This window comes from Oryzibacter oryziterrae, assembly GCF_021864535.1.
Classification (GTDB): domain Bacteria; phylum Pseudomonadota; class Alphaproteobacteria; order Rhizobiales; family Pleomorphomonadaceae; genus Pleomorphomonas; species Pleomorphomonas oryziterrae.
Window position 1 is genome coordinate 1 of record NZ_JAKJIC010000005.1, and the last position, 56995, is coordinate 56995.

Below are 56995 nucleotides of genomic sequence, written 5' to 3' on the forward strand. Positions count from 1 at the left end.
AAGACAAGCATGCCCTCCTACTGGCTGTTCAAGTCCGAGCCGTTCAAGTTTTCCTTTGCCCAGCTGAAGGCCCTCGGCGACAAGGGCACTGAATGGGACGGCGTGCGCAACTATCTTGCCCGCAACAACATGCGCTCGATGCAGCTCGGCGACCTCGGCTTCTTCTATCATTCCAACGAGGGGCTTGAGATCGTCGGCATTGCCGAAGTCTGCGCCCTGGCCCATCAGGACAGCACCACCAACGATCCGCGCTGGGAGTGCGTCGACATCCGGGCGGTGCGGGATGTGCCCCGCCCGGTCACCCTTGCCGCCGTCAAGGCCGAACCGCGCCTTGCCAAGATGAGTCTGGTCACCTCCATGCGCCTCTCCGTCCAGCCCGTCACTCCAGAGGAATGGACCATCGTCTCAGAAATGGCCGGCCTTTGATGGCCATTTCCGATCCGGCGGCCTTCGTGCGCTCCGAAACCCGCCTGCAGGCGCCGCCGCATGTGCCGGAGATCCGCCTGCATCTGGCCGACGAGGCCATGGACTTGTGGAGCCGCACCGAGGAAGAACTCGGGGAGTTGGGCCTGCCGCCGCCCTTCTGGGCCTTTGCCTGGGCTGGCGGCCAGGCCCTGGCGCGCTATGTCCTCGACCATCCCGAGATCGTCGCCGGCAAGCGTGTCCTCGATTTTGCGTCCGGCTCTGGCATCGTCGGCATCGCCGCCATGCAGGCAGGCGCGGCCTTCTGCGAGGCAACCGACATCGACCGCTTCTCGCTGACAGCCATCGTACTCAATGCGCAGGCCAACGGCGTTGCCGTCACCGCTTCGGCTCGCAATGTCCTCGACAGCGGGGCTGAAGGCTTCGACGTGGTCCTCGCCGGCGACGTCTTCTATGAAAAGCCCATGGCCGATCGGGTCGAGCCCTTCCTGCGCGGTGCGGAAGCGGGCGGTGCAACGGTGCTTTTCGGCGATCCCGGTCGCGCCTATCTGCCCAAGTCCGGCATTGAAAAGATTGCTGAATATCGCGTCCCCGTGACTCGCGCCATCGAGGACAACGAAATCAAGCACACCAAGGTCTGGCGCTTCTGCGCAAGCTGACACCAACTGGACAGCTGCGCTGCTGCATTGCATCATACCAAATGATGAGGGTTGGCGACCGGCTTCCGGGCTGGTCCCGCCTTCTTGCGGATGGACGTCCGTGTTTAACCTCATCATAATGCGCGACGGAACACCGCACCCGCCTGGGAGCAATGAGCGTGGGTCGGTTCTGCTTGGGAGGAGTTGCTTATGTCCGGAGACATTTTTCCGGTGGCGGCCAGCACGGCTGCCGCTGCGTGGGTTGATAACGACAAATATCTGGAGCTCTACAAGCGCTCCGTCGAGGATCCGGACGGCTTCTGGGGCGAGATGGGCAAGCGCATCACCTGGATCAAGCCCTATACCAAGGTGAAGAACACCCGCTTTGCGCCCGACGTCTCCATCAAGTGGTATGAGGACGGCACGCTGAACGTCTCGGCCAACTGCGTCGATCGCCATCTCGAAACGCGCGGCGACCAGACGGCCATCATCTTCGAGGGTGACAACCCCGCCGACAGCCGGCACATCTCCTATCGCGAACTGCACGCCGAAGTCAGCCGCTTTGCCAACGTCCTGAAGGCGCATGGCGTCAAGAAGGGCGATCGCGTCACGGTCTACCTGCCGATGATCCCCGAGGCGGCCTATGCCATGCTGGCCTGCACTCGCATCGGCGCCATCCACTCGGTTGTCTTCGCCGGCTTCTCTCCCGACAGTCTAGCCGGCCGCATCGAGGACTGCGACTCCAAGATCGTGCTCACCGCCGACGAAGGTCTGCGCGGCGGCCGCAAGGTGGCGCTCAAGGCCAATGTCGACGCCGCCCTGACCAAGTGCAAGGGCGACGAGAAGGTCATCGTCGTCAAGCGCACTGGCGGCGACATCGCCATGACATCAGGCCGCGACTTCTGGTATCACGAAGAGGCCGCCAAGGTTTCCGCCGATTGCCCGCCGGAAGAGATGAACGCCGAAGATCCGCTGTTCATCCTCTATACGTCCGGTTCCACCGGCAAGCCCAAGGGTGTGCTGCACACCACCGGCGGCTACCTGGTCTATGCGTCCATGACGCACCAGTATGTCTTCGACTATCATGATGGCGACATCTACTGGTGCACGGCCGACGTCGGCTGGGTCACCGGCCACAGCTACATTCTCTACGGTCCGCTCGCCAACGGCGCGACCACCATCATGTTCGAGGGCGTGCCGACCTATCCCGACGCCGGCCGCTTCTGGCAGGTGATCGACAAGCACAAGGTCAACATCTTCTACACCGCCCCCACCGCCATCCGCTCGCTGATGGGCTCGGGCAACGATCATGTTACCAAGACCAGCCGCGCGTCACTGCGCATCCTCGGCTCGGTGGGTGAACCCATCAATCCGGAAGCCTGGCTGTGGTATTACAACGTGGTCGGCGACCAGCGCTGCCCGATCGTCGACACCTGGTGGCAGACCGAGACCGGCGGCATCCTGATCACGCCGCTGCCCGGCGCGACCCCGCTGAAGCCGGGCTCGGCCACCCGTCCCTTCTTCGGCGTCACGCCGGCCGTCGTCGATGCCGAAGGCAAGTTCCTTGAGGGCGCGACCGAGGGCAACCTCGTGATCACCGACAGCTGGCCGGGCCAGATGCGCACGATCTACGGCGATCACTCGCGCTTCGAGCAGACCTATTTCTCCACCTACAAGGGCCTCTACTTCACCGGCGACGGTTGCCGCCGTGATGCCGACGGCTACTACTGGATCACCGGGCGCGTCGACGACGTCATCAACGTCTCCGGCCACCGCATGGGCACGGCGGAAGTCGAAAGCGCACTGGTTGCCCATCCCAAGGTGTCGGAAGCCGCCGTCGTCGGTTATCCGCACGACATCAAGGGTCAGGGCATCTATTGCTATGTGACGCTGATGTCCGGCGAAGAGCCGACCGAGGAACTGCGCAAGGAACTCAAGAACTGGGTGCGTCAGGAGATCGGCCCGATCGCCACGCCGGACCTCATCCAGTTTGCCCCCGGCCTGCCCAAGACCCGCTCGGGCAAGATCATGCGCCGCATCCTGCGCAAGATCGCCGAGAACGAGTTCGGCGCTCTGGGCGACACCTCGACGCTTGCCGATCCTTCCGTTGTCACCGACCTGATCGACAACCGTCAGAACCTGAAATGAGGCTGCCGTCCCCAGGGACGGCAAATCCTCCGGAAACGACAATGTCCCGCGGACGCCTGGCGCCGCGGGACATTTGTTTCAAACGCCATCGGCGTCACTTGACAGTCAGCTTCACCGGTCCGACGTTGTTGGTGTCATAGCCCAGCACCTGCACGAAATAGGTGGTGCCCGCCGTGGCGGCGAAGGTGACCGAACTCAGGTTGTCGCTGCCAAAGTCGTCATTGGTGGCAAAGGGGGACATGCTCTGCATGTTGGAACCGGTATAGACCCCCAGCACCGTATCGGCGATCGCGCTGCCCTTTGTGTTCATGGTGTAGGACTTGGAAGCCGGCGCCTTGAACTTCCACCACAGGGAATGCGTGTCGGTGCCGAAAGGCACCATTTCGCTGACTTCCAGGGTGGCTCCACGCGTGTCGCCGGCCACGGTCGTCCCCACCGTCAGGCTCGGCGCCTTCGCCAGATTGTCGTTGGCGGGAACCGGTGCCAGGGTCAGCTGCACCCGGCCGCGATCGGCAGACGTCTTGCCGGCAACCGCGATCATGTAGACCTTGTTCTTGGTCGCCTTGAAGCTCAGGATGCTGGTCGTCAGCCCGACAGGATCGTCGTCGTTCTTGGCAACAGCGGTTCCAAGCGCGGAGACCGAAGACGGCGCCGCATAGACCGCAAGCACGGTGTCGAAATCCGAGTTCAACGTGGTGATCGACACCTGGCCGGTTTCCGTCGGCACGAACTTGTACCAGACGCTGCCGCCGTCCGTGTTCACCACGTGATGCGTCTCGCCGCTCTGCAGCGTCGCGAAAGCCGTTGACCCCTGATAGGTCTTGTTGAGGGTCACCACCACGGGCTTTGCGAAGACATCATTGGCATCCGCGCTCGGCGTCTTCAGGAACGTCGCCGCGTTCATCACCTGGATGAACGGCGCGGAATACTTGGGACCGGTCCGGGTATCGGTCAGGTTTGTGCCGGTCTTGCGCAGGGCATACAGGATCTGCGCCATCGAGCGATTGGGGAAAGCCTGCGCCAGCACTTCGATCGCGCCGGTGACATGCGGTGCCGCCATCGACGTACCGCACATCTTGTCATACGCATCGACCCCATTGCCCGGAACCGAGGACTTGATGCAGTTGCCGATCTCGCCGCCAGGGGCGAATACATCGGTCATCGCCCCCACATTCGAGTAGGACGCCACGGCAAGCGGCGCCTGCCGTGTTGCCGCACTCACCGTGACCACCGAGGAAATGCAGCCGGGCGAGCCGACATACTTGGTGTATCCCTCGTTGCCGGCGGCGAAGACGGTGGCCACGCCCTTCTTGCGCAGCCGATCGATGACGGCCTTCATCGACGACTTGACCAGATCGCAGCTGTCGCTGAACCTGTCACCGCCGATGCTCAGATTGATGGATCTGATCTTGTTGCTGTTGTTGCCCGTGTCGACCAGCGTCTCCACATATTCGAGCGCCGCTTCCATGTCGGAGTCATAGGTATAGTCGTCGGAGCGGAACACGTTGATGGCAATGACATTTGCCGACTTGGCGACACCATTTGGCGGGCTGGAACCCGAGGCATTGCGGCCCATGGCGATGCCGGCCACATGCGTTCCATGATCTTGCAGGAAAGTCGCATCGCCTGCAGTCGTCCCTGTTTCGCTGCTGGAGCCGTTGGCGCAATAGGGAGAATAGGTGCGGAAACAGGCATTGAGCGACGACAGCTGTCGGGACGTGCCAGCACCAAGGAACGTATGCGCGCGATCAATGCCGGTGTCGATGATGACGACGGTGCCGTCCTTGCCGCTGACCCCGCTGGCGTAAACCTGGTTCATCTGGATGAACGGGATCGACTGCACGAGAAGCGCCTTCGACGGCGCGTTGTAGTCGATCGTCGCGACGGCAGGATCACGCGCCAGCGTTCTGATCTCAGCCTCGGTCAGCACAAGCGCGACACGCGGCGACGTCTGCATCTTCAGCAGGGCATGCCCCGCCAGCTTGGTGCGGACGAAGGAGTCGATGGTCGCCGCGATGGCGCGCTTGGCGTTGGCGCGCGCGTCCGCCCGCGTGAAGTCGTCGGCATACTTGCGCGCACCGAACAGCTTCAGATTGATCACCACCGGAATACCGGCAGGCTTCGCCGCCAAGACAGAGGTTTGCTGCTTGGGGAGAAAGCGGACGATATCATAGAGCGGCGTGCTGGCGGCATGCGCCGTTCCGATGCCAGCAACAGCCAGCATCCATGCTGCAATTACATTGGCCCTCATGGCATCCTCAATTGGTTAAAAAATTCTTGCTTTTATGTAATACGACTCTTGGGACACATACTCAATCAGGTAGGTATTTTTCGGCTATCACCTACTTCGAGACTAGGATCGACTGAGACGAGACCTTGTCCGGAACGGCCAAGAGCTATCTAGCGCGCCGCCAAGACAACACATGAGGAAGCGAATATACTTTCCTTGAAGGGGCCGGTTTAGTCTCAGTCCGCGTCCAGGCTCTGCTTTCACCAACCAGATCAACCAGTTGGAGCCGGAGACCTTGCACGAAGTCCCAGCCAGGAACTTTGTCGGCGAAGGCTTCAACGCTCGATACGGGTCGACAGCACGATCGCCGACTGGGTGCGTTCCACCCCTTCCAAACCGCCGATGCGATCGAGCAGCAGGTCCAGCTCGCCGATGCTCGGCGCCTCGACGATGGCGATCATGTCGAAGGGGCCGCTGACCGAATGCAACGTCCGCACGGCGCGGATGGCCCTGAGCCCCGCCTCCACCTTGGGGGCAAGCTTGGGCAGCGCGGTGATCAGCACATGCGCCTTGACGAGATTGCGCTCATAGGCCTCCCCGAGCCGCACGCCATAGCCGGCGATCACGCCCCGGGCTTCCAGCCGCTCGATGCGGCTCTGCACCGTGGTGCGGGACAGCCCGAGCTTGCGCGCCAGCTCCGCCGTCGTGGCCCGCGCATTCTCGGACAGGAGGGCGAGCAATTCTTGATCAGGGTCTCTTGTCATAATGCCGGATCATATCGGCATTCCGCCGAAATGTAAGCTTCAAACCGACAAACATGCCCCTACAATTCGTCCGAATACCTGCCATTCTGGTTCCACATACGCATTCATACAAAAGGGGAATCGGAATGCACAACATCGCGGTCATCGGCGCCGGCAAGATCGGCTCCACAATTGCGACCCTGCTTGCCCAGACGGGCGACTACCACGTCACGCTGATCGACAAGGCCGAAGGGCAGTTCATCGGCCTGCCGGCGCATCCGGCCATCGAGTTCCGCGTGCTGGAAATCGAGAAGGCCGTAGAGCTCGACGCCGCCCTCGCCGGCAAGTTCGCCGTGCTCTCGGCCGCCCCCTTCCACCTGACCACCCGCATCGCCGAGGCGGCCAGCCGCGCCGGCTGCCACTATCTCGACCTGACCGAGGACGTCGCCTCGACCCGTGTCGTCAAGGCGCTGGCCGCTTCCGCCAAGACCGCCTTCATCCCGCAGTGCGGCCTCGCGCCGGGCTTCATCTCCATCGTCGCCCATGACCTGGCCCGCCGCTTCGACACGCTGGACAGCGTGCGCATGCGCGTCGGCGCCCTGCCGCAATACCCCTCCAATGCGCTGAACTATAACCTCACCTGGTCGACCGACGGCGTCATCAACGAATATTGCGAGCCCTGCGAGGCCATCGTCGATGGCGAACTGGTGGACGTGCCGGCTCTTGAGGAGCGCGAGGAATTCTCCTTCGACGGCGTCACCTACGAAGCCTTCAACACCTCGGGCGGCCTCGGCACGCTCTGCGAGACGCTGAAGGGCAAGGTCCGCACCCTCAACTATCGCACCATCCGCTATCCCGGCCATGCCGCCATCATGAAGGCGCTGCTCAACGACCTCGGCCTGCGCGATCGCCGGCACATCCTGAAGGAAATCCTCGAGAACGCCGTCCCCGGCACGCTGCAGGACGTGGTGGTGATCTTCGTCACCGTCTCCGGCCGCCGCAACGGCCGCCTCATTCAGGAGACCTATGCCAACAAGGTCTATGCCCGCAAGGTCGGCGGCGAGATGATGAGCGCCATCCAGATCACCACCGCTTCGGCCATCTGCGCCGTTCTCGACATGCTCGTCGAAGGCAAGCTGCCGCACGAAGGCTTCATCCGCCAGGAAGACATCGCGCTCGACGACTTCCTCGCCAATCGCTTCGGCCGCGCCTACGCGGTGGAAGAGGGCCTGCGCTCGGTCGCCTGAGGTCATTTAGCCCGTTGCAACTTTTCCCTTCCGGCGCAATCATGACAGTCACATGACATGAACGTCGGGAGGGCCGCGTGACGGATGTCGTTGACGAAAGCTTGCAGGGCGGCGCAACGCTGGTGACGTTGCCGCGGCCGTTCCAGGCAGCACCGGCGCAGACGAGTGCGCCCGCCAAACCCTACGTGGCCTTCGACCGCCACGAACTCTCCGAAATCCTGAAAATCTACGGCCGCATGGTCGCCACCGGCGAGTGGCGCGACTATGCCATCGACCACCTGCCCGACAAGGCCGTATTCTCGATCTTCCGCCGCACCTCGGAAATGCCGCTCTATCGGGTCGAGAAGGACCCCAAGCTGGCGCGCAAGCAGGGCGCCTACTCCGTCGTCACCCAGACCGGCATGATCCTGAAACGCGGCTCGGAGCTGTCCCGCGTCCTGAGGGTGATCGACAAGTCGCTGCTGCACCTGGCGGAGTGACGATCAGGCAGCCGGCGCACCCGTGCTGCCCTCGCCGAGCGCCCGTTGCATCAAGATCTGATCGAGCCAGCGCCCGTGCTTGTAGCCGAGCCCCTTGGCGATGCCCACCAGCTCGAAGCCGAGCGATGCATGCAGCTTCTGCGAGGCGAGATTGTCACTGTCGCCGATGACGGCGATCATCTGCCGGAAGCCGCGCCGGGCGCAATCGTCGACCAGCACCTTCAGCAGCCGCTTGCCGATCCCGCGGCCCTGCGCTGCCGGATCCATGTAGATCGAATTCTCGACCGTGAAGCGATAGGCCTGCCGGGGACGGTAGGTGTTGGCATAGGCATAGCCGACCACGGCGCCGTTCAACTCGGCCACGATATAGGGAAAACCGGCGCCTGTGATCGTCTCGAACCGCCGCAGCATCTCGGCGTGATCGGGCGCCTCAAGTTCCCATGATGCGGTTCCCTTGATGCCGGCCTCAGCATAGATCGCGGCAATGGCGGCGATATCCTTGGGCTGGGCGGGGCGGATCATCATCATGGTGCTTGCGGTCCTCAACGCGTGTCATGCGCGCACCAAAACAGAAATGCGCTTTCCGAGCAAAGCAAAAGGCGCGAGACTTTCGCCTCGCGCCCATGAGATTTGCGACAGGATGCCTGCAATCAGCGACGGTCGCCCATCAGACGCAGCAGCATCATGAACATGTTGATGAAGTCGAGATAGAGGCTGAGGGCGCCCATGATGGCCTTGCGGCCCATGGTCTCAACCGAATCGGCTTCGTAATACATTTCCTTGATGTTCTGCGTGTCATAAGCGGTGAGGCCCGCGAACACGCCGACGCCCACGACCGAGATGGCAAAGGCCATGGCCGAAGACTGCATGAAGATGTTGACCAGCGAGGCAATGATCAGGCCGAACAGGCCCATGATCAGGAACGAGCCCATGGCCGACAGGTTGCGCTTGGTGGTGTAGCCGTAGAGGCTGAGCGCGCCGAAGGACGCCGCCGAGATGAAGAACACCTGCGTCACCGACTGGCCCGTGTAGACCAGAAGGATGGACGACAGCGACAGGCCGACCAGCGCCGAATAGCCCCAGAACAGGGCCTGCGCCGCGCCGACGCTCAGCTTGTTGATGCCGAAGGACAGGAACATCACGGCACCCAGCGGCGCCAGCATCACCACCCACTTCAGCGGGCTCATGAAGATGGCCTGACCATAGGCAGTCAGTTCCATCGTGTTCCAGTTGATGGCGGCATTGGCGGAAGCGTAGGCAACCAGGCCCGTCAGCACGAGGCCGATGGCCATGTAGTTGTAGACCTTCAGCATATAGCTGCGCAGACCCTGGTCGATCTCCGCCGCATAGGTCGTCGAGCCAAAGCCCGTGGGGATATTGCGGTCAGGGTAAGCCATGGAAAAGGTTTCCTTCTGATGCACGTTCTTGAGACCTTGCGGAGATGAAATCCGCCGGTCGAGCCTCGAATATGGGCGTGAACCGCATCCCCTACAAGAGGGGACCGGTGTCCGCCTAGAAAACATGACGAAGATTTAAAGATTCCTGAGCACCGGCGCGGCCTTGGCCCCAAGCGTCGCCCACGTGCCGGCAAGCCCGAGGCCGATCGTCAGAACCAGCGACAGGCCAACGGCACTGATGGCGACCCACGGGTCATGGGTGACGGATATCTTCATGATGCCCGCGAGCACGCCTTCGGCCGCCGCAGTCCCGGCAATCAGCGCGAAGACCGCCGTTACCAGCCCGAGCAAGCCATATTCCAGCGCAAAGGCCAGGATGATGCGCCGCCGCGTCGCGCCAAAGGTCTTCAGCAACACCGCGTCATAGACCCTCTGGCGATGTCCGGAGGCCAAGGCTCCAGCAAGCACCAGCACCGAAGCCACCAGCGCCACCGAGGCGGCGGCCCGAATGGCGATCACCAGACTTCCGACGAGATCGTTGACCGACGTCAGCACATCCTTGACCCGCACCACGGTTGCCGTCGGATAGGCCGCAATCGTCGCCTTCATGAACGCCGCTTCGCTCGCCCGGTCACCGCCGCCGGGCAGCGTCACGGTGGAAAGATCCGAGAAGGGAGCACCCGTGAAGGCATTGGGCGAGAAGACCATGACGAAGTTGATCGACAGCGACTCCCATTCCACCCGCCGCGTGTTGGCAATGCGCGCGGTGATCTCGCGACCGAGCACGCTGACGGTAATGAGGTCGCCGATCTTGAGGCCGAGATCAGTGGCAAGCTTGTCCTCGAAGGAGACCAGCGGTTCCCCCTGATAATCCTTGGCCCACCAGGCACCAGACCCCAGGATGGAGTTCTTGGGCAAGCTGTCGGCAAAGGTGATGCCGCGGTCGCCGTCCAGCGCCCAGCGGGCGCCTTCCGGCGCTTCGATCTTGTCGATCGGCACGCCGCGCAGGGCCGTGATGCGGCCGCGCAGCATCGGCACGCTCTCCAGCTTTGTCCCGGGCACTGCTGCCTCGGTCAGCTGGCGGAAGGCTTGCGCTTCGCTTCCGGCAATGTCGAGCACGAAGAAGTTCGGCGCCCGCTCCGGCAAGGTCGAGGACAGCTGCTGGCGCAGGCCGCCATCGATCAACGCCAGCGTCACCATCAACGTCAGCCCGAGGCCGAGCGACAGCACCACCGACAAGGTGAGCCCGCCGGGACGGTGAATGTTGCGCAGCGCGAGCCGCAGCTCCGCCGACCGCGGTGCCGGCAGGCGCCCGGCCACCCAGACGATCGCCCGCGAGACCGCTGCCAGCGTCAAGAAGACGGCGGCGAGCGCGCCGACGAACACCACAGCCACGAACCGATCGGCCGCGCCGGCCACGGCCGCGCCCGCCAACAGCAGCGCGCCCGCCGCAGTCAGCGCCATGTAGATCAGCCGCGGCCAATGCCGCCCGGGCGCCACGCGCTCGCGGAACAACGCACTCACCGGCACGTCATGCGCCCGGCCGAGCGTCCAGATGGCAAAGGTGAAGGCCGTCAGCACCCCGAAGACCGCTGCAATCAACAGCTGGGCGGGATAGATGCCGATGCGGATGGGCAGATCGAGCGCCCGCGCCAGCGCATCGCCGCCGAGCCAGGGCGGCACCAGCCCGAGCAGAAGACCGATGACAACGCCGACCGCGGCAATCGCCATGATCTGCAGGAGATAGACCGTCACCACGAAGGAGCCCGGCGCGCCCAGCGCCTTCAGCGTGGCAATGCTGTCGCGCTTGCGGTCGAGATAGGATTTGACCGCATTGGTGACCCCAACGCCGCCGACGCCGAGGGCAGTCAGCCCGACCAGCGTCAGGAACTGCGCGAAGCGTTCGACATTGCGCTCGAGCCCCGGCGCCGCGTCGAGACGCGTCGTGATCCGCCAGGCTGACTTCGGAAACGCCGCCTTGGCGCTCTCTGCCACGACGCTGACCCGATCGTCGCTCGTTCCTGCGGGCAGCAGCAGCCGCGTCGCATATTGCACGAGGCTGCCCGGCTGAATGATCTCGGTCGCCTTCAGCGCCTCATCGGTCATCATCACGCGCGGCCCGAAGGCCAGACCAGAGCCGGCCTTGTCGGGCTCCTCTGCGATGACACCGCCGATATGAAGCTGCCCCCGCCCGATGCCGATCGGGTCGCCCAGCTTCAAACCCAACCGGTCCATGAGAATGGGCTCGACAGCAACGCCGAGCCGACCCGCCGCATCCGGAGCCAGGGCGGCGGCCAGCGAGATCCCGTCATCCAGACGAACTGTTCCTACCAGGGGATAAGCCTCGTCCACAGCCTTGATCCGCACCAGCGCGGTCTGGCTGTCATCCGCAAGCCGGACCATGGAGTTGACCATCACCAGCGAGGAGGTCAGGCCCTGTGCGCCGATCCAGTGCAACTCCTCGTCATCAGGCGGTGTGGCGCCAAAGTTGAAGGCCACGTCGCCACCAAGAATGCTTCGCCCTTCGGCCCCGATGCCGGCTGTGATCGCCTGCGTCGTCGAGCCGACGGCGGCAATGGCCGCGACGCCCAGCGCGATGGCCGCGATGAAGATGCGGAACCCCTTGAGACCGCCCCGGATCTCGCGCAAGGCGAACCTCCAGGCCGTCTCCAGTCCCAGCGTTGCGGACGCGCCGCCGCTCATGGCCGTGCCTCGATACCGGCAACCCGCACATCCTCGACGATCTCGCCTGAGCGCATGCCGATGCGCCGGTCGCAAGCGTCGGCAAGCGAGCGATCATGGGTCACCAGAACCAGCGTCGCATTGCGCCGCCGCTGTTCGCCGAACATCAGAGCGATGATCTCCCGCCCGGTCTCCGCATCGAGATTGCCGGTGGGCTCGTCGGCAATCAGGATCGACGGTTCGGGAGCCAGCGCCCGCGCAATCGCCACGCGCTGCTGCTCGCCACCCGACAGTTCGGCCGGGTGATGATCGAGACGATGGCCAAGGCCGACCGCCGTCAGCTCCGCCTTGGCCCGTTCGAAGGCATCGCGCCGACCGGCCAGTTCCAGCGGCACCGCGACATTTTCGAGCGCCGTCATGGTCGGCATCAGGTGGAAGGACTGGAAGACGATACCGATCGACCGTCCGCGAAAGCGGGCAAGCCCGTCCTCGCCCAGTTCATCCATGCGCGTCCCCGATACACGGATCTCGCCCCGGTCAGCCCGCTCCAGTCCGGCCAGAACCATCAGCAGCGTTGACTTGCCCGACCCGGAAGGGCCAACAATGCCAACGCTTTCGCCGGCCGCGATGGTCAGCGACAGGTCCTTGAGGATGTGCACGCGGCCCGCGCCCGACCCCAGGCTCAAATCGACGTTACTGATCGCAATTGCCGGTTCTATCAAGATGACTTGTCCGATAAGTAGTATTTGGTAGGCAAGCTGCCCGGGCGTGTTCGACGGAGCCTGTCATATGGGGATGGTCCTTGTCTTGCCAAGTCGGAGTCACTTTGCCGTGAGACTTTTCTTCGCCGGCCTCGCCTGGCTTTTGCTGAACTCATTCGCCTCTGCCGAACCTCTGCGCATCGTCGCCCTCGGCGACAGCCTCACGGCGGGTCTCGGTCTGCCGGCCGCCGAAGCCTTTCCTTCACGGCTCGAGGCCGCCTTGAAGGCCAAGGGCCATGACGTGACCGTGGTCAACGCCGGCGTCTCCGGCGACACAGCCGCCCAAGGGCTCGCACGGCTCGACTGGGCGCTGGCCGACGGGGCCGACGCCGTCATTGTCGAACTCGGCGCCAACGACATGTTGCGCGGCGTCGATCCGGCGGCCACCCGGGCCACCCTCAACGAGATTGTCAGCAAGATCGAGGCGCGCGGCGCCAAGGTGCTGATCGCCGGCATGTATGCCGCCCCCAACCTCGGCCCCGGCTATACCAATGCCTTCAACGGCATGTTCCCCGATCTCGCCCGCGAACATCAGACGCTGCTCTATCCCTTCTTCATGGATGGGTTGATCGGCGTGCCCGGCATGGTTCAGGCCGATGGCGAGCACCCTACCGCCGCCGGCAGCGAGGAAATTGCCAGGCGCATGCTGCCGCTGGTCGAGGAACTGATCGGTCAAATCAACAAAACTGGTTAGTTCGGCCCGGATCACCCGCCTATGCTCGGCCTCCCCTGTCAGGCGCGAGGAGACACCCTATGTCCTTCATCGAACATGTTCAGCTGATGGCCCGCTATAACGGCTGGATGAACGCCAAGGTCCACGACACCGCCGGCAAGCTCACCCCGGCTCAGCTCATGGAAGATCGCGGCGCCTTCTTCAAGTCGGTCCTCGGCACGCTCAACCACCTGATCGTCTCGGACATTTCCTGGGCCCGGCGCCTGTCGGGCCACCCCAAGGGGCAGTGCTTTGGCTTTGCCGCTGATTTGCCAACCCCAACCGCCCTCAATGACCTTCTCTACACCGACCTTCACGGCTGGCGCGTCGCGCGTGACCAGCTGGACACCGGCTTCGTCGAATTTGCTTCAGCACTTGCGCCAGCCGATCTCGACGTAATCATTCGCTTCCAGCGGCTGACCGGCGAGACTGTCGCCAAGTCGACGCAATCGATCCTCACCCACCTCTTCAATCACCAGACCCATCATCGGGGGCAGGTCACGACACTGCTCTCCCAGTTCGGTCTCGACGTCGGCGTGACCGATGTCTTCGTGTTGACACCCAACCCTGATTGACCTCCCAGGAAACAAGGACCCTTTCATGGACAAGCGACGTCTTGGACGCAGCGATCTCTTCATCACGCCCATCACCATGGGCACCATGACCTTTGGTGAGCAGAACACCGAAGCCGAAGGCCATGCCCAGCTCGATCGCGCATTCGACTATGGCATCAACATTCTCGACACCGCCGAACTCTACGCCATTCCCCCCAAGGCCGAGACGCAGGGCAGCACCGAACGCATCGTCGGCAGCTGGCTGAAGGCGCGCGGCAACCGCGACAAGGTCATCGTCGCCACCAAGGTGGTCGGCCGATCCGAATGGCCCTGGTTCCGTGACGATCGCTCGCCGACGCGCGTCAACCGCGCCCAGGTCATGGAAGCCGTGGACAAGTCGCTGAAGCGGCTGCAGACCGACTATATCGACCTCTACCAGATCCACTGGCCCGATCGCGAAGTGTCCGGCTGGGGCACCAATCCCACCCGCTTCAAGCCCTTCTCGCCGGCTGTCGATGAGACGCCGATCGAGGAAATCTCGGCCATCATGGGCGACCTCGTGAAGGCCGGCAAGATCCGCCAGCTCGGCCTGTCCAACGAGAGTCCCTATGGTGCCATGCGCTTCGTCTTCGCCGCCGAGAAGGGCATCGGCCCGCGCCCGGTCTCGATCCAGAACGCCTACAATCTGGTCAACAGGACATGGGAAGGCGGCCTTGCCGAAATTGACACCCGCGAACAGATCGGCCTGCTCGCCTATTCGCCCCTGGCGCAGGGCTATCTGACCGGCAAGTACCGCGACGGCGCGCTGCCCAAGGGCAGCCGCAAGCAGCTGTTCAACCGCCTCGACCGCTACGAGAAGGCGCACGCCGACGTGGCCATCAACGCCTATGTCGATCTCGCCAAGTCCTTCGGCATCGACCCGGCCACCTTTGCCGTCGCCTTCACCATCAACCAGCCCTGCTGCCTCTCCTCGATCATCGGCGCCACCACGCTGCCGCAGCTCGAGGCGTGCCTCAAGGCCGCCGAGGTGACGTGGACCAAGGAGATGCAGGCAGCGGTCGACGACCTGCACCAGAAGTTCGGCAATCCCTGTCCGTAACGACACAAGCAAAAAGGGCCGGTGCGAAACCGGCCCTTTTCAATGTCTGCCGATCATAGTCGATCAGGCGGCCTTCTTGGCCTTGATCAGGTGCCGGTTGACCAGCACTTCAGCGATCTGCACGGCATTGAGCGCAGCGCCCTTGCGCAGATTGTCCGAAACCACCCACATGGCCAGACCGTTCTCGACCGTGATGTCCTCGCGGATGCGGCTGATATAGGTCGCGTCCTCGCCGGTCGCCTCGTAAGGGGTGATGTAGCCACCGGGCTCACGCTTGTCGACCACGAGACAGCCGGGGGCCTCGCGCAGGATGTCGCGCGCTTCATCGGCGGTGATCGGGTTCTCGAACTCGATGTTGACGGCTTCCGAGTGCGACACGAACACCGGCACGCGCACGGCGGTGGCGGTCAGCTTGATCTTCGGATCGAGGATCTTCTTGGTCTCCGCCGTCATCTTCCACTCTTCCTTGGTGTAGCCGTCTTCCATGAAGACGTCGATGTGCGGAATGAGGTTGAAGGCGATGCGCTTGGGGAACTTGTGGCTCTCCACCGGATCGGAGACGTAGATGGCCTTGGTCTGGGTGAACAGCTCGTCCATGCCGTCCTTGCCGGCGCCGGAGACGGACTGATAGGTGGCGACCACAACGCGCTTGATCACGGCCTTGTCGTGCAGCGGCTTCAGCGCCACCACCAGCTGGGCGGTCGAGCAGTTGGGATTGGCGATGATGTTCTTCTTGGTGAAGCCCACGACGGCGTCGGCATTGACTTCCGGCACGATCAGCGGGACGTCGGCGTCATAGCGCCAGGCCGAAGAATTATCGATCACCACGCAGCCCTGAGCGCCGATCTTCGGCGACCATTCCTTCGAAATGTTGCCGCCGGCCGACATCAGGCAGATGTCGATGTCGGAGAAGTCGACATTCTCGAGCGCCTGCACCTTCAGCGTCTTGTCGCCGAAAGACACTTCCGTGCCCTGGCTGCGGCGCGAGGCAACGGCGACGACTTCGTCGGCCGGGAAGCCACGCTCGGACAGAATGGAAAGCATTTCACGGCCCACGTTGCCAGTGGCACCGACGACAGCAACCTTGTAACCCATGGAGTTTGACCTTTTCTGGACCCGTCCTCCGCCTCGTCTGGCTGCCGGTCCCGGTGGTCTATCTGGACATCCGAGGAGGCCGCCTGCCGCCCCCTCTTACCCCGAGGAGGACTGTCCAGGGCGAGGAAGCGTCGATCACGTCGTGGTCGTTTTCGTCGTCGCCGTCGTCGTCATGGCAATGCGTGCCGGGTTCGCACCCGACAAAATCGCGTCAACCAAGACAGCAGGGAAGACCATAGGACCCACATCCTCTCGAATGCTGGCTGTATGATTTCAATTGCCGGCCCTGTCAAGCGCATTCCCGCGTGTTTCCGCCCGTTCCCGCCCTCCTGCGACCAGCGCGTCCAGCGGGCGCAGGACGGCAAGGCCCGCATTCCCGACCTTGCCGGGATCTGCCGGAGCCCGGGACCGGCGTCTATCGCCGCCCATCCCCCCACATGCAACCGCAGGGCAACGCACGGTCACCGTGTGCGGACAATAAACCGCCACAAGGACTTATGACACCAAGATTGACTTTTATCATGTATGAATCTGACATATATCAGGTGCAGGACCTGGCTTCTGTCATGCCGAGGCATTGACATTTGTCATGCCGAGTTTGTTCCGGCACAACGTTCGAAACTGCGCCTTCCGGGAAACTTGAACGAAACGATCCGCTTCACAATCGGGATCAGGAAGCCATGCTTGCGCGCACCAATTTTGTCTTTCCCCTCAAGGCACTGGCCCTGGTCATCGCGATCTTGGTCGCCCTGACGGGCAGCGTAATGTCAGCCAGTGCCGCCAAGTTGGCCGACTTCCTCGACAAGGCGGCACCGTCCGACATGGTGCCTGGCGCCGACTCCTTCGGCCCTGTGCGGGACGACCTGCCGGTCGCCCCGGTCCTGAAATCGGGCACACGCGTCGGCTGGGTCTTCCTCACCTCGGACTTCGTTCCCGCAACGGGCTATTCGGGCAAGCCCATCCACATTCTCGTCGCTCTCGACGACCAGGCCACCATCACCGGCGTGCGCCTCGTCAAGCACTCCGAGCCCATCGTCCTCGTCGGCATTCCCGAAGCCAAGATCCGGGCAGTCACCCAGAAATACGTCGGCCTCGACCTGCACAAGATCGCCGCCGGTGCGCCGCATGACCTCGACATCGTCTCCGGCGCCACGGTGACCGTCATGGTGATCGACGATTCCATCCTGCGGGCCGGCATCAAGGCCGCCCGCGCCCTCAAGCTCGATGGCTTTGCCGAGGGCACCGGCACTGCGGCGGACAGCAAGACCGTCGATCTGTCCATCGACAAGCACTCCGACTGGACCACGCTCACCGGCGACGGCTCGCTGCGCCGCTTCGCCGTCAGTGTCGGCGAGATCAACGCCGCCTTCGACAAGCTCGGCGATCCCCGGGCAGCCCAGCATCGCGAAAGCGGTGCGGACACCGCCCCCTTCATCGACCTCTGGGTCGGCCTTGCCAGCCAGCCGTCCATCGGTCGCAGCCTGCTCGGCGACGCCGCCTACCAGAACCTGCACAACCACCTTCAGGAGGGCGATCAGGCGATCGCCGTCGTCAGCGACGGCCGCTGGTCCTTCAAGGGCTCGGGCTATGTGCGCGGGGGCATCTTCGACCGCATCACTCTGCTGCAGGGGGAGACCTCGATCCGCTTCCGCGACAGCCAGCACACCCGCATCGTCACCATGCAGGCCGCTGGCGCCCCGGCCTTCACCGAGATGGACCTCTTCGTCATCCCCAAGGCATCCGGCTTCGATCCGGCAGCCCCCTCGCGGCTGCAGCTGTTGGTCTCCCGTGCCGTCGGCCCGATCGAGAAGCTGTTCGTCACCTATGACGCCGACTACGCCCTGCCACCCGCCTATCTCAAGAGTGCCCCGGTCGTCTCGGTAGTGACCAATGACGAGAGCGCGGGCACGACGGAGACCCAGGCACGGGACGCGCTCTGGCTCCGGATCTGGCAGGCCAAGCAGACGGAAGTCATCGTTCTCGGCGCGGCGCTTGTGGTTCTCTCGGGCATCTTCTTCTTCCAGTCCTTTGCGACCCGCAACGAGCGAACCTTCCGCATCATCCGCCTGTCCTTCCTCGCCTTCACGCTGGTCTACATCGGCTGGTACGCCAATGCCCAGTTGTCGGTGGTGAACGTGCTTGCCGTGCTGTCGGCGCTGGTCAGCGACTTCCGCTGGGAAACCTTCCTGATGGATCCGCTGATCTTCACGCTCTGGTTCGCGGTGGCTGCTGCCCTGCTGTTCTGGGCCCGTGGCGCCTATTGCGGCTGGCTCTGCCCCTTCGGCGCCCTGCAGGAACTCTCCAACCAGGTGGCCCGCGCCCTCAAGGTGCCGCAGATCACCTTGCCCTGGGGCCTGCACGAACGCCTCTGGCCGATCAAGTACATCCTCTTCCTCGGTCTCCTTGGACTGTCCTTCTACTCGCTAGACGTCGCCGAACATTACGCGGAGATCGAACCCTTCAAAACCGCGATCATCCTGAAGTTCGATCGCCCCTGGCCCTATGTGCTCTTCGCCCTCGCCACCCTGGCACCGGGTCTCTTCATCGAGCGCTTCTACTGCCGCTATGTCTGCCCGCTCGGCGGCGGCCTTGCGATCCCCGCCCGCCTGCACATGTTCCGCTGGCTGAAGCGCTACCGGGAATGCGGCAACCCCTGCCAGACCTGCGCCAACGAGTGCCCGGTCCAGGCCATCCATCCGACCGGCGAGATCAATCCCAACGAATGCGTCTCCTGCCTGCACTGCCAGGTGCTCTACCAGCACACCACCAAGTGCCCGGTCGTCGTCGGCAAGCTCAGGAAGCGCGAGCGCTTCGAAAAGCAGAACGCCATTGCCCCTTCCGCTCAGGCGGGCGCGGGCCAACCCACCGTCACGCACGTCTTCAAGGCCGTGCCTGACGCGAATACCTGATCCTTCAGGAGGAAAACATGACGGGACCTTTTGACAGTCTATCGCGGCGCAGCCTGCTCGGCGGCTCGGCCAAGACGGCCATGCTGGCCGGTGTTGCCGCGGCGGCCGGTGGCGCCGAACTGCTGGCCAGCCATGCGACGGCGGCCGAAGCAGGCCAGAGCCCGGAAGTGGCTCCGGGCCAGCTGGATGAATATTACGGCATCTGGTCGTCGGGCCAGTGCGGCGAGGTGCGCATTCTCGGCGTTCCCTCCATGCGCGAACTGATGCGCATTCCCGTCTTCAATCGCTGCTCGGCCACCGGCTGGGGCCTCACCAACGAGAGCCTCAAGGTCCTGACCGATGGCCTCTTGCCCGAAACCAAGGAGTTCCTGGCCAAGCGCGGCAAGACGACCTACGACAACGGCGATCTGCACCACCCGCACATGTCGTTCACCAACGGCACCTATGACGGGCGCTACATCTTCGCCAATGACAAGGCCAACACCCGCATCGCCCGCATCCGCTGCGACGTGATGAAGGTCGACAAGATCATCGAGATCCCCAACGCCCATGACATCCACGGCATGCGGCCGCAGAAGTTCCCGCGCACGGGCTACATCTTCGCCAACTCCGAGCACGAGGGCCCGCTGGTCAACGACGGCAAGATCCTTGATGAGCCGACGAAATACGTCAACATCTTCAGTGCCATCGACGGCGACTCCATGACAGTGGCCTGGCAGGTGATCGTCTCGGGCAATCTCGACAACACCAACTGCGACTACCAGGGCCTCTACGCCTTCTCCACCTCCTACAATTCGGAGATGGGCACCAATCTCGCCGAGATGACCGCCTCGCCCATGGACCACGTGGTGGTCTTCGACATCAAGGCCATCGAGGCCGGCGTTGCCGCGGGCGACTACCAGGAACTCAACGGCGTGAAGGTGCTCGACGGCCGCAAGGAGGCCAAGAGCAAGTACACCCGCTACATCCCGATCCCCAACAGCCCGCATGGCGTCAACACCGCGCCTGACGGCAAGCACATCATGATCGCCGGCAAGCTGTCGCCCACCGTCTCGGTGATCGACGTCACCAAGGTGCCCGGTCTGTTCCAGGACGCCGATCCGCGCTCCTGTATCGTGGCCGAGCCGGAACTGGGTCTCGGCCCCCTGCACACCACCTTCGACGGCAAGGGCTTTGCCTATACGACGCTGTTCCTCGACAGCCAGGTGGTCAAGTGGGACATCGACAAGGCCATCCGCAAATACGCCGGCGAGGACGTTGACCCGATCGTCTCCAAGGTCGACGTCGCCTATCAGCCCGGCCACCTCAACGCCACCATGGCCGAAACCAGCCAGGCCGACGGCAAATGGCTGGTGTCGATGAACAAGTTCTCCAAGGACCGCTACATCAACGTCGGCCCGCTCAAGCCGGAGAACGAACAGCTCATCGACATCTCCACTGACGAGATGAAGGTGATGCACGACGGCCCGACCTTCGCCGAACCCCATGACGCCATCATGGTGCGCGCCGACATCCTGCAGCCGCTCGACGTGTGGAAGCGTGACGATCCCATGTGGGAGGATGCCCGCCAGCAGGCCAAGGCCGACGGCATCGTGCTCGAGAACGACAGCAAGGTGATCCGCGACGGCAACAAGGTGCGCGTCTACATGACGTCGACCGCTCCCGCCTTCGGCCTTGAGAAGTTCGAGGTCAACCAGGGCGACGAGGTGACGGTCTACATCACCAACATCGACGACATCGCGGACCTCACCCACGGCTTCACCATCTCCAACCACGGCGTTGCCATGGAAGTCGCCCCGCAGGCCACCGCCTCGGTGACCTTCACCGCCGATCGGCCGGGCGTCTACTGGTACTACTGCCAATGGTTCTGCCACGCCCTGCATATGGAAATGCGCGGCCGCATGCTCGTGAAGCCCAAATCGGCTTGATGCCGATTGGTTTCTTCCGACGTTGCTTTGAAGAGAGGCTGACATGCTGCTGAAGGCACTCGCCCTGCTGGTCCCGCTCCTGTGCGCCCTTGGCCCCGTAAGCGCGGCGGACATCGACGTGCCCATGGCGGCGGATGCCTTGGCGGCAACCCTCAAGATCGCCAGGCCGGGGGACACCCTCCGGCTTGGCACCTTCGACTATGCCGGCCCGATCATCATCGACAAGCCGGTGACACTGGAGGGAAAGCCGGGCGCACGTGTCGTCGGCAACGGTCTGGGCAGCGTCATCACCATCGCCGCCGACGATGTCACGCTGACCGGCCTCACCGTCACCGGTTCCGGTCTGCACCTCGACACGCTGGACTCGGCCATCGTCATTTCCCAGGGCTTCAAGCGGGCCCGCGTCGTCGACAACAACCTCGACAACAATCTCACCGGCGTTGACGTCCAGGGCGGCATCGACGCCACCGTCAGCCGCAACCGCATCGTCGGCCACCGCGACATGCGCGTCAACGAGCGCGGCCCCGGCATCTACGTCTGGAACGCACCGGGTCTGGTGGCCGAGGACAACGACATCATCGCCGGACGCGACGGCATCTTCATCAACAATTCCCATGACGCCGTCTACGCCCGCAACCGCATGAGCGAGCTGCGCTTCGCCTTCCATTCCATGTATGCCAACAACATCAAGCTGATCGACAACACATCGATCGGCAACGAACTGGGCTTCGCGCTGATGTATTCGCGTCAGGTGGAAGCGCGCGGCAACCTTTCCGTCGGCGACCGCACCCATGGCCTCTTCCTGAACTACGTCATCGACGCCAGCATCGCACACAACGAAGTGCGCGACGGCGGCGAGAAATGCCTGTTCGTCTACAACGTCAACCACGCCGTCATCGCAGGCAATCGCCTGTCCGGATGCGGCATCGGGGTTCACTTCACCGGCGGCTCCGAGGACGTGACCATGGCCGGCAACGCCTTCATCGGCAACCGCACCCAGGTCAAGTATGTCGGAACGCGCTGGCTCGAATGGAGCGGTCCGGTAGGCGATGCCCTTCCCCAGCGCGCCACCATGCCGACCGACGCGGCGGCTCCGACCAGCCTGGCCCAAGCCCCCATCGGCAACTACTGGTCCGACAACGCCGCCTTCGACATCGACGGTGACGGCATCGCCGACAGCCCCTACCGCCCCAACGACACCATCGACCAGCTGACCTGGAGCCAGCCCATGAGCAGCCTGCTGCTGGGATCGCCGGCGGTGCAGCTGATCCGCTGGGCCCAGTCGCGCTTCCCCGGCCTGATGCCCGGTGGCGTCGTCGACAGCCATCCGCTGGTCGCTCCTGGCACCGCTGGTGTCGGGCCGGAAGCCGACCGCCACGGCGCCCTCACCCTTTCCGACACCAGCACCGGGAGACAGCCGTCATGAGCGACCGCCAAATCGTCCTGAAGATCGCCGATCTCACCCTGCGCTTCGGCTCCTTTACCGCCCTCGACGCCGTCAATCTCACCGTGAGCGCCGGCGAGCGCGTCGCCCTGCTCGGCCACAACGGCGCCGGCAAATCCACCCTGTTCAAGACCGTGCTGGGCTTTCTGAAGCCTGACGGCGGGACACTCACCGTGGCCGGTGCCCGGCCCGGCTCCGATCACGCCCGCGGCGCGGTGAGCTACCTGCCCGAACAGGTGGCCTTTCCCAAGGCCCTAACCGGCACGGAAATCATCACCCATTTCGCCCGCCTCAAGGGTGTCGCCCCCAGCCGGTCGATCGGCTTGCTGGAGACCGTCGGTATTGCCGACGCTGCCGACCGCGCCATCGGCACCTATTCCAAGGGCATGCGCCAGCGCCTCGGCCTTGCCCAGGCTCTGATCGGCAAGCCCGCCCTCCTGCTCCTCGACGAGCCCACCTCCGGCCTCGACCCGCTGTCGCGCGGCGAGTTCTACGCCATCATCGACCGGGTCGCCGCCGAGGGAACTGCCGTCCTCCTGTCCTCGCATTCCCTGACGGAAGTCGAGAGCCGCACCGACCGCGTCGCCATCCTCGCCAGAGGACAGCTGAAAGCCGACGGTGCGCTGGCCGATCTTGCGCGCGCCGCCCGCCTGCCCATCCGCATCCGTGTCGAAGCGGAGCCCGGCCGGGCCGACGCCGTGCGCGACCGGATCGGCGGGGACCGCATCAACGGCCGCAGCGTCCTGCTCAACTGCCTCGCCGAGGAGAAGATCGGCCTCCTCGCCCGCGTTGCGGCCCTCGGCAAGGACGTCACCGACGTCGACATCACCCTGCCCGGCCTTGACGACGTCTATCGCCATTACAGCGGCATCGATCTCGCCACTCACGCCATGGGAGACGCATCATGAGCGGAGCCATCCGCATCGCCACCGTGGCGACAACCGAGTTTCGCCTTGCGGTCCGCAACCGCTGGGTCCTCCTGGCGACCCTGACCCTGACCGGCTTTGCGCTGGCGCTGGCCTTCCTCGGCAGCGGCCCGAGCGGCGAGCTGAAGGTCGACCCGCTCACCCTGACGGCGGCCAGCCTGTCGACCCTGTCGGTCTATCTCGTCCCCCTGATCGCCCTGCTCGTCTCCTATGACAGCCTTGCCGGCGAACTCGAACGCGGCACCCTCTCGCTGGTGCTGGCAACCCCGATCCGCCGCACCGAACTGCTGATCGCCAAGTTTCTCGGCCACCTGGCCGTGCTCGCGCTCGCCATCGTCGTCGGCTATGGCATCGCCGCCCTCGCGGTCATCGAGCGCCACGGCCTCGGAGCACACGCGGCGGGCCTGGTGGTCTGGTTTCGCCTGATGGCGACCTGCCTCCTGCTTGGCGCGGTCTTCGTCGGCCTCGGCATGGCCGTGTCGGCCAGTTGCCGCCAGACCGGCACCGCCGCCGCCCTGTCGGTCGGTCTCTGGCTCCTGCTTGTAGTGCTCTACGATCTCGCCCTGCTCGGCGCCATCATCGTCGATCGCGGCGGCCTCTTCACCAAGACGATCTTCCCCTTCCTGGTCCTCGCCAATCCCGGCGACGCCTTCCGCCTGTTCAACCTCGCCCAGATGGATGCCGGCACACCGATCGCCGGCCTTGATGGCCTCGCCCATTCCCTCCCCCTGCCGATTGGCGCCGCGCTCGCAGTCCTCGTTGCCTGGCTCGGGGCAGCTCTCAGCGCCGCCGTCGCCCTTGCAAGGAAGATAACACCATGAAATCCGCCACCTTCGCGCTGCTTGCCGTCCTCCTGCTCGCCGCTCCCCTTGCCGCCTGCAACGACCAGTCCGCCGCCGTCAAACCCGCCGCCATCGAGATGACCGACAACGCGCTCGGCTATTACTGCCAGATGTATCTGGCCGATCACGGCGGCCCCAAGGCCCAGATCCACGAGAAGGGCACCGAGCAGCCGCTCTGGTTCAGCCAGGTCTCCGACGCCGTGACCTATCTGCACGGCAGCGAGCGGCGCGGCGAAGTGCTCGCCGTCTATGTCTCCGACATGTCCAGGGCCAGGAGCTGGGACGAGCCCGGTCGCGACAACTGGATCGACGCGGACAGCGCCTGGTTCGTCATCGGCAGTCGCCAGTCCGGCGGCATGGGCACGCCCGAGGCCATTCCCTTCGCCAGCAAGGAGGCCGCAGCGGCCTTCGTCGCGGACAAGGGCGGCAACATCGTCCGTCTCGCAGACATTCCCGACAGCTATCTGCACCCGGAAAACGCCCCCATGGCGTCCGGCCATTCCGACATGTCCATGTAGGAGGCGTTGAAAATGTCCCGTGATTTGATGCGTGCCGCGCCGTCGCGGCCAAGCCGCCGCCGCTTCCTGAAGATCAGCGCCGCCTTCCTCGGCGGCGCTGTGCTGGCGTCGACCGGTCCTGCCTCCAGCGCGCTTGCCATCCAGCAATGGAGCGGCCAGGCGCTCGGCGCCCACACAACCATCCGCCTGGCCGGCGCCTCGCCGGAGACCGCAGCGGCCGCCTTCGCCGCCGTCGAGGCGGAAGTCGCCCGGCTTGAGGGGTTGTTCAGCCTCTATCGAACCGACAGCCTGCTTGCCCGCCTCAACCGCGACGGCAGCCTCGCCGCGCCCCCGGCCGACCTTCTCGACCTTCTGACCGAGGCCCGTGCCGCCTGGCGCGCGACCGGCGGCCTGTTCGACCCGACGGTCCAGCCGCTGTTCGATCTCTACGCCCGGCATTTCTCCGCGCCGGACGCCGACCCCGCCGGCCCCGCGCGCGACGCTCTCGATCGCGCCCTCGACACGATCGGCTTTGCCGACGTCGACTTCGACGAGGACGCCATCCGCTTGCGCCGACCTGGCATGGCCCTGACCTTCAACGGCATCGCGCAAGGCTTCATCACCGATCGCATCGCCGACCTCCTGCGCGCTCGCGGCTTTGCCAACATGCTGCTCGATCTGGGCGAAATCCGCGCCAGCGGCTCGGGACGCGCCGGGCAAGGCTGGCCGATCCGCGTCGAGACCAGCGACATTCACCTCGATCTCCGCGATCAGGCCGTCGCCACCTCGCGCCCGCTCGGCACCGTGCTCGACGCCCAGGGACGGTTCGGCCACATCTTCGACCCCCGCCGCGGCTTCGTCGCCACCGAGATCGCCCAGGCAACCGTCATCGCGCCGCGCGCCGCCGAGGCCGACGCTCTCTCCACCGCCGCCGCTCTCATGCCGCGCACCAGGCTCGATCGCCTCCAGCGCCCGGATCTGACGATCCTGACACTTTGAGGCTGGCGCTACGTTCAATCAGTCCTCGTCCGCTGTGGACGAGGACCGGCCGGCGTCCAGGGTCGAAACAAGCTGCGCCAGCACGGCCCTGGCCACTCCGATATCCTCGACCGGCAGATCCCGCGCGAGGTCCTCCATCCATTTGCCCTGCTCCTGCATCAGCCCCTGGTAGGACGCCGTGCCGCCCGGCGTTGGCACCAGGAGCTTGGCACGGGCATGCCGGGGGTTGGGGCGATAGACCGCCATCCCGTCCCGCACCAGATCGTCGGCGAGACGCTGCACCCCCTGGCGGCTCTGCGACAGCGCACGGGCGATGTCCGCGATCGACGCTTCCTGCATCATGATCACGCCCATGACCTGCCAGCGCGCCGCCGTCAGCCCGAACGGCGCCGCCAGCCGGTTGCCGACCTCCGTCAGCCGATTGGCGGCTTGCAGGACATTCCAGACCAAGCCGCTCATTCGCTCGCCTTGCAGGCTGCCCATGGTGATCTCCCCACAGCGTGAAGCATATTGACAACATGTTGTCATAATGCAAAAAGACAACATGTTGTCAAAGGAGGCATATCATGACACCGCAGGATCTTGTCAAAGGGCTCTATCAAGACTGCCTCAACCCGCGCCGACTGGATCGCCTCACCGACTATCTCGCCGACGACTTCCTCGGCGCCGGCGGCGAACAGGGCCCCGCCGGCTTCCGCACCACCGTCGAGCGCATGGTGACGGCTTTCCCCGATCTCAAATTCGAGATCGAGGATCTCTTCGGCGCCGGTGACCGGATCTGCGTCCGCTGGCGCTTCGAGGCAGAGCATCGCGGCCCCCTGGGCGCCGTCGCTCCTTCGGGCAGAATGGCGACCCAGCAGGGGATCGGCATCTACGAGGCGAGAGACGGCAAACTTGCCCGCGCCTGGCTCCAGGTCGACCGCCTCGGCGTGCTGCAGCAGATCGGCGCGATCAAGCCGTGAGAATCACCGCAAGCGCATGACGGCAAGTGCCGCAGGCACAATGCATCAGGACTGATGACTCAGGAAAATGGCGGAGAGGGAGGGATTCGAACCCCCGATACCCTTGCGAGTATGCCGCATTTCGAGTGCGGTGCATTCGACCACTCTGCCACCTCTCCGCGGTGCTGATTGGGATGAAAGTCCCGGTCGAAAGCGGCGCGGACCATAACCGCGCCTTTGGCATTCGGCAAGGGGCCGCGCCAATTATTTTCTGATTTTCGCGTGGCTTGGCCAGCGACCTCCCCGAGGGGCACGGGCCGCCGCCCCTGCCAGCCGGCAAATCATGCCCTGGCCGCCGCCGATCGGTCGCAGCCTCGGTCACGACAACCGCCCCCCGACACGTGATGCCATTGCAACAGATCGGTACAGTTGGCCCGGCGAATACCGAAACCGTACCAAAAACGATGATTTTTCCGCGCCCTCGCCGTTGACGCGCGGACGGGGAAACGTGTATGGAGTGCGCGTCAATGAAAGATGCCCGGGAAAGCTTTTCCAGGAGCATGGGTTTTATTGACAAAACTGCCGCAGCGGCCTTCGGGATCGGCGCGGCCAAGAACCATCTGAAGAAGGACTGGCACGACCATGTTCGCAGTAATCAAGACCGGCGGCAAGCAGTACAAGGTTGCCGTTGACGACACGTTCGAAATCGAAAAGCTTGAAGTCGAGACCGGCACCACGGTCACCTTCGACGAAGTGCTCGCCGTTGGCGGCGAAGCTGGCCTGACCCTCGGGGCTCCGACGGTTGCCGGCGCCACCGTGACGGCTGAAGTCGTCGAGCAGACCCGCGGCCCGAAGGTCATCTCCTTCAAGAAGCGCCGCCGCCAGAACTCCAAGCGCAAGCGCGGCCACCGTCAGCTGCTGACGGTCGTGAAGATCACCGGCATCAACGCCGCCTGAGACAGATCAATGGGTCCCGAAGCTTTCACTGCTGTCGGGATCTGACCACAACAACGCCTAGAGAACGTTTCGAGCGAGAACCGCTCCGTTCCGGGTGAAACAGGAACTGAAGGAGTTATCCCATGGCTCACAAAAAGGCAGGCGGTTCGTCCCGCAACGGTCGTGATACGGCCGGTCGTCGCCTCGGCGTGAAGAAGTTCGGCGGCGAAGCCGTCATCCCGGGCAACATCATCATTCGTCAGCGTGGCACCCAATGGCACCCGGGTTCCAACGTCGGCATGGGCACCGATCACACGATCTTCGCCCTCTGCGAAGGCAATGTGTCCTTCGCCACCAAGACCAACGGACGGGTCTATGTATCCGTTCTCCCGACGACGACGGCCGCAGCAGCAGAGTAACGCCGAATGGTCTCTGAGTGGCCTGCCGGCGTCCCACGGACCCCGGTAGACCGCTCGCGATCCACGCGCGCAATCGACAGGGGAAGTGGGATGCCACTTCCCCTGAATTCGTTTCAAGCGCGAGGATGGACCTATGTCCGAGGTGAGAGACAGTGATCAGTACGAGAGCTTAATTGGCGAGGCCGGCGACAGGGCGATTCATCGACCGACCAAAGGCCTCGTGATCGAGACGCAGCGCCTCATTCTCCGTGCCCCCAAGGCCGAGGATGCCATGGCGATCGTGCTTCTGGCCGACAATGCGGCCGTGGCGCGCAACCTGGTGGGCATGCCCCACCCTTACAGGATCGAGCACGCCTTCGAATGGATCGACGAGGATCCCGGCGAAGGCGGGCAGAAGCACCTGATCTGCCTGAAGGGTGCCAATGGAACGGCAACGCCGATCGGTGCGGTCACGCTGGATTTCAGGCGTGGCGCTCGCATCCCGACACTCGGCTGCTGGTTCGGCGAGGTCCACTGGGGACGCGGATTTGCCACGGAGGCCTGCCACGCCGTCATCGATTATGCTTTCCTGCATCAGGGTCACGACAAGCTGTCGTTCACCTGCCGGGTGACCAATCAGCCTGGTCGGCGGGTGATCGAGAAGTGCGGTTTCCAGCTGGCCGCTCAGGAGCTGGGCAACGCACGCTACCAGGGCGCCGTGGTGCCGGTCGACCGGTTCCAGATCGAACGGCGGACCTGGGAAAGCCTGAGGGCCTGGGAGCCGCTGCGTCTGCATCGGCGGACCGAAGATGAAATCGGCGGCCTGACCACACGTGGTCTGGCAGTCGCCGAGTGATGGGATGAAGGATGCGCGTAATCACGGGGACTTTCGGGGGGAACCGCAACCGGGCACCGTTGGAGCCGACACTCCACACGGCACGCCTGGTCTTGCGCCCCCTGGAGGTGGGGGATCGCCGGGCGATCACCGAGTATCTGTGTGACCGCGACGTCTCGCGCTGGCTGGTCCGCGTGCCCTTTCCTTATCGCCTGGTGGACGCCGACGCCTTCATCGAACAATGCCGCATCACCGGCCGCATGGGCACGGCCCTGACCCTCGGGCTGACGCTGCCGAACGATCCTGAGGCGCGCATCTTCGGCGTGGTCGCGTTGCACAGCCTTGATATGGAACCCGAATTCGGCTTCTGGCTGGCCCAGCCCTTCTGGGGGCGCGGCTTGATGAGCGAGGCCGCCGAAGCGCTGCTCGCCTTCGCTTATGCCAATCTGCCCATCGATACCGTCATATCCGGCGCCTTTGCCGGCAATCAGGCCTCGCTGGCCATTCAGGCGCGCCAGGGCTTCAAGGTGATCGGCCAGAGCCGCAAGCTCTCTCTCGCCGAAGGGGTGATGCTCGACCATGTCGACACCAGCCTCGACCGCGCGGCCCATGCCGGACGGCAGCCGCGACCGTGAAGCTTGGCGCTTTTGCCTGAAAAAGGCGTTCAATTTCGTCCCGCTTTGATCTAATAACCCACGTTCGGCCAGCCTGCGGGCGCCGCACCCCAAATAGTCCGAAAGCCGTACCCCCATGAAATTCCTCGATCAGGCCAAAGTCTACATCCGCTCCGGCGATGGCGGGGCCGGCGCCGTTTCCTTCCGGCGCGAGAAGTTCATCGAGTTCGGCGGCCCGGACGGTGGCGACGGCGGGCGCGGCGGCGACGTCTGGGCCGAGTGCGTCGATGGTCTCAACACCCTGATCGACTATCGCTACCAGCAGCATTTCAAGGCCAAGGTCGGCGGTCACGGCATGGGCCGCGATCGCCATGGCGCCAAGGGCTCGGACATCACGCTGAAGGTGCCGGTCGGCACCCAGATCATCGAGGAAGACGGCGAGACGCTGGTGGCCGACATGGTCAAGGTCGGCGAACGCGTTCTGCTGGCCAAGGGCGGCAACGGCGGCTTCGGCAACGCCTATTTCAAGACCTCCACCAATCAGGCCCCGCGCCGCGCCAACCCCGGCCTTCCCGGCGAGGAGAAGTGGCTGTGGCTGCGCCTGAAGCTGATCGCCGACGCCGGTCTCGTCGGCCTGCCCAACGCCGGCAAGTCCACCTTCCTCGCACGCACCACCGCCGCCAAGCCGAAGATCGCCGACTATCCCTTCACCACGCTGCACCCCGGTCTCGGCGTCGTGCGCACCGACGGCAACGAATTCGTGCTGGCCGATATCCCCGGCCTGATCGAAGGCGCCCACGAGGGCATCGGCCTCGGCGACCGTTTCCTCGGCCATGTGGAACGCTGCGGCGTGCTGCTGCATCTCGTCGATGCCTCGCAGGAGGATGTGGTCGGCGCCTGGCGCACCGTGCGCGGCGAGCTTGAGGCCTATGACGAGGTGCTGGGCGAGAAGACTGAGATCATCGCGCTTTCCAAATGCGAGCTGGTGCCCGACGACGAACTCAAGAAGAAGATGCAGAAGCTGAAGCGGGCGGCCAAGGCGACGCCGCTCCTGCTGTCCGCCGTCACCGGCAAGGGCGTCGAGGACGTGCTGCGCGCCATGTGGCACACGATCTCCGAGGCCCGCCGCAACGAGGCCGAGGCCCGCACGGCGGCCAACACCCGCATCTGGCAGCCCTATGAGCGCCATACCGATACCGCCGATGACTTCGACGAGGACGACGATTTCGATGAGTGAGCCTGTTTCCGCTTTCACCGGCCCCCTGGCCGGTTACAAGCGCGTCGTCATCAAGATCGGCTCCGCCTTGCTGGTGGAAGGTCGTTCGGGTGTCCTCAGGCAGGACTGGATGGACTCCATCGCCCTCGACATCGCCCGCCTGGCCGCCGGCGGTGCCGAAGTGCTGCTGGTGTCCTCCGGCGCCATCGCCATGGGCCGCGGGGTGCTGAAGCTGCCCAAGGGCAAGCTGAAGCTCGAACAGAGCCAGGCCGCTGCGGCCGTCGGCCAGATCGCGCTCGCCCGGGCCTGGGCCGAAGTGCTCGGCCGCCACGGCCTGACCGCCGGTCAGATCCTCTTGACGCTGGGCGACACCGAAGAGCGCCGCCGCTATCTCAACGGCAGGGCCACCATCGGCACGCTCCTCAAGATGAAGGCTGTGCCCGTCATCAACGAGAATGACACGGTGGCCACCTCCGAGATCCGCTATGGCGACAACGACCGCCTGGCCGCCCGCGTCGCCGCCATGATGAGCGCCGATCTCCTGATCCTGCTGTCCGACATCGACGGCCTCTACACCGCCCCGCCGGCCCAGGACCCCAACGCCACGCTGATCCCGCTGATCGAGCGCATCACGCCGGAGATCGAGGCGCTCGCCGGGGGCGCCGCCTCGGAACTGTCGCGCGGCGGCATGAAGACCAAGATCGAAGCCGGCAAGATTGCCACCGTGGCCGGCACGCGCATGATCATCGCCTCGGGCAAGGTGCAGGCCCCGCTCAGCCACATCGACATGGGCGGACCGCACTCGCTCTTCCACGCCGAAGCCAATCCGGTCACCGCCCGCAAGGCCTGGATCGTCGGCCATATCGAGCCGCGCGGCTATCTCACCGTCGACGCCGGCGCCGAGCGGGCCTTGCGCAACGGCCGCTCGCTCTTGCCGCCCGGCGTCACCAAGGTCACGGGACGTTTCCATCGCGGCGACGCGGTGATCGTCATCAACGAACAGGGTGTCGAGCTGGCCCGTGGCCTCGTGGCCTATGACAGCGGCGACGCCGAACGCATCCGTGGCCAGAAGTCGGCCGCCATCGAAGACATCCTCGGCGCCGCCGGCCGCACGGAAATGATCCACCGTGACGACCTGGTGCTGAAGGGCGAATCCGGGAGCCTGACACCATGAGCGCTGTCGCCATCTCCGCCGACACCGATCTCGACACGCAGATGACCGCCCTCGGTCGGCGCGCCCGCGCCGCCGCGCGGCGCCTCGCTGTCGCCAGCACGGACGAGAAGCGTCAGGCGCTCGGCGCCATGGCCACCGCCATCCGCGCCGGCGCCGCCGACATTCTCGCCGCCAACGCCGTCGACCTCGCCGCCATGAAGGCGAATGGCGTCGCCGCCTCTTTCATCGATCGCGGCACGCTCAACCCGGCGCGTGTCGAAGCCATTGCCGCGGCGCTGGACGAAATCGCCGCCCTGCCCGATCCGGTCGGTCGCGTTCTCGCCGCCTGGGACCGCCCCAATGGTCTCAAGATCGAGCGCGTCGCCACTCCGCTCGGCGTCATCGGCATCATCTTCGAGAGCCGTCCCAACGTGACGGCGGACGCCGGCGCCCTCAGCCTGATGGCCGGCAATGCCGCCATCCTGCGCTGCGGCTCCGACAGCTATGCCTCCTCCGAGGCCATCCTCAAGGCCCTGCACGCGGGTCTGCGCGCCGCCGGCCTGCCCGAGGACGCCATCCAGCTGGTGCCGACCCGCGACCGCGCCGCCGTCGGCCTGATGCTCGGCGGCCTCTCCGGCTGCATCGACGTGATCGTGCCGCGCGGCGGCAAGTCGCTGGTGGCGCGCGTGCAGTCCGAAGCCCGCGTTCCCGTCTTCGCCCATCTCGAAGGCATCTGCCATGTCTATGTGGACAAGGCCGCCGACCTCGACATGGCCGTGGCCGTAACCACCAACGCCAAGCTGCGCCGCACCGGCGTCTGCGGTTCGGCCGAAACCCTGCTGGTCGACCGCGCCGTTGCCGACAGCCATCTGGTCCCGATTCTCTCGTCTCTGAGCGCCAACGGCTGCGAGATCCGCGGCACTGCCGAGGTCATCGCCCGCTTCCCCGCCGCTGTCCCGGCCAGCGAGGCCGACTGGTCGACCGAGTATCTCGATGCCATCATCTCGGTGAAGCTGGTGGACGGCGTCGGTGAGGCGATCGAGCATATCGAGACCCATGGCTCGCACCACACCGAGAGCATCATCACCGCCGATCCCGCGGCAGCCGAGCGTTTCCTCAACGAGATCGATTCGGCCATTGTCATGCACAATGCCTCCACACAGTTCGCCGATGGCGGCGAGTTCGGCATGGGCGCCGAGATCGGCATCGCCACCGGCAAGATGCATGCGCGCGGTCCCGTCGGCGTCGAGCAGCTGACGAGCTTCAAGTATCGCGTGCACGGCACCGGTCAGCTGAGGCCCTGATGTCCACAAGGCCACGCCTGCCGCCCACCCTGCCCGGCATGACCGTCGGGCTGTTCGGAGGATCGTTCAATCCTCCGCACGAAGGGCATGCGCACGTGGCCAGGCTCGCCCTCATGGAACTCGGTCTCGACCGCATCTGGTGGCTGGTGACCCCCGGCAATCCGCTGAAGGACGTGAGCGGCCTGCCATCCATCGAGAATCGCCTGGCGGCGGTTCGCCGCATCGCCCGCCACCCGCGGGCGGTGGTGACCGACCTCGAGGCGCGGCTCGGAACGCGCTACACGGTCGACCTCGTCCGTCGTCTCACCCGGCTGCGCCCGCATGTGCGCTTCGTCCTGGTGATCGGCGCCGACAACTGGGCGAGCTTTCACCGCTGGGGCGGCTGGCAGGACATTGCCGCCCGCGTCGCCATCGCGGTGATCGACCGTCCCGGCGCCACCTTTCGGGCCCTGGCCTCGCCGGCGGCCCGCCGCTACGCAACCCGCCGTCTGCCGGAACGTCAGGCGGCGCACCTTTCCACCCGGCCCTTGCCCGCCTGGACCTTCCTTGCGGGACACAAGGTGCCGATCTCTTCGACCGCGCTGCGCGGGATGACGAAAGCAGGACGGCAGCCGTCTTGAAATCGTCGCCCGACCGGCGCATCCTGATCCTGTGTCCGGCGCTCGCGCAAGGGTGCGCGCTCCGTCCGGGCCGACCATGAGGTGACCCCCTGAGCATGACCTTCTCTCTTGAAGGCGCTGAAGTGAGCGCAACTCACGACTTCGTCCCTGCCGCGTTGCCGGTCATGGCCGAAGATATCACCCCCGAAGCCCTGCTGGCCGCCGTTCTCGCGAGCCTCGACAATGCCAAGGCTGAGGAAATCGTCGCCATCGACGTTGCCGCGAAGACCCCCATCACCGACCACATGGTCGTCTGCTCGGGCCGTTCGCATCGCCATGTGGGCGCCATCGCCGATCATCTGCTGAAGGACCTCAAGGATGGCGGCTTCGGCACGGCCACCGCCGAGGGCCAGACCACGTGCGACTGGGTGCTGATCGACGCCGGCGACGTCATCGTGCATGTTTTCCGTCCGGAAGTGCGGCAGTTCTACAATCTCGAGAAGATGTGGGCAGCCGATCCGGCTCCGGTGACCGGTCGCGGTTGACCGTTGCCGCCGGCCGCGTGACGCGATGCGGTTGACGTGACGGCGCCTTTGCGAAATACCCCTGCACGGAGCCTCAAGCTCCGTCCAATGGGTTTGTGTCGCCGGGGCCTCATCATGCGCATAGCCATTCACGCGGTGGGAAAGCTGAAGTCGGGTCCGGAGCGCGAGCTCGCCGATCGCTATGTCGATCGAGCGGACAAGTCCGGGCGCGCCATCGGCATATCAGGCGTTTCCAGTCGTGAGTATATCGAGAGCCGGGCGCGCGAAGCTCTTCAGCGCAAGGATGAGGAAGCGCGCGAACTCCTGGCGGACCTGCCGCAGGGCGCCCTCCTCATTGCGCTCGACGAACGCGGCGATTCGCCGACCTCCGAACGCTTTGCCGGCCTTCTCGGAGAGGCCCGCGATCGCGGTACCCCCCAGGCCGTGCTGCTCATCGGCGGCCCGGACGGGCACGGACAGGAACTGTTGTCGCGTGCCGGTCACCGGATTTCTTTCGGCCGACTGACCTGGCCGCACCAAATCGTCCGCATTCTCGCCGCAGAGCAGATCTATCGTGCCATCACTATCCTGAGCGGGCACCCCTATCATCGTGCTTGACCCCTGTTATGGTTGACAGGTCGTTAACGCGGCGATGCTAGGTTTGCTGCGACTATAGTACTGAACTGCGCCACACATCGCGGGAGCACGAAGGCTGGCGGGCCTTCATGCGCCTGACACCAAGAGACAGACCGCCAGCAAGACTTTCGATGCCGCCTTGGGGCCGAAGCCTGTTGACCTCCATGCGCGCCGCCACCGCGGCGACGCTTGTGCTCGCCTTGCCTCCCTCCGTGGGGCAGGCGCAGGAGACGGCTGCCGCCGTGAGTGCTTACGCTCCCGCGACGGACCTGTCGGCGAGCGCCGCCACCCGCGATCCCTCGCTCATCGAATCGGAGCAGGCCCTCAAGGGCACCGAGCTCGACAAGCTGCGCAAGGACATGGAACTGTCCGCCGACCGGCAGGCCGAGATCGCCGCCGAGATCGCCGGCCTCTCCAAGGACCAGCAGACCCTCACCGATCAGTTGATGACCACGGCCGCCAAGGTTCAGACCCTTGAGCAGTCCATCTCCGAAAGCGAGGAGCGCCTGGCCCGCAACAGTGCCAACGAGGCCACCATCCGCGCCTCGCTGGTCAGCCGCCGGGCCGTGCTGATCGAGGTGCTCGCCACCGCCCAGCGCATCGGTCGCCGCCCGCCGCCGGCCCTGGTCGTCTCCCCCGATGACGCCCTGAAGGCCGTCCGCTCGGCCATCATCCTCGGCGCCGTGCTGCCCGAGATCCGCACGGAAGCCGAGGCGCTCGAAGGAAATCTCTCGGCGCTCGTCTCCGTGCGCCAGCAGGCCGAAGCCGAACGCGATCGCCTGAAGGCCTCCGCGATCGCCATAGCCGAGGAGCATCAGCGCCTGGCCCTTCTCAGCGAGGAGAAGAAGAAACTTGCCGAAAGTCGCCGCACGGACCTCGAGGCCGAGCGCGCCAAGGCCGAATCACTGGCGGCCAATGCCCGCACTCTCGAAGAATTGATCGCCGGATTGGACCGCCAGCTCAAGGCCGCGCGCCGGGCACAAGGGCTCGACGGGCTGCAGGCGGGCGAGACGCCGCAGAAGCCGGATCAGACCGGCCGGCTGCAGCCGGCCATGCCCTTCGCCGAGGCCAGGGGGAAATTGCTTATGCCGGTCAGGGGTGTAGCGATCCAGTCCTATGGCGACGACAACGGTCTTGGCGGCTTGTCACAGGGAATTTCCGTGGCAACGCGCGCCGGCGCGCAAGTCACGGCCCCGGCCGACGGCCGCGTTGTTTACGCTGGCCCGTTCCGGGCCTACGGCCAACTCTTGATCCTGGATGCAGGCGACGGATATCATGTGGTATTGGCCGGAATGGAACGCTTGGATGTGAACCTCGACCAGTTTGTCCTGACAGGCGAACCGGTAGGGGTGATGGGCAATCAGAGACTGGCAAGTGCGACCGCGCCCGACGCCAGTCTGGCACAGCCCGTGCTTTATGTTGAATTCAGGAAAGATGGCACTTCGATCGATCCATCACCATGGTGGGTCGCTTCGCAGGATCGGAAGGTTGGCGGATGATCAAGAAACTATCGCTTCTCGCTGCAGGCGCCCTGCTCGGCTCCGGGCTTACCACCTTGGCGCTCAGCGGGCACATACCGATGCTCGGCTCAGCGGTTGCGGCCAGTGTGGACACCTATCGCGAACTCAATCTGTTCGGCGATGTCTTCGAACGTATCCGTTCGGATTACGTCGAGGAGCCCAACGAGAACTCGCTGGTGGAAGCAGCCATCAATGGCATGCTGACCTCGCTCGATCCGCATTCGAGCTATATGAATGCCAAGAATTACGAGGACATGCAGGTCCAGACCAAGGGTGAGTTCGGCGGCCTCGGCATCGAAGTCACCATGGAGGACGGCATCGTCAAGGTCGTCACCCCGATCGACGGCACGCCGGCGACCAAGGCCGGCATCCTCGCGGGCGACTTCATCACCGCCATCGACGGCACCGACATCCAGGGCATGACCCTGCAGCAGGCCGTCGACAAGATGCGCGGCCCGGTCAACTCGGCCATCACGCTCACCGTCCAGCGCAAGGGCACCGACAAGCCCTTCGACGTCAAGATCATCCGCGACGTCATCCGCGTGCAGTCGGTGCGCTTCGAAGTGAAGGACGATGTGGGCTACATCCGCATCTCCCAGTTCACCGCCCAGACCTTCGACGGCCTCAAGACCTCGATCGACAAGATCAAGGCCGCCGTGCCCGCCGACAAGCTGAAGGGTTACGTGCTCGACCTGCGCAACAACCCGGGCGGCCTGCTCGACCAGGCGATCTCGGTGTCCGACAGCTTCCTCGACAAGGGCGAAATCGTCTCCACCCGCGGTCGCCATGACGCCGACACCCGTCGCTATGCGGCAAAGGTCGGCGAGCTGGTCGACAACAAGCCGGTGATCGTGCTGGTGAACGGCGGTTCGGCCTCGGCGTCCGAGATCGTCGCCGGTGCGCTGCAGGATCATCGCCGCGCGACCATCCTGGGCACCCGTACCTTCGGCAAGGGGTCGGTGCAGACCATCATCCCGCTCGGCAGCAATGGCGCCATCCGCCTGACCACGGCGCGCTACTACACGCCGTCGGGCAATTCGATCCAGGCCAAGGGCATCCACCCCGATATCGAGGTGCTGCAGGACCTGCCGGACGAGCTCAAGGACAAGGTGACGGAGACCAAGGGCGAAGCCAGCCTGCCCGGTCATCTGAAGTCGGAAACCCAGGGCGCCGAAGGCTCGGGCAGCCAGGCCTATGTGCCGCCCGATGCGTCCAAGGACAAGCAGCTCAACATGGCGCTCGACCTGCTGCGCGGCCTGCAGGCCAACGCCGCCTTCCCGCCCAAGGGCGACGATCCCGTTCCGAACTGATCCTTCGGCACATTGCAATCCAGGAAAACCGGGCCTCGCGCCCGGTTTTCGTCTTCTTGTCCGCAGTTCCCGTCGGTGGCGGCATACCGAAGCGTACCGATATGATCTAGAATCCTCGCGAATCAGACGCGAGAAACGATCAGGCTCGCGCATTTTGAACGCCAAGGGAGCTTTCGAGCCAAAGCGATGAACGATCTCAGCGCGCCCCTGGGCTTCAAGGATCCAGGCAACGACAAGCGCAAGCCGCCCTTTGGCACGATTGCGGCGCTGTCCGTGGTCAGCATTCTGGCCGCCCTGATCGTCTGGCTCGTGGTGGTCAACGATCCGCTCGGCGGTCAGCCGGTCGCCCTCGTCAAGATCGAGAATGTCGACATGACCGTCGACAAGAACGAGATCGCCACCGTCGGCGTCAAGTCGAGCACTGGCGAGCTGCTGCCGCCGGCAACCGCGGACGATCCGGCCAAGACCGGCGATGGCACAACGCCGCCCGAGGGCGGGGTCGACATCCACACCGTCGACGGCAGCCTCGCGGACGTCAAGTTGCCGGTCGATCCGGATCCCGATCTTGTCGAACGGATCGCCTATGGCCCGCTGCCCAGGATCGGCGAGGATGGCCGCCGCCCCGTCGACGTCTACGCCCGACCGGTCCCGAGCTTTGTCGGCGCCTCCCCCAAGATCGTCATCATCGTCGGCGACCTCGGTCTCAGCCAGAATGGCACGCAAGCCGCCTTGCAACAGCTACCGCCCCAGGTGACGCTGGCCTTCGCGCCCTATGGCGCCAGCCTCGACCGCTGGACCCAGAAGGCCCGGCAGGACGGTCATGAGTTGCTGCTGCAAGTGCCGCTAGAACCCTTCGACTATCCCGACAACGATCCCGGCGAAAACACGCTGCTGACCACCAACACCGCCGACAAGAACCTCGACGACCTGCATTTCTTCATGACCAAGATCACCACCTATGTGGGGATCATCAACTACATGGGCGGGCGTTTCACGGCGGATCCCAACTCCATGGACTCGCTCATGGGCGAGGTCGCCACGCGCGGCCTCATGTATGTGGATGACTCCAGTTCCGCCCGCAGCCTCGCCGATCAGGCCGCCGCCAAGCGGCAGACGCCCTTCGCCAAGGCCGATGTGGTGATCGACGCCATTCCCGTGCCCAACGAAATCGGCGGTCGTCTGGCCCAGCTTGAACAGATCGCCCGCACCCGTGGCCTTGCCATCGGCGTCGCCTCCGGTCGCCCCGTGACCATCAAGGAAGTGTCCAGCTGGGCCAAGACGCTGGACGCCCGCGGCATCACCATCGTGCCGATCACCGCCGCCCTGCAGAAAGCCGGATGACCTCGAACCATGACGCATGACCGCGACCGCCTGCCCTATCGCCCCTGTGCCGGGGCCATGCTGATCAATCGCGACGGCCTTGTCTTCGTCGGGCGCCGCGCCGAGACCCCGGCGGAAGGCGGCGGCTTGCCCTGGCAGATGCCGCAAGGCGGGATCGATGCCGGCGAAACGCCGGAAGCCGCCGCCCGCCGTGAGCTTTATGAGGAAACTTCCGTCAGCTCGATCGAGCTGCTGGCCGAGGCACCGGACTGGTACAGCTACGACATTCCCGACGACCTTGCTTCCGGTCGCTTCCAGCGCAAATGGCGCGGCCAGACGCAGAAATGGTGCGCCTATCGCTTCCTGGGACAGGACAGCGAGATCAACATCCTGAGCCCCGGCGGCGGCCATCACAAGGCCGAGTTCGCCGAGTGGCGATGGGAGCGTCTCGCGAACCTGCCGGGCCTGGTCGTCGCCTTCAAGCGCCCCGTCTATGAGCAGGTCTGCGCCGCCTTCGCGCATCTGGCGGTGCCGCAATGAGCGTCTGGCACCCGCCGTCCGCCACGCCGCCATCCCCCGGGGAGCGGGAGGAACTTCGCGCCGACCTGCCTTATCGCTTCAATGTTGGTATCTGCCTGTTCAACCGCGACGGGCTGGCGTTCTCCGGTCGCGCCATCCGCAATCCGCACGGCTGGCCCGATCCCGAGATTTTCGACGAAGGCGCCGATTGGGCCTTGCCGCAGGGCGGCATCGATCCCGGCGAGGACGCGGCCACTGCCGCCCGGCGCGAGCTTTGGGAGGAGACCGGCGTCACCTCTGCCGAGCTCATCACGATAACCGAGGACTGGTGGTCCTATGATTTTCCCGTGCGCGCCTCGGCCGTGCACAAGCTCTACCCCTTCCGCGGCCAGACCCAGCGCTGGGCTGCCTTCCGCTTCACCGGCGAGGAGAGCGAGATCACCGTGGCCGCCACCCACACCAGCGAGCCGGCCGAGTTTCTCGAATGGCGATGGCGCCCACTGTCCGAGCTGCCGTTGATCGGAGCCCTGCACCGCCGGGCGCAATATCGCCGCGTGCTCGACGCCTTCGGCCATCTCGCCGGCGCCTGACGACGATAAGGCTGCGGCCCCGCGCCCATGCGAAGACGCGCGGGTCTTGTGAACCCGCGCGCCCTTGAAGAGGGGGAAGCTCGGCTGTCCGCCGCTCAGGACTTGGGCGCCAGCGCCGCCGTCAACTTCGCGATATTGTTGCGGAACATCGCCACATAGGTGGCAGCCGGACCGTCGGCCTTCGACAGCGCGTCCGAGTAGAGCGTACCGCCGATCGTGGCATTGGTCTCCGCCGCGATCTGCTGCACGAGACGCGGATCGGCGATGTTTTCCATGAACACCGCCGGAATGGCCTCGGCCTTGATCTGGGTGATGATGCGCGCCACGTCGGCGGCGGTCGCCTCGGTCTCGGTGCTGACGCCTTCCGGCGCGATGAACTGCAGGCCATAGGCCGCACCGAAATAGCCGAAGGCGTCATGGCTGGTGATGATCTTGCGCCGTTCGGGCGGAATGGCGGCGACAGCCGTCTTCACGTCGCCCTCGAGCGCCGCCAGTTCGGCCTCATAGCTCTCGGCATTGGCCTCATAGGTCGCCTTGCCTTCGGGATCGGCAGCGATCAGGCCGGCCTCGATATTGTGCACGTAGAGCATGCCATTGGCCAGCGACTGCCAGGCGTGCGGATCGTCGCCGACGACGCCATCCTCGGTCAGGGTCCGCGGCGCCACGCCGGTCGAGGCCACGGTGACGGCCCCCTTGTAGCCGGCGCTGCCGACCAGACGATCCATCCAGCCCTCGAAACCGAGACCGTTGACCACCAGCAGCTTGGCAGCCGTCAGGTTGCGCACGTCGTCGGGCGTCGGCTCGTAGACATGGGCATCGCCGTCCGGACCAACGAGCGTGGTGACAGCCACACGGTCACCGCCGATGCGCTGGACCATGTCGCCCAGGATCGAGAAGGATGCAACAACCGGCAGCGGGCTTGCAGCATGGGACACACTGGACAGGGCCAGAGTGGCGAGAGCGGAGATCAGGAAACGACGCAACATCAGAACCTCGCTTTTGCAACGTTATAACGTAACATCTATCGACATCGATCCGGAGCGTCAACCCGCTTCATCGCGACCTGCGATCACGTTATGGTCTGCCTTGCGGATAAAAGATGAGGCGGATAAGAAGAAAATACTTGGCCTTGCAGCCTCTTGATCCGTCTTGCCTTTCACCTCGCCATCCCTTTCCGCGCAGACAGAATCCCGCCATGACCACGTCGGTCGCCGCCCTTGCCCTCCTTGCCGCGCTCCTGCATGCCAGCTGGAACGCCTTCCTGCGCACCGGTACCGACCGCCTCTGGACCATCACCGTCATGAGTCTCTCGGGCACGCTGATGGCCGCCGTCTGGGTAGCCTGCGTGCCGCTGCCGCCACCTGAGGCCTGGCCCTTCATCCTCACCTCCTCCCTCCTGCAGGTGGGCTACAGCCTGTTCCTGGTGGCCGCCTATCGGCAGGCCGATCTCGGACAGGTCTATCCCATCGTGCGTGGCACGGTGCCGCTTTGGGTCACGCTCTCCACATTCCTCCTGAGCGGCCAAAGCCTTGAACCGCTGCAGCTCCTCGGCATCGCCCTCGTCGGCAGCGGCATCGGCGGGCTCGCTTTCGGCCGCGGTCGCGCCAGCACCTCCGCCATCGCCTGGGCACTTGCCACCGGCATGATCATCGCCTGCTACGCCACGCTCGACGCCATCGGCGTGCGCAAGGCACCGGCCAACGGCAGCTATGCCGCCTGGGTGCAGGTGTGTTTTGGCTCGATGATGCTGCTGGCCTTTCTCGCGACACGCCGCAGTTTCACGCTGGATTGGCAGGCACGCGAAACCTGGAAGGCCGTGCTTGGCGGCCTGATCGCACTCTTCTCCTATGGCACCGTTCTCATGGCGCTCGCCCTCGGTCCGGCCGGACCGGTCATGGCCTTGCGCGAGACCAGCGTCGTCTTCGCCGCCCTGCTCGGCCGGCTGTTTCTGGGCGAAACCCTGACCCTTGGCCGCCTCACGGCCTGCATCGTGGTCGCGACCGGCGCAATCTGCCTGCTCTGAGGCGCCGCCAACGGGCCGCGACGAGACTGCCGATGCGCACGCCCGACACCGTCCCTGGTGCAATCGCTTGACTCTGGAAAGCACCGCCTTATAATGGAACATATTAGGAACAAACTTGCCGCTTGCGTGTGAAACACACGAGCGCGCAAGTCCGAAAGTCAAACAAAATCAAGCCCCGGACTCACGAGGTTGCAACCGTGCTTTCTCCCCAAGCCACGGAACGGATTGCCATGCTCCGGCAGACCATTCACCGCCTGGAAGGCGGCGGTGGGGTCGGACAGGCCGACGCCTGGAGCACCGTGCCCTTTGGCCACGCCGGTGCCGACAGGGCGACGGGCGGCATCGCCTGCGGCGCGCTGCATGACGTCGTCCCGGCCGGCGCGCCGGATCTCGCCGCCGCCACCGGCTTTGCCCTGTCGATGGCGGCGCGGCTTCTGGGCACGCGCCCCACGGGCAGGCGCCCCCTGTGGCTCTGGATCCGCCAGGACATGGCCCGGCGCGAGGCCGGCGAACCCTATGGCCCCGGCCTTGCCGGCCTGGGGCTCGACCCCGCCGGCCTTGTCAGCGTTCTGGCCACCGACACCGAAGACGTGCTGCGCGCCGCCGAGGAGGGCCTGAAGGCCCGCGTCTTCGCCGCCGTACTGATCGAGCCCTGGGGCAACGACAAGGCGCTCGACCTCACCGCCACGCGCCGTCTTGCGCTGATCGCCGGGGAGACGGGTGCCACCGGTCTGTTGCTGCGCTCGGGCGGCATGGAAATGCCCGGCAGCGTCGCCACGCGCTGGTGCATCCGGGCGGCGCCCAGCCGCACACCGGCGGGCGGCCATCCGGGCGCCCCGGTCTATGACGCCGAACTGACCCGCAATCGCCGCGGCATGACCGGGCGCTGGTCCATGGAGTGGAATTGTGATGACCGACGTTTTGAGCCCGCATCCGCCGACCAGGGCCGCGCGCTATCTCGTCGTCTGGCTGCCGGACCTGGCGACCGAGCGGCTCCGCCGGCTCGACAGGAAACGGGCGCGGTCATCGCCTTCCGCTGATCAGGCATCGCCGCAGGCCCCATTGGTCTTGACGAGTCGCGAACGCGGCGCCGTGCGGCTCCTGCATGTGGATGCCGCCGCGCGCGCCGCCGGCCTTCAGCCCGGCCTCGGCTTGGCCGATGCCCGCGCCAGCTGCCCGCAGATCGACGCCCGCGAGGCTGATACGGAAGCCGATGCAATGCTGCTCGCCGCGCTGTGCGACTGGGTCCAGCGCTACACACCGCTGGCCGGCATCCATGGCGATCTTGAACAAAACATAAACAAACCCAATTCCGAGCCCCCGGAATATGCCCTGGTGCTCGATATCACCGGCTGCGCCCATCTGTTCGACGGCGAGGAGGGCCTGGCTTCCGACCTGGCCCATCGGCTGGAACGCCAGGGCTTCACCTTGCGCATTGGCATCGCCTCGACCATCGGGGCTGCCTATGCCCGTGCCCGTTACGGACGCGGCGGCCTGATCGGCCGAGGAGAGGAGCGTGATGCCCTTGTCGGTCTGCCGCTCGCCGCCCTCAGGCTTGACGCCCAGACCGTCGACGGTCTCGCCCGCACCGGACTGAAGCGGATCGGCGACATCATCGACGCTCCGCGTGCGCCCCTCACCGCCCGTTTCGGCCCCATGCCCTTTGTCCGCCTCGATCAGGCCCTCGGCCGGGCGGGGGAAAGCTTCTCGCCCCGCCTGCCCGTCGCCCCCTTCCGGGCCGAACGGCGCTTCTTCGAACCCGTCATCCGCCAGGAGGACATCCGCACCGTCGCCATGTCGCTGCTGCGCCATCTCGCCCAGGCCCTCGAAGAGGCCGGTTCCGGCGCCCTGCGCCTTTGCCTCAGCCTGTTCCGCGTCGACGGAGCGGTTCGCCACGTGGAGGCCGGTCTCAGCTGGCCGAGCCGGGAGGCGGAGGCCATGCACGACATTCTCTGCCGCCGCCTCGACGCGCTGGACGGCGACATTGATGCCGGCTTCGGCTTCGACTGCATTGCCATCGCCATTGTGGAAGTCGTCCGACGCGACGCCGAAAGCCTCAGCCTCGACGGCCATGATCCCGTGCAGGAACTCTCCCGCTTCGTCGATCGTGTCGGGGCCCGCATCGGCCAGGGACGCATCACCTGCCTGATGCCGCAGGCGAGCCACATTCCCGAGCGGGCGGCGGTCCTGATCCCCATGCAGGCAAGTCCAGCAGACCCGGTCGCCTGGCCGCAGGACACGCGCGAATCCGGCGATCCGCCGGAACGACCCGTCCGCCTGCTGACCCGGCCCGAACCCATCGAAACCATGGCCTCCGTGCCGGACGGGCCGCCCATCCGCTTCCGCTGGCGCCGCATGGACCACGCGGTGCGGCGCGCCGAAGGGCCCGAGCGCATCGCCGCCGAATGGTGGCAGGCGGAGGGGCCGACCCGCGACTATTTCCGTGTCGAGGACAGCGAGGGACGCCGCTTCTGGATGTTCCGCGAGGGGCTCTATGGCCGCGAGACCCTGCATCCCCACTGGTATATGCACGGGCTCTTCGCATGACCGCCTATGTGGAGCTGGCCGCCTCCAGCAATTACTCCTTCCTCACCGGCGCCTCCCACCCGCAGGAACTGGTGGCGACCGCCACCGCACTCGGCTATGCCGGCCTCGGCCTTGCCGATCGCAACACACTCGCCGGCGTGGTCCGCGGCCATGTGGCCGCCAAGGAGATGAAGCTGCCCTATGCCGTCGGCGCCCGTCTCGTCTTCGCCGACGCGACACCCGACCTGCTGGCCTATCCGCGGGACCGGGCCGCCTATGGCCGGCTCTGCCGCCTGCTGACCACCGGCAACCTGCGCGCCGCCAAGGGCGACTGTCACCTCGAACTCTCTGATCTTCTTGCCTTTTCCGAAGGTCTGCAGCTCATCGCCCTGCCGCCCTGCGGCCAGATCACGCCGTTCGAGCGCCAGCTCCGGCCGCTGGCGCAGCACCTGCCCGACCAGCTCTGGCTCGGCGCCGACATGCCGCGCGGCGGACAGGACCGCCGTCGCCTCGCCCGGCTGGGCGCCCTGGCGGACGCCGGCCACATCCCCCTGATCGCCATCGGCAATCCGCTCTACCACGCCCCCGAACGACGGGCCTTGCAGGATGTGCTCACCGCCATTCGCGAACACGTGCGGCTGGAGGATGCCGGCTTCCGCCTTCTCGCCAATGCCGAGCGCCATCTGAAGGCACCGCAGGAAATGGCTCGCCTGTTCGCCGATCGGCCCGGAGCCATCGCCGAGACGCTGCGCTTCATGGAGCGCATCGACTTCTCGCTCGACCAGCTGCGCTATGAATATCCGCGCGAAGCCTTCGAGGGCTTCGACAGCCCCGCCGACGCCTTGCGCAGGCTGACCGAGGACGGGATGCGCCGCCGCTATCCCGACGGCGCGCCGGCCTCGGTGCGGCAGGCCATCGCCCATGAACTCGCCATCATCGCCGAACTCGAATACGAGCCCTATTTCCTTACCGTCTACGACATCGTGCGCCATGCCCGCAGCGTCGGCATCCTCTGCCAGGGCCGCGGCTCCGCCGCCAACTCGGCCGTCTGCTTCTGCCTCGGCATTACCGAGGTGGACCCCGCCCGCGCCGATCTCCTGTTCGAACGCTTCATCTCGCCCGAACGCAAGGAGCCACCCGACATCGACGTCGATTTCGAGCACGAGCGGCGCGAAGAGGTCATCCAATATGTCTACGAGCGCTATGGCCGCGAGCGGGCCGGTCTCGCCGCCGCCGTCATCACCTATCGCGGCCGCAGCGCCATCCGCGAGGTGGGCAAGGCCTTCGCCCTCTCCGACGACGCGGTCGGCGCGCTGGCCGGTTCGGTCTGGGGCTCGCCCTCCAAGGGCCTCAAGGAAGACGACGCCCGCCGCACCGGCTTCGATCCGGACGAACCGCGCCTTGCCAAGGTGCTGGCGCTGACGCGCGAACTTTCGGGCTTTCCCCGCCATCTCACCCAGCATGTGGGCGGCTTCGTGCTGACCGCCGGCCGGCTCGACGAGACGGTGCCCATCGGCAACGCCGCCATGGACAACCGCACCTTCGTCGAATGGGACAAGGATGATCTCGACGCCCTCGGCATCCTCAAGGTGGACATTCTGGCGCTCGGCATGCTCACCGCGCTCGCCAAGGGCTTTGCCCTCTTGGAACAGCATTATGGCGAGCGCCTGACCATCGCCAGCGTGCCGCCGGAGGAGGCCGCCGTCTACGGCATGATCCAGCGCGCCGACACGCTGGGCGTGTTCCAGATCGAGAGCCGGGCCCAGATGAGCATGCTGCCGCGCCTGAAACCGGCCAGCTTCTACGACCTCGTCATCGAGGTGGCCATCGTCCGCCCGGGGCCGATCCAGGGCAACATGGTCCACCCCTATCTCAGGCGCCGGCAAGGGCTGGAGCCGGTCCTCTTCCCCTCGCCCGCACCGGAATTCGGCCCGAAGGACGAACTCGCCCGCGTGCTCGGCAAGACACTGGGCGTACCTCTCTTCCAGGAGCAGGCCATGAAGATCGCCATCGTCGCCGCCGGCTTCACGCCGTCGGAGGCCGACAAGCTCCGGCGCGCCATGGCCACCTTCCGCCGCATGGGCACCATCGGCACCTTCGAGCGCAAGATGATCGATGGCATGGCGGCGCGCGGCTATGACCGCGCCTTTGCCGAAAACTGCTTCCGCCAGATCGAGGGATTCGGCGAATATGGCTTTCCCGAAAGCCACGCCGCAAGCTTCGCCCTGCTGGTCTATGTCTCCGCCTGGATGAAATGCCATTATCCCGAGATCTTCGCCGCCGCGCTCCTCAACGCCCAGCCGCTCGGCTTCTACGCTCCGGCCCAGATCGTCCGCGATGCCCGCGAGCATGGCGTCGAGGTGCGCCCGCCAGACGTCAACCATTCGCACTGGGACTCCACCCTGGAGGCCGACAGCGACGACGGCTTTTCCCTTTCGGCCCGGCTGCATCCGCGCCACCGGGTCATGGCAACCGCCATCCGCACCCGCAAGGCGCTACGCCTCGGCCTGCGCGAGATCGAGGGGCTCAAATCGGACGATGCCGCCAGTCTGGTCACCCGCCGCGACGCCGGCTATGACAGCGTACGCGACGTCTGGCTGCGCACCGGCCTCAGTCCCGCCGTGCTCGAGCGGCTCGCCGACGCCGACGCCTTTGCCTGCCTCGGCCTCACACGCCGCGAGGCGCTGTGGGCCGTCCGTGGTCTGCGCCGATCCGGCGACAAGGACGACCTGCCGCTGTTCCGCGCCGCCGACGCGCGCGAGATCGAGCCGGACATCCACCTGCCCCCCATGCTGCCGGGCGAAGAGGTGGTGATGGACTATCGCCACCTGCGCCTCTCGCTGCGCGCCCATCCGCTCAGCTTCCTGCGTCAGGACCTCGCCAGCCACAAGGCCATCCTCTGCGACGATCTCCGCCAGACACGCGACGGCCGGCGGGTAACGGTCGCAGGCCTCGTCATCGTCCGCCAGCGCCCCGGCACCGCCAAGGGCACCATCTTCCTCACCATCGAGGACGAGAGCGGCATTGCCAACATCATCGTCTGGCCCAAGGTCTTCGAGGCCTTTCGCGCCGTCGTCCTCGGCTCCCGTCTCGTCGCCGTCACCGGCCGCATGCAGAGCGAAAGCGGCGTCATCCACGTCATCGCCGACCGCATCGACAACCTGACCGGCCTGCTCGCCCGCATCGCCGACGACGGTGCCATCGGCACCTTGGCGCGCGCCGACGAAGCCAGTCGCGATCAGGGGCCACGCCCCCCGAGCAAACGGCCACCCGACGTGGCATTCCACCCGCCGGGCAATGATCCGCTGCCGCTGGAGCCGGCCATTGCCGCCGATCTCGATGTCTCCGCCCGCGCGAGCCGCCACGTACCCGCCCGGCGAACGGGATGACCACACGTCGCCGCGTGCATCAAGGCAAGGCTTGATCGCAGCCGCTCAGCGCGGCTCCGATTCTGCCGTCAACCGGTCGATCTCGCTGCGAAAGCGGGCGATCACCGGACCTGCGGCAGCATTCTCCTCCGTGATGGTGCGAAACAGCGCCAGACTGTCACCGGCCAGCATGTCGCGCATGCGCAGCAGATGCCGATAGCTCTCTGTGGCAAAGGCAAAGTCCGGCAGCTCCATCGCCTTGAGCGCCCGGGCGATCAGATGCGACAGCCCCTGGACATGCGCCATCTGCCGATCATGCTCCGCCGCGTCCGTCCACACGATCCGCAGCCCGAACAGCCGTCGCATGGCCGCGGCAAGCCGGCAGCTCATCGCCGTGGGCGGGGTGCAGATCACCAGCTTCAGGCCGTCAAGCCCGTCGCGGCCACTCTGCGGCCCGAACAGCGGATGCGTCCCGACAATCTCCGCTGACGGCGGCAGCGTTGCCGTGAGCACGGCCAGCGGTCGCTCCTTGATCGAGCAGACGTCAACCACCACCGCCCCCGGCTTCAGCCAGGGCCCGGCAAGAGCCGCCGTCTCGCGCAAGGCAGCGAAGGGCACCGCCAGAACCACCACGTCGCAGCTGGAGAGCGCGGTTGCCACCTCATCGCCTTCGACCCGGTCAAAGCCACGACAGACGAACTGCTTGGCAAGATGGCCTGCTACAAAGCGCCCGAAGGCGCCGAGACCGATCACCACGATCTCGGTTGGGTCAACCGCATCGCGAGGGGCCCGACGCGGGCGCGAAAGACGGCTGGGTTCGGTCATCTGGTCCAAGGCAAACCTCATCATGTCTGGCGAGGGCGGCCCTGAAACAAGAAAGCCGCCTCAGCGGGCGGCGGAAAGACGAACATGCGCAATCGGCCAGCCCTATGGGTTGGTCCGATAATAGGAAACAGCAAAGGTCACGCGCGTGGTCATGGCGCCATATGCAGACACGACCGCGCGCCTGTCAAGAACTGCCCGCGATCCATCGCAAGGCACGGATGTTGCAACGCCCCCAGGGACTGGAGGCAGCGGCGACGGACGGCAGCGCATGCAGGAAGAGCACCGGCACATTGACACCCCCCATGAAAAGCGCCCGATCAGCCGCCGAAAGCCGCCTTTTTCAGGCTCTCCTAACCAAGTTGCCAAGTAACCGGGCCGCAAGCTCAAACCGCTACATTTCGGTCACAAAAACTCGTCATTGCAGTGCAACAATTATGCGATGGTGGCCGCACCGGCTGAAGATCAGGCAGGAAGGATAACAGCGTATGGCCGACAGCGAACTCGTAGCAGGCACCGCACGACCAGCAAACGGCCTGTTGCGCGTCTTGCAGATCGTCCGCAGGCTGACCGCCTGGGCGCCGCTGGATCCGCTCTTGGGCCTGTTGAGCCTGGGCACGCTCGCCTGGCTCAATGCCGAAAACTTGCGCATTGGCGACATGATCGCCTTCTTCATGCCCTTGATGTTCTACGCAAGCCTTGTCGCGTTGATCGCCGCGCTGTCCGAGCCACGCCGCCTGCGCATCCTTGTGGCGCTGGGGCTCGCGCTCGCAAACGGCTGGCCGCTTCTCGCGCCAGCACCGCAGGCCGCAGCGACTGCCAACGGCCCCGAACTGACGGTCGCCACAAGCAATGTGCTGGCAAACCGCTACGACTATACCTCGCTCGTCAACTGGAGCACCGGTTCAGGCATTGATGTCCTCGGCCAGCAGGAAGTCAACGCGTCGGAACTTGCCAAGTTCGCAGCCATCAGGTCGCATTTCCCGTCAACCCCCGCCGACAGCCTCCTGGGCCGCAACCCGGAGGTCACCGCGTGGACCGGCTGGCAGATCCTGACGGCCACGCGGGTCGGAGGCACCGGTCCTGCCCCGTTCGGGGTTTGGGGCGGACAGGCCTTGCGCCTGGCGCTCGCCCCTCCGAGTGCCGCCGCTTCCGCCCGTCCTGCGGTAATCGTCTACGTGGTGCATCCGGCCTCGCCGCATACCGAGGTCCAGTGGGACTTCCGCAACGTCTATCTTGAAGCCTTGGGCAAGGCCATTGCCGCGGAGCCGCCGGGCGTGCCGATCATCTGCATGGGCGATTTCAACACCCCCGTCTGGTCGCCCTTCTTCAAGCGCTTTGTCGCCGAGACCGGCCTGGTCGATGCCTCGGGCACACACTGGCCCGCGACCACCCGCTTCTTCCGCGAACTGGATGCCCCGACCTTTTTCGGCGCCCCGGTTGACCACATCCTGGTCTCACCAAGCATCGAGGTTAAGCGCTTCGAGGTCGGCCCCGACATCGGCTCCGACCATCTGCCGCTGATCGCCAATCTGCGTCTGCCCAAGGTCGTGGGTTAGGCGCCGCCCCGGCCGAGCGGACAACAAAAAACCCCGAAGCTTTCGCCTCGGGGTCCGCAACTTGCAAACGGCCTCAACCGACAAATCAGGCGGCGCTCAGCACGGCCTTGACGACTTCGAGAGCCGCCACGGCCTTGTCCTTGGCCTCAGGCGTCTTGGCCGCAGCCACGTCGTCTTCCGCCAGCTTGATCTCGGACGCCACCACTTCCGGCTTCAGATCGGCGGCGTTGATCGCCTTCTCCGCCAGCACCGTCAGACCGTTGATGCCCACGTCGGCAAAGCCGCCGCGCACATAGATCTTGTCCGTCCCGGCACCCGACTTCACGGTGATCATCCCGGTCTTCAGCGTCGACAGCACCGGCGAATGACCGGCGAGCACGCCGAAATCGCCTTCCGTGCCGGGGAGGTCCACCTGTTCCACGTCGGCGGACAGGACGAGACGCTCGGGGCTGACGAGTTCGAACTTGAAGGTAGCCATCGATCGGCGCTCCCAGGGGGCTTACCGCTGGGACCATCCGGCCCCAGGACAAGCAAACACATTGCATCCGGACACCGAACTCCAACCGAACGAGCGATCGAACCGGTATCCAACCACCCACCGAACGGCGGGCCTAGCGGGAAATCGCGGAGCGGCGGCGAGCCGCCGCTCCGTCAAAGTCAGGATCAAGCAGCCTGAGCGGCCAGGCGCTGGGCCTTCTCGACGGCTTCTTCGATGTTGCCGACCATGTAGAAGGCCGCTTCCGGCAGATGGTCATACTTGCCTTCGCACAGACCCTTGAAGCCCTTGATGGTGTCTTCGAGAGCGACCAGCTTGCCGGGCGAACCGGTGAACACTTCGGCCACGAAGAAGGGCTGGCTCAGGAAGCGCTCGATCTTGCGGGCGCGGGCCACCGTCAGCTTGTCCTCTTCGGACAGTTCGTCCATGCCGAGGATGGCGATGATGTCCTGCAGCGCCTTGTATTTCTGCAGGATCTGCTGCACCTGGCGGGCGGTGTTGTAATGCTCGTCGCCGATGATGGCGGCGTCCAGCATGCGCGAGGTGGAGTCCAGCGGATCCACGGCCGGGTAGATGCCCTTTTCGGCGATCGAACGGTTGAGCACCGTCGTGGCGTCAAGGTGGGCGAACGACGTGGCAGGCGCCGGGTCGGTCAGGTCGTCGGCGGGCACGTAGATGGCCTGCACCGAGGTGATCGAACCCTTGGTCGTGGTGGTGATGCGTTCCTGCATCGCGCCCATGTCGGTGGCGAGCGTCGGCTGATAACCCACGGCGCTGGGGATGCGGCCGAGCAGAGCCGACACTTCCGAACCCGCCTGGGTGAAGCGGAAGATGTTGTCGACGAAGAACAGCACGTCCTGGCCCTTGTCGCGGAAATGCTCGGCGACGGTCAGACCCGACAGGGCGACGCGGGCGCGGGCTCCCGGCGGCTCGTTCATCTGGCCGTAGACGAGGGCGCACTTGGAACCGGCGGTCGAACCGCCATTCTCATGCGGGTCCTTGTTCACGCCCGACTCGATCATCTCGTGATAGAGGTCGTTGCCCTCACGGGTGCGTTCGCCAACGCCGGCGAACACCGAGTAACCGCCGTGCGCCTTGGCGACGTTGTTGATCAGTTCCATGATCAGAACGGTCTTGCCCACGCCGGCGCCGCCGAACAGGCCGATCTTGCCGCCCTTGGCATAGGGAGCCAGGAGGTCGACGACCTTGATGCCGGTCACGAGGATCTCGGCTTCGGTCGACTGATCGACGTAGTCAGGGGCTTCCTGGTGGATGGCGCGGGTGGTTTCGAACAGGATCGGGCCGACCTGGTCCACCGGGTCGCCGATGACGTTCATGATGCGGCCGAGCGTGCCTTCGCCCACGGGAACGGAGATGGCCGAACCGGTGTCACGCACCTCCTGGCCACGGACCAGACCTTCGGTGGTGTCCATGGCGATGGTGCGCACGGTGTTCTCACCGAGATGCTGGGCAACTTCGAGCACGAGGCGCGCACCGTTGTTGGTGGTCTCCAGCGCGTTCAGAATGGCCGGCAGATGCTCGTCGAACTTCACGTCGACGACAGCGCCGATGACCTGGGTGATGCGTCCGATCTGGGAAGCCATCGTAATTCGTCCTTGATCTCGAAGTGGGGTCAGAGCGCCTCGGCGCCCGAAATGATTTCAATCAGCTCTTTGGTGATCTGAGCCTGACGATTGCGGTTGTAGGTGATCGACAGCTTGTTGATCATGTCGCCGGCATTGCGCGTGGCGTTGTCCATGGCCGCCATCTTGGCGCCCATTTCGCCCGCCGCATTCTCAAGCAGCGCAGAGAACAGCTGTGTCGCAATCGAGCGCGGCAGCAAGGTCTCCAGGATCTCCGCCTCTTCCGGCTCGTAGTCATAGACCGCAGCCGGCGCGGCTGCCTGGCCCGAGACCTTGACGGGAACAATCTGCTTGGCGGTCGGAACCTGCTGGATCACCGACTTGAATTCCGAATAGAACAGCGTGCAGACGTCGAACTCACCGGCCGCAAACATCGCCATGATCTTCGACTGGATGCCGACGGCAATGTCGAAGCCGATCTGCTTCACCGAACGCAACTCGATGCGATCGATGATGCGGCCGCCGTGTTCACGGCGCAGGGCATCCGCACCCTTCTTGCCGACGGTGAGGATCTTCACGTCCTTGCCGGCCGCCAGCAGCGCATTGGCATGCTCACGGGCAAGGCGCGAGATCTGCGAGTTGAAACCACCGCACAGACCGCGCTCGGCAGTGCAGACCACCAGCAGATGGACCTGATCCTTGCCATTGCCCTTGAGCAACAGCGGCGCATCGTCGCGACCGACAAAGCCGGTGGCGAGGTTGGTGATCACCGCATTCATGCGCTTGGCATAGGGGCGCGCGGCTTCCGCCGCTTCCTGGGCGCGGCGAAGCTTCGCCGCGGCGACCATCTGCATCGCCTTGGTGATCTTCTGCGTCGCCTTCACGGAAGCGATGCGGTTCTTGAGTTCTTTCAAGCTGGCCATGTCGGCTCCTGCCCGTCAACCACGGGCCGCAGGGTGACAAAGGCGCGGCGCAAGGAAACCCCAGCGCCGCACGCGGCGTTATCAGGCGAAGGTCTTGGCGAAGGCCGTGATGGCGTCCTTCAGCTTGCCCTTGAGCGCATCCGAAATCTGCTTCTCGGCCCAGATGGAGTCGAGAATGTCGGCATGCTTCTCGCGCAGGAAGCGCAGCAGACCGTCTTCGAAAGCACGCACCTTGCCCACCGGAAGCGGGTCGAGGAAGCCGTTCACGCCGGCGAAGATCACCGCGACCTGCTCCTGCGTCTTGAGCGGGGAGAACTGCGGCTGCTTCAGCAGCTCGACGAGGCGGGCGCCGCGGTTGAGCAGCTTCTGCGTGGCAGCGTCGAGGTCCGAACCGAACTGGGCGAAGGCGGCCATTTCACGATACTGGGCGAGCTCGCCCTTGATCGTACCGGCAACCTGCTTCATCGCCTTGATCTGGGCGGCCGAGCCGACGCGCGACACCGACAGACCGACGTTCACGGCCGGGCGGATGCCCTGGAAGAACAGGTTGGTCTCGAGGAAGATCTGGCCGTCGGTGATCGAGATCACGTTGGTCGGGATATAGGCCGACACGTCGTTGGCCTGCGTCTCGATGACCGGCAGGGCGGTGAGCGAACCGAGGCCGTTGTCCTCGTTCAGCTTGGCCGCGCGCTCCAGCAGACGGGAGTGCAGGTAGAACACGTCGCCCGGATAGGCTTCACGTCCCGGCGGACGACGCAGCAGCAGCGACATCTGACGGTAGGCAACGGCCTGCTTGGACAGGTCGTCATAGGCGATCAGGGCATGCATGCCGTTGTCGCGGAAGAACTCGCCCATGGCGCAGCCGGTGAAGGGCGCAATGAACTGCATCGGCGCCGGGTCCGACGCGGTGGCGGCGACGACGATCGAGTACTGCAGGGCACCGGCGTCTTCCAGCTTCTTCACGAACTGGGCGACGGTGGAGCGCTTCTGGCCGATGGCGACGTAGACGCAGTAGAGCTTCTGGCCCTCGTCCGTGCCCTCGTTGAGCGGCTTCTGGTTCAGGAAGGTGTCGAGAATGATCGCGGTCTTGCCGGTCTGGCGGTCACCGATGACCAGCTCGCGCTGACCACGGCCGATCGGGATCATGGCGTCGATCGACTTGATGCCGGTCGACATGGGCTCATGCACCGACTTGCGCGGGATGATGCCGGGGGCTTTCACGTCAACGCGGGCGCGCTTGTCGTACTGGATCGGACCCTTGCCGTCGATCGGATTGCCCAGACCGTCCACGACGCGGCCGAGCAGGCCCTTGCCCACGGGAACGTCCACGATGGCGCCGGTGCGCTTGACGGTATCGCCTTCCTTGATGTCGCGGTCATTACCGAAGATAACGACACCGACATTGTCGGATTCAAGGTTGAGCGCCATGCCGCGGATGCCACCGGGGAACTCGACCATCTCGCCCGCCTGGACGTTGTCGAGACCGAAGACACGGGCAATGCCGTCACCAACGGACAGAACCTGGCCGACTTCAGAGACCTCGGCGTTCTGGCCGAAGTTCTTGATCTGCTCCTTAAGGATTGCGGAAATTTCCGCGGCGCGGATATCCATCAGCCGACCTCTTTCAGTGCAATCTTGAGTGCATCGAGTTTAGTTTTCAGGGACGTGTCGATCATGCGCGAGCCCACCTTCACGACGAGACCGCCGATCAGGGAGGCATCAACGCGCGCGTTGACACGGATGTTCTTGCCCGTGACGTCCTTCAGCGCGGCCTTGACGTCTTCCAGCTGAGCGGATGACAGCGGCACAGCCGAAACGATGTCCGCGCCAAGTTCGCCGCGCAGAACGGCCAACTGGGCGCGATAGCCGCGGAACATGTCCGCGATCACGAAGAGACGACGGTTGCGAGCCACGAGCTTGATGAAATTGCCGACGAGCCCGCCAATGCCGGACTTGTCGAGCAGAGCGGTGATTGCGCGGAGCTGCTCTTCCGTGGAGAAGACCTGCGAGCGGATCAGACGCTTGAGATCGGCGCTCTCCGCGAGGAAGGCATCGAAGCGGTCGAGATCGGCAGCGACAGCATCAAGCTGGTCGGCCTCTTTCGCCAATTCGAACAGAGCCGTCGCATATCTCTCTGCGACGCCAAAGACGACCGTTTCCGTATCGCTCACGAAGGGAACCCCCTCTCGGCACAAGCCGCCCCAAAAGTCCAATTCTGTTGAACTCTTTGAATCAACTCGTGAATTTCAATGAAATAGCGAGGGCCCATCCTGTACCCCCACCGCGAATTTCGCCCCGTCTAGCATAAGCTTCCGGACTGCGCAACTCATTCGCTCGATTCAAGAAAAGGCTCCGAATAGGCAGATTTGCAGATGCCGGTGAGGGACGTCTTGAGGCCGCGCTTGCGGGATCCTCCGTAAGTAGGACCATAGCGAGGCACTTGATCGTTTTAGAGGAAGCTTTGGGGGTCTATATCCACGTAAACTTCAACCCCTCCTGTTGGCTTCGGCGCCGCAGCAATCCAGGATCGCATATAGGCCGAAAGGTCGGTTTCCCGCCCCGTATGCACCAAAAGTCTAAAGCGGTGCCGCCCCCTGACGACGGCGATCGCCGCTTCCGCCGGCCCGAGCACTTCAATGGCGGCATCGTGGGGCGCCGCCTGCGCCAGCGCACGCGCATGATCCTCGGCCCGTGCCCGGTCGGGCCCCGACACGATCACCGCCGCCAGCCGTCCGAAGGGGGGCATGCGGGCTGCCTCGCGCTCCCTGAGCTCGGTGGCATAGAAGCGCTCGGGGTCGCCCGACACCAAGGCACCGATCACCGGCGTATCGGGATTATAGGTCTGCAGGATGCCGATCCCCTTGCCCATCACACGGCCGGCGCGGCCGGTCACCTGCGCCAGCAGCTGGAAGGTTCGCTCGGCCGCCCTGAGGTCGCCCTGCGACAGACCGAGATCGGCATCCACCACGCCCACCAGGGTCAGCTTGGGGAAGTTGTGTCCCTTGGCCACCATCTGCGTGCCCACGACGATGTCGCATTCGCCGCGCGCCACCGCCTCGAACTCGGCCTTGAGCCGCTGGATGCCGCCGCCGGTGTCCGACGACAGCACCACGGTCCGCCGCTCGGGCAGGAGCGTCTGGAGCTCCTCGGCAATGCGCTCCACACCCGGTCCGCAGGCGGTGAGGCTGTCAAACGTCCCGCAGGACGGACAGGCTTCCGGGCGCGGCGCCGTATGGCCGCAATGGTGGCACACCAGACGGCCGCGGAACCGATGCTCCACCAGCCAGGCCGAACATTCCGGACACTGGAAGCGAAAGCCGCAGGACCGGCACAGCGTCAGCGGCGCATAGCCGCGCCGGTTGAGAAACAGCATGGCCTGTTCGCCACGCTCGGTCGTCTGCGCAATGGCCGCCAGCAACCCCGGCGCCAGGAAGCGACCACGCGGGGGCCCCGCCTTGCGCATGTCGATCACGTGGAGCTGCGGCAAATCGCGTCCGGTGGCGCGCTGGGTCAGCACGAGATGCCGA

The 56995-nt window shown here is 65.2% G+C and carries 52 protein-coding genes and 1 tRNA gene (1 of these 53 cut by a window edge); 36 read left to right on the plus strand and 17 right to left on the minus strand.

The window, feature by feature from the left end:
- Positions 1 to 9 precede the first annotated feature (9 nt).
- The 3 genes from L2I41_RS06960 to acs all read left to right on the plus strand — a co-directional run bounded on the left by L2I41_RS06960 (position 10) and on the right by acs (position 3209).
- Positions 10 to 426 carry an EVE domain-containing protein gene (locus tag L2I41_RS06960; RefSeq protein ID WP_237153002.1) on the plus strand — a complete coding sequence of 139 codons (417 nt, stop codon included), beginning with the start codon at positions 10 to 12 and terminating at the stop codon, positions 424 to 426.
- Positions 426 to 1082: a class I SAM-dependent methyltransferase gene (locus tag L2I41_RS06965; RefSeq protein WP_237152809.1), complete on the plus strand. Its 657-nt coding sequence runs from the start codon at positions 426 to 428 to the stop codon at positions 1080 to 1082. The genes L2I41_RS06960 and L2I41_RS06965 overlap by 1 nt, the downstream gene beginning before the upstream one ends.
- Positions 1083 to 1271: 189 nt before the next feature.
- Positions 1272 to 3209 carry an acetate--CoA ligase gene (gene acs / locus L2I41_RS06970; RefSeq protein WP_237152810.1) on the plus strand — a complete coding sequence of 646 codons (1938 nt, stop codon included), beginning with the start codon at positions 1272 to 1274 and terminating at the stop codon, positions 3207 to 3209.
- Positions 3210 to 3303: 94 nt separating this feature from the next.
- On the opposite strand, the gene L2I41_RS06975 is transcribed toward acs, so the two are convergent.
- Positions 3304 to 5460, minus strand: coding sequence for a S8 family peptidase (locus L2I41_RS06975; protein WP_237152811.1), 2157 nt, complete (start codon positions 5458 to 5460; stop codon positions 3304 to 3306).
- 314 nt (positions 5461 to 5774) lie between these two features.
- On the minus strand, positions 5775 to 6203 hold the full coding sequence (locus L2I41_RS06980; RefSeq protein WP_237152812.1) for an Lrp/AsnC family transcriptional regulator: 429 nt from the start codon (positions 6201 to 6203) through the stop codon (positions 5775 to 5777).
- Positions 6204 to 6328: 125 nt separating this feature from the next.
- Here L2I41_RS06980 and L2I41_RS06985 point away from each other — a divergent pair, with 125 nt between their 5' ends.
- Positions 6329 to 7429 carry a saccharopine dehydrogenase family protein gene (locus tag L2I41_RS06985; protein WP_237152813.1) on the plus strand — a complete coding sequence of 367 codons (1101 nt, stop codon included), beginning with the start codon at positions 6329 to 6331 and terminating at the stop codon, positions 7427 to 7429.
- Between the two features lie 77 nt (positions 7430 to 7506).
- Positions 7507 to 7908 carry a DUF2794 domain-containing protein gene (locus L2I41_RS06990; RefSeq protein ID WP_237152814.1) on the plus strand — a complete coding sequence of 134 codons (402 nt, stop codon included), beginning with the start codon at positions 7507 to 7509 and terminating at the stop codon, positions 7906 to 7908.
- 3 nt (positions 7909 to 7911) lie between these two features.
- Here the strand turns inward: L2I41_RS06990 and L2I41_RS06995 are convergent, their stop codons facing one another.
- From L2I41_RS06995 to L2I41_RS07010, 4 genes are all read right to left on the minus strand, one after another.
- Positions 7912 to 8436 carry a GNAT family N-acetyltransferase gene (locus L2I41_RS06995; protein WP_237152815.1) on the minus strand — a complete coding sequence of 175 codons (525 nt, stop codon included), beginning with the start codon at positions 8434 to 8436 and terminating at the stop codon, positions 7912 to 7914.
- Between the two features lie 122 nt (positions 8437 to 8558).
- The gene (locus L2I41_RS07000) at positions 8559 to 9305 is read right to left on the minus strand and encodes a Bax inhibitor-1/YccA family protein (RefSeq protein ID WP_237152816.1); all 747 of its coding nucleotides are present in this window, start codon (positions 9303 to 9305) and stop codon (positions 8559 to 8561) included.
- Between the two features lie 135 nt (positions 9306 to 9440).
- Positions 9441 to 12008: an ABC transporter permease gene (locus L2I41_RS07005; protein WP_237152817.1), complete on the minus strand. Its 2568-nt coding sequence runs from the start codon at positions 12006 to 12008 to the stop codon at positions 9441 to 9443.
- Entirely contained in the window at positions 12005 to 12709 is a 705-nt protein-coding gene (locus L2I41_RS07010) for an ABC transporter ATP-binding protein (RefSeq protein WP_390633929.1), read from the minus strand. Before L2I41_RS07010 ends, L2I41_RS07005 begins: the two co-directional genes overlap by 4 nt.
- A gap of 109 nt (positions 12710 to 12818) precedes the next feature.
- Here L2I41_RS07010 and L2I41_RS07015 point away from each other — a divergent pair, with 109 nt between their 5' ends.
- The 3 genes from L2I41_RS07015 to L2I41_RS07025 are packed head-to-tail and all read left to right on the plus strand — an operon-like array spanning position 12819 to position 15113.
- Entirely contained in the window at positions 12819 to 13442 is a 624-nt protein-coding gene (locus tag L2I41_RS07015) for an arylesterase (protein WP_237152818.1), read from the plus strand.
- A 59-nt stretch (positions 13443 to 13501) separates the two neighbouring features.
- Positions 13502 to 14035, plus strand: coding sequence for a DinB family protein (locus L2I41_RS07020; protein WP_237152819.1), 534 nt, complete (start codon positions 13502 to 13504; stop codon positions 14033 to 14035).
- Positions 14036 to 14060: 25 nt separating this feature from the next.
- On the plus strand, positions 14061 to 15113 hold the full coding sequence (locus L2I41_RS07025; protein ID WP_237152820.1) for an aldo/keto reductase: 1053 nt from the start codon (positions 14061 to 14063) through the stop codon (positions 15111 to 15113).
- Positions 15114 to 15176: 63 nt separating this feature from the next.
- Here the strand turns inward: L2I41_RS07025 and L2I41_RS07030 are convergent, their stop codons facing one another.
- A complete protein-coding gene (locus tag L2I41_RS07030) occupies positions 15177 to 16208 on the minus strand; it encodes an aspartate-semialdehyde dehydrogenase (protein WP_237152821.1) in 1032 nt (343 codons plus the stop codon).
- Positions 16209 to 16888: 680 nt separating this feature from the next.
- Between L2I41_RS07030 and L2I41_RS07035 the strand changes: the two genes are divergently transcribed.
- The 7 genes from L2I41_RS07035 to L2I41_RS07065 are packed head-to-tail and all read left to right on the plus strand — an operon-like array spanning position 16889 to position 25753.
- Positions 16889 to 19117, plus strand: coding sequence for a NosR/NirI family protein (locus L2I41_RS07035; RefSeq protein WP_237152822.1), 2229 nt, complete (start codon positions 16889 to 16891; stop codon positions 19115 to 19117).
- Between the two features lie 17 nt (positions 19118 to 19134).
- On the plus strand, positions 19135 to 21045 hold the full coding sequence (nosZ, locus tag L2I41_RS07040; RefSeq protein ID WP_237152823.1) for a TAT-dependent nitrous-oxide reductase: 1911 nt from the start codon (positions 19135 to 19137) through the stop codon (positions 21043 to 21045).
- Positions 21046 to 21088: 43 nt separating this feature from the next.
- Positions 21089 to 22471 (plus strand): nitrous oxide reductase family maturation protein NosD, encoded by a 1383-nt coding sequence (locus L2I41_RS07045; protein WP_237152824.1) that lies wholly within the window; start codon positions 21089 to 21091, stop codon positions 22469 to 22471.
- Positions 22468 to 23397 carry an ABC transporter ATP-binding protein gene (locus L2I41_RS07050; RefSeq protein ID WP_237152825.1) on the plus strand — a complete coding sequence of 310 codons (930 nt, stop codon included), beginning with the start codon at positions 22468 to 22470 and terminating at the stop codon, positions 23395 to 23397. The genes L2I41_RS07045 and L2I41_RS07050 overlap by 4 nt, the downstream gene beginning before the upstream one ends.
- The gene (locus L2I41_RS07055) at positions 23394 to 24236 is read left to right on the plus strand and encodes an ABC transporter permease (protein WP_237152826.1); all 843 of its coding nucleotides are present in this window, start codon (positions 23394 to 23396) and stop codon (positions 24234 to 24236) included. Before L2I41_RS07050 ends, L2I41_RS07055 begins: the two co-directional genes overlap by 4 nt.
- Positions 24233 to 24775: a nitrous oxide reductase accessory protein NosL gene (locus L2I41_RS07060; RefSeq protein ID WP_237152827.1), complete on the plus strand. Its 543-nt coding sequence runs from the start codon at positions 24233 to 24235 to the stop codon at positions 24773 to 24775. The genes L2I41_RS07055 and L2I41_RS07060 overlap by 4 nt, the downstream gene beginning before the upstream one ends.
- 12 nt (positions 24776 to 24787) lie before the next feature.
- Positions 24788 to 25753, plus strand: coding sequence for an FAD:protein FMN transferase (locus L2I41_RS07065; RefSeq protein ID WP_237152828.1), 966 nt, complete (start codon positions 24788 to 24790; stop codon positions 25751 to 25753).
- 18 nt (positions 25754 to 25771) lie between these two features.
- Here L2I41_RS07065 and L2I41_RS07070 read toward each other — a convergent pair whose 3' ends face one another.
- Positions 25772 to 26236 carry a MarR family winged helix-turn-helix transcriptional regulator gene (locus L2I41_RS07070; RefSeq protein WP_237152829.1) on the minus strand — a complete coding sequence of 155 codons (465 nt, stop codon included), beginning with the start codon at positions 26234 to 26236 and terminating at the stop codon, positions 25772 to 25774.
- An 83-nt stretch (positions 26237 to 26319) separates the two neighbouring features.
- Between L2I41_RS07070 and L2I41_RS07075 the strand changes: the two genes are divergently transcribed.
- Positions 26320 to 26715 carry an ester cyclase gene (locus L2I41_RS07075; protein WP_237152830.1) on the plus strand — a complete coding sequence of 132 codons (396 nt, stop codon included), beginning with the start codon at positions 26320 to 26322 and terminating at the stop codon, positions 26713 to 26715.
- Positions 26716 to 26783: 68 nt separating this feature from the next.
- Here the strand turns inward: L2I41_RS07075 and L2I41_RS07080 are convergent.
- Positions 26784 to 26873: transfer RNA gene (locus L2I41_RS07080), tRNA-Ser, on the minus strand.
- A 463-nt stretch (positions 26874 to 27336) separates the two neighbouring features.
- Here L2I41_RS07080 and rplU point away from each other — a divergent pair.
- The 15 genes from rplU (at position 27337) to L2I41_RS07155 (ending at position 40168) form a co-directional block, all read left to right on the plus strand.
- Positions 27337 to 27651, plus strand: coding sequence for a 50S ribosomal protein L21 (gene rplU, locus L2I41_RS07085; RefSeq protein WP_237152831.1), 315 nt, complete (start codon positions 27337 to 27339; stop codon positions 27649 to 27651).
- A gap of 122 nt (positions 27652 to 27773) precedes the next feature.
- Positions 27774 to 28049 carry a 50S ribosomal protein L27 gene (gene rpmA / locus L2I41_RS07090; RefSeq protein WP_237152832.1) on the plus strand — a complete coding sequence of 92 codons (276 nt, stop codon included), beginning with the start codon at positions 27774 to 27776 and terminating at the stop codon, positions 28047 to 28049.
- A 133-nt stretch (positions 28050 to 28182) separates the two neighbouring features.
- Positions 28183 to 28884: a GNAT family N-acetyltransferase gene (locus tag L2I41_RS07095; protein ID WP_237152833.1), complete on the plus strand. Its 702-nt coding sequence runs from the start codon at positions 28183 to 28185 to the stop codon at positions 28882 to 28884.
- A gap of 11 nt (positions 28885 to 28895) precedes the next feature.
- Complete coding sequence (locus tag L2I41_RS07100) at positions 28896 to 29498, plus strand: GNAT family N-acetyltransferase (protein WP_237152834.1); 603 nt, start codon at positions 28896 to 28898, stop codon at positions 29496 to 29498.
- A gap of 115 nt (positions 29499 to 29613) precedes the next feature.
- Complete coding sequence (gene obgE, locus L2I41_RS07105; RefSeq protein WP_237152835.1) at positions 29614 to 30714, plus strand: GTPase ObgE; 1101 nt, start codon at positions 29614 to 29616, stop codon at positions 30712 to 30714.
- Positions 30707 to 31867 carry a glutamate 5-kinase gene (gene proB / locus L2I41_RS07110; protein ID WP_237152836.1) on the plus strand — a complete coding sequence of 387 codons (1161 nt, stop codon included), beginning with the start codon at positions 30707 to 30709 and terminating at the stop codon, positions 31865 to 31867. The genes obgE and proB overlap by 8 nt, the downstream gene beginning before the upstream one ends.
- Positions 31864 to 33150, plus strand: a complete 1287-nt coding sequence (locus L2I41_RS07115) for a glutamate-5-semialdehyde dehydrogenase (RefSeq protein ID WP_237152837.1) — start codon at positions 31864 to 31866, stop codon at positions 33148 to 33150. The genes proB and L2I41_RS07115 overlap by 4 nt, the downstream gene beginning before the upstream one ends.
- A complete protein-coding gene (locus L2I41_RS07120; RefSeq protein WP_237152838.1) occupies positions 33150 to 33770 on the plus strand; it encodes a nicotinate-nucleotide adenylyltransferase in 621 nt (206 codons plus the stop codon). The genes L2I41_RS07115 and L2I41_RS07120 overlap by 1 nt, the downstream gene beginning before the upstream one ends.
- A 164-nt stretch (positions 33771 to 33934) precedes the next feature.
- Positions 33935 to 34294 carry a ribosome silencing factor gene (rsfS, locus tag L2I41_RS07125; protein ID WP_237153004.1) on the plus strand — a complete coding sequence of 120 codons (360 nt, stop codon included), beginning with the start codon at positions 33935 to 33937 and terminating at the stop codon, positions 34292 to 34294.
- A gap of 114 nt (positions 34295 to 34408) precedes the next feature.
- Positions 34409 to 34891 (plus strand): 23S rRNA (pseudouridine(1915)-N(3))-methyltransferase RlmH, encoded by a 483-nt coding sequence (gene rlmH, locus L2I41_RS07130; RefSeq protein WP_237152839.1) that lies wholly within the window; start codon positions 34409 to 34411, stop codon positions 34889 to 34891.
- A 182-nt stretch (positions 34892 to 35073) separates the two neighbouring features.
- A complete protein-coding gene (locus L2I41_RS07135) occupies positions 35074 to 36408 on the plus strand; it encodes a murein hydrolase activator EnvC family protein (protein ID WP_237152840.1) in 1335 nt (444 codons plus the stop codon).
- The gene (locus L2I41_RS07140) at positions 36405 to 37739 is read left to right on the plus strand and encodes a S41 family peptidase (RefSeq protein ID WP_237152841.1); all 1335 of its coding nucleotides are present in this window, start codon (positions 36405 to 36407) and stop codon (positions 37737 to 37739) included. Before L2I41_RS07135 ends, L2I41_RS07140 begins: the two co-directional genes overlap by 4 nt.
- A gap of 186 nt (positions 37740 to 37925) precedes the next feature.
- On the plus strand, positions 37926 to 39080 hold the full coding sequence (locus L2I41_RS07145) for a divergent polysaccharide deacetylase family protein (protein WP_237152842.1): 1155 nt from the start codon (positions 37926 to 37928) through the stop codon (positions 39078 to 39080).
- 9 nt (positions 39081 to 39089) lie between these two features.
- The gene (locus L2I41_RS07150; protein ID WP_237152843.1) at positions 39090 to 39599 is read left to right on the plus strand and encodes an RNA pyrophosphohydrolase; all 510 of its coding nucleotides are present in this window, start codon (positions 39090 to 39092) and stop codon (positions 39597 to 39599) included.
- Positions 39596 to 40168 (plus strand): RNA pyrophosphohydrolase, encoded by a 573-nt coding sequence (locus L2I41_RS07155; protein WP_237152844.1) that lies wholly within the window; start codon positions 39596 to 39598, stop codon positions 40166 to 40168. The genes L2I41_RS07150 and L2I41_RS07155 overlap by 4 nt, the downstream gene beginning before the upstream one ends.
- A gap of 95 nt (positions 40169 to 40263) precedes the next feature.
- Here L2I41_RS07155 and L2I41_RS07160 read toward each other — a convergent pair whose 3' ends face one another.
- Positions 40264 to 41154, minus strand: a complete 891-nt coding sequence (locus tag L2I41_RS07160) for a metal ABC transporter substrate-binding protein (RefSeq protein ID WP_237152845.1) — start codon at positions 41152 to 41154, stop codon at positions 40264 to 40266.
- 209 nt (positions 41155 to 41363) lie between these two features.
- Here L2I41_RS07160 and L2I41_RS07165 point away from each other — a divergent pair, with 209 nt between their 5' ends.
- The 4 genes from L2I41_RS07165 (at position 41364) to L2I41_RS07180 (ending at position 48106) form a co-directional block, all read left to right on the plus strand.
- Entirely contained in the window at positions 41364 to 42191 is an 828-nt protein-coding gene (locus L2I41_RS07165; RefSeq protein WP_237152846.1) for an EamA family transporter, read from the plus strand.
- A 197-nt stretch (positions 42192 to 42388) separates the two neighbouring features.
- A complete protein-coding gene (locus tag L2I41_RS07170; RefSeq protein ID WP_237152847.1) occupies positions 42389 to 43231 on the plus strand; it encodes an ImuA family protein in 843 nt (280 codons plus the stop codon).
- Positions 43232 to 43253: 22 nt separating this feature from the next.
- Positions 43254 to 44738 carry a Y-family DNA polymerase gene (locus L2I41_RS07175; RefSeq protein ID WP_237152848.1) on the plus strand — a complete coding sequence of 495 codons (1485 nt, stop codon included), beginning with the start codon at positions 43254 to 43256 and terminating at the stop codon, positions 44736 to 44738.
- Positions 44735 to 48106: an error-prone DNA polymerase gene (locus L2I41_RS07180; RefSeq protein ID WP_237152849.1), complete on the plus strand. Its 3372-nt coding sequence runs from the start codon at positions 44735 to 44737 to the stop codon at positions 48104 to 48106. Before L2I41_RS07175 ends, L2I41_RS07180 begins: the two co-directional genes overlap by 4 nt.
- Positions 48107 to 48151: 45 nt before the next feature.
- Here the strand turns inward: L2I41_RS07180 and L2I41_RS07185 are convergent, their stop codons facing one another.
- Entirely contained in the window at positions 48152 to 48910 is a 759-nt protein-coding gene (locus tag L2I41_RS07185; RefSeq protein ID WP_237153005.1) for a prephenate dehydrogenase/arogenate dehydrogenase family protein, read from the minus strand.
- Positions 48911 to 49395: 485 nt separating this feature from the next.
- Between L2I41_RS07185 and L2I41_RS07190 the strand changes: the two genes are divergently transcribed.
- A complete protein-coding gene (locus L2I41_RS07190) occupies positions 49396 to 50466 on the plus strand; it encodes an endonuclease/exonuclease/phosphatase family protein (RefSeq protein ID WP_237152850.1) in 1071 nt (356 codons plus the stop codon).
- Positions 50467 to 50551: 85 nt separating this feature from the next.
- Here L2I41_RS07190 and L2I41_RS07195 read toward each other — a convergent pair whose 3' ends face one another.
- The 6 genes from L2I41_RS07195 to L2I41_RS07220 all read right to left on the minus strand — a co-directional run.
- Entirely contained in the window at positions 50552 to 50944 is a 393-nt protein-coding gene (locus L2I41_RS07195; protein WP_237152851.1) for a F0F1 ATP synthase subunit epsilon, read from the minus strand.
- A gap of 185 nt (positions 50945 to 51129) precedes the next feature.
- Positions 51130 to 52566 (minus strand): F0F1 ATP synthase subunit beta, encoded by a 1437-nt coding sequence (atpD, locus tag L2I41_RS07200; protein ID WP_237152852.1) that lies wholly within the window; start codon positions 52564 to 52566, stop codon positions 51130 to 51132.
- A 29-nt stretch (positions 52567 to 52595) separates the two neighbouring features.
- The gene (locus L2I41_RS07205) at positions 52596 to 53468 is read right to left on the minus strand and encodes a F0F1 ATP synthase subunit gamma (RefSeq protein WP_237152853.1); all 873 of its coding nucleotides are present in this window, start codon (positions 53466 to 53468) and stop codon (positions 52596 to 52598) included.
- Between the two features lie 81 nt (positions 53469 to 53549).
- Positions 53550 to 55079: a F0F1 ATP synthase subunit alpha gene (gene atpA, locus L2I41_RS07210; protein ID WP_237152854.1), complete on the minus strand. Its 1530-nt coding sequence runs from the start codon at positions 55077 to 55079 to the stop codon at positions 53550 to 53552.
- On the minus strand, positions 55079 to 55639 hold the full coding sequence (locus L2I41_RS07215; protein ID WP_237152855.1) for a F0F1 ATP synthase subunit delta: 561 nt from the start codon (positions 55637 to 55639) through the stop codon (positions 55079 to 55081). The genes atpA and L2I41_RS07215 overlap by 1 nt, the downstream gene beginning before the upstream one ends.
- A 278-nt stretch (positions 55640 to 55917) precedes the next feature.
- Positions 55918 to 56995: the end of a primosomal protein N' gene (locus L2I41_RS07220; protein ID WP_237152856.1), read on the minus strand. Its footprint extends 1163 nt past the window's final position; the window shows 1078 of its 2241 coding nt (coding positions 1164-2241); the start codon falls outside the window, past its right edge; its stop codon occupies positions 55918 to 55920.

Coding starts and splice junctions, on each gene's coding strand:
- L2I41_RS06960 (WP_237153002.1), top strand. CDS start 10: ATGCCCTCCTACTGGCTGTTCAAGTCCGAGCCGTTCAAGTTTTCCTTT.
- L2I41_RS06965 (WP_237152809.1), top strand. CDS start 426: ATGGCCATTTCCGATCCGGCGGCCTTCGTGCGCTCCGAAACCCGCCTG.
- acs (WP_237152810.1), top strand. CDS start 1,272: ATGTCCGGAGACATTTTTCCGGTGGCGGCCAGCACGGCTGCCGCTGCG.
- L2I41_RS06975 (WP_237152811.1), bottom strand. CDS start 5,460: ATGAGGGCCAATGTAATTGCAGCATGGATGCTGGCTGTTGCTGGCATC.
- L2I41_RS06980 (WP_237152812.1), bottom strand. CDS start 6,203: ATGACAAGAGACCCTGATCAAGAATTGCTCGCCCTCCTGTCCGAGAAT.
- L2I41_RS06985 (WP_237152813.1), top strand. CDS start 6,329: ATGCACAACATCGCGGTCATCGGCGCCGGCAAGATCGGCTCCACAATT.
- L2I41_RS06995 (WP_237152815.1), bottom strand. CDS start 8,436: ATGATGATGATCCGCCCCGCCCAGCCCAAGGATATCGCCGCCATTGCC.
- L2I41_RS07000 (WP_237152816.1), bottom strand. CDS start 9,305: ATGGCTTACCCTGACCGCAATATCCCCACGGGCTTTGGCTCGACGACC.
- L2I41_RS07005 (WP_237152817.1), bottom strand. CDS start 12,008: ATGAGCGGCGGCGCGTCCGCAACGCTGGGACTGGAGACGGCCTGGAGG.
- L2I41_RS07020 (WP_237152819.1), top strand. CDS start 13,502: ATGTCCTTCATCGAACATGTTCAGCTGATGGCCCGCTATAACGGCTGG.
- L2I41_RS07025 (WP_237152820.1), top strand. CDS start 14,061: ATGGACAAGCGACGTCTTGGACGCAGCGATCTCTTCATCACGCCCATC.
- L2I41_RS07030 (WP_237152821.1), bottom strand. CDS start 16,208: ATGGGTTACAAGGTTGCTGTCGTCGGTGCCACTGGCAACGTGGGCCGT.
- L2I41_RS07035 (WP_237152822.1), top strand. CDS start 16,889: ATGCTTGCGCGCACCAATTTTGTCTTTCCCCTCAAGGCACTGGCCCTG.
- nosZ (WP_237152823.1), top strand. CDS start 19,135: ATGACGGGACCTTTTGACAGTCTATCGCGGCGCAGCCTGCTCGGCGGC.
- L2I41_RS07045 (WP_237152824.1), top strand. CDS start 21,089: ATGCTGCTGAAGGCACTCGCCCTGCTGGTCCCGCTCCTGTGCGCCCTT.
- L2I41_RS07050 (WP_237152825.1), top strand. CDS start 22,468: ATGAGCGACCGCCAAATCGTCCTGAAGATCGCCGATCTCACCCTGCGC.
- L2I41_RS07055 (WP_237152826.1), top strand. CDS start 23,394: ATGAGCGGAGCCATCCGCATCGCCACCGTGGCGACAACCGAGTTTCGC.
- L2I41_RS07060 (WP_237152827.1), top strand. CDS start 24,233: ATGAAATCCGCCACCTTCGCGCTGCTTGCCGTCCTCCTGCTCGCCGCT.
- L2I41_RS07065 (WP_237152828.1), top strand. CDS start 24,788: ATGTCCCGTGATTTGATGCGTGCCGCGCCGTCGCGGCCAAGCCGCCGC.
- L2I41_RS07070 (WP_237152829.1), bottom strand. CDS start 26,236: ATGGGCAGCCTGCAAGGCGAGCGAATGAGCGGCTTGGTCTGGAATGTC.
- L2I41_RS07075 (WP_237152830.1), top strand. CDS start 26,320: ATGACACCGCAGGATCTTGTCAAAGGGCTCTATCAAGACTGCCTCAAC.
- rplU (WP_237152831.1), top strand. CDS start 27,337: ATGTTCGCAGTAATCAAGACCGGCGGCAAGCAGTACAAGGTTGCCGTT.
- rpmA (WP_237152832.1), top strand. CDS start 27,774: ATGGCTCACAAAAAGGCAGGCGGTTCGTCCCGCAACGGTCGTGATACG.
- L2I41_RS07095 (WP_237152833.1), top strand. CDS start 28,183: ATGTCCGAGGTGAGAGACAGTGATCAGTACGAGAGCTTAATTGGCGAG.
- L2I41_RS07100 (WP_237152834.1), top strand. CDS start 28,896: ATGCGCGTAATCACGGGGACTTTCGGGGGGAACCGCAACCGGGCACCG.
- obgE (WP_237152835.1), top strand. CDS start 29,614: ATGAAATTCCTCGATCAGGCCAAAGTCTACATCCGCTCCGGCGATGGC.
- proB (WP_237152836.1), top strand. CDS start 30,707: ATGAGTGAGCCTGTTTCCGCTTTCACCGGCCCCCTGGCCGGTTACAAG.
- L2I41_RS07115 (WP_237152837.1), top strand. CDS start 31,864: ATGAGCGCTGTCGCCATCTCCGCCGACACCGATCTCGACACGCAGATG.
- L2I41_RS07120 (WP_237152838.1), top strand. CDS start 33,150: ATGTCCACAAGGCCACGCCTGCCGCCCACCCTGCCCGGCATGACCGTC.
- rsfS (WP_237153004.1), top strand. CDS start 33,935: ATGGCCGAAGATATCACCCCCGAAGCCCTGCTGGCCGCCGTTCTCGCG.
- rlmH (WP_237152839.1), top strand. CDS start 34,409: ATGCGCATAGCCATTCACGCGGTGGGAAAGCTGAAGTCGGGTCCGGAG.
- L2I41_RS07135 (WP_237152840.1), top strand. CDS start 35,074: ATGCGCGCCGCCACCGCGGCGACGCTTGTGCTCGCCTTGCCTCCCTCC.
- L2I41_RS07140 (WP_237152841.1), top strand. CDS start 36,405: ATGATCAAGAAACTATCGCTTCTCGCTGCAGGCGCCCTGCTCGGCTCC.
- L2I41_RS07145 (WP_237152842.1), top strand. CDS start 37,926: ATGAACGATCTCAGCGCGCCCCTGGGCTTCAAGGATCCAGGCAACGAC.
- L2I41_RS07150 (WP_237152843.1), top strand. CDS start 39,090: ATGACGCATGACCGCGACCGCCTGCCCTATCGCCCCTGTGCCGGGGCC.
- L2I41_RS07155 (WP_237152844.1), top strand. CDS start 39,596: ATGAGCGTCTGGCACCCGCCGTCCGCCACGCCGCCATCCCCCGGGGAG.
- L2I41_RS07160 (WP_237152845.1), bottom strand. CDS start 41,154: ATGTTGCGTCGTTTCCTGATCTCCGCTCTCGCCACTCTGGCCCTGTCC.
- L2I41_RS07165 (WP_237152846.1), top strand. CDS start 41,364: ATGACCACGTCGGTCGCCGCCCTTGCCCTCCTTGCCGCGCTCCTGCAT.
- L2I41_RS07180 (WP_237152849.1), top strand. CDS start 44,735: ATGACCGCCTATGTGGAGCTGGCCGCCTCCAGCAATTACTCCTTCCTC.
- L2I41_RS07185 (WP_237153005.1), bottom strand. CDS start 48,910: ATGACCGAACCCAGCCGTCTTTCGCGCCCGCGTCGGGCCCCTCGCGAT.
- L2I41_RS07190 (WP_237152850.1), top strand. CDS start 49,396: ATGGCCGACAGCGAACTCGTAGCAGGCACCGCACGACCAGCAAACGGC.
- L2I41_RS07195 (WP_237152851.1), bottom strand. CDS start 50,944: ATGGCTACCTTCAAGTTCGAACTCGTCAGCCCCGAGCGTCTCGTCCTG.
- atpD (WP_237152852.1), bottom strand. CDS start 52,566: ATGGCTTCCCAGATCGGACGCATCACCCAGGTCATCGGCGCTGTCGTC.
- L2I41_RS07205 (WP_237152853.1), bottom strand. CDS start 53,468: ATGGCCAGCTTGAAAGAACTCAAGAACCGCATCGCTTCCGTGAAGGCG.
- atpA (WP_237152854.1), bottom strand. CDS start 55,079: ATGGATATCCGCGCCGCGGAAATTTCCGCAATCCTTAAGGAGCAGATC.